Source organism: Amycolatopsis sp. NPDC114484, from assembly GCF_055633755.1.
The window spans coordinates 56832-113097 of record NZ_JBVKDQ010000005.1 but is presented as its reverse complement, the minus strand read 5'-3'; the positions used below and the strand labels follow the sequence as shown (position 1 = coordinate 113097).

Here is a 56266-nt window from a genome sequence, read left to right as displayed (position 1 = left end):
GGGTTCAGTTGCGCAGCCCCAGCCCGTCGATCGTCGCGCACACGCCGCGGCGGTACATCGTCTCGTGCGCGGATTCGTCGGAGCTGAGGAACCAGTCGTCGAGCGGGCTCTGCGAGCGGATCGTCAGCTCGACGCTCACCAGTCCGTGCATCGACGTCCAGAGCAGGTAACCGCATTCCTGCGCGACGACGTCCGGCGGGCAGACGCGGTCGATTTTCGCGACGAACTCGGCGAAACTCGTGCGCAGCACTCCCGACCGCAACGCCGGGTCCGGGTCGTAGTCGTGCACCGAACGCTCGAACATCAAGCCGTAGCGAGCCGGGCTTTCCAGGGCGAACCGGCGGTAGGCGAGCGCGACCTCGACAAGATCGGCGATCCCGTCGCCCTCGGACCGCGGAACGTCGCGCAGGTCTTCGCCCAGCAGGTCGAAAGCCCGTTCGTACAAGGCGTCCAGCAGACCGGTCCGGCCGCCGAAGCGGGTGTACACGGTGATCGTCGATGCTCCGGCCTGTTCCGCTACCGCGCGCACGGTCAATCCGGCGACGCCTCGCTCGGTCAGGACGGTCAGCGCCGCGTCGAGGAACCGGCCGCGGCTGTGTTGCTCCGCCGGTCGTGTCGAGAGATGCCGGGTGGCCATCTCCCACCCCCTTTTGCCCGTGCTCCGCGGGAAGCGCGTCCGCGTCTCGCAAGCAGAAGATACGATATTCACGGCTTCTTGGGAACGTCGTTCCGGGACCGTCCACAAGCGACCGCCCGCACCGGGCGGGTCGTGCCGAGCAGAAGGAATCCGCCCTCATGACCCAGCCGGAACCCGGCACTGTCGTCGTCACCGATGCCGGGAGCGGCCGCTACACCCAGCGCGTCACGACCGCGGGACACGAATTCATCGCCGACGAACCGGCGAGCGCGGGCGGCGCGGACGCCGGTCCCACGCCGTACGACCTCCTGCTGTCCGCGCTCGGCACCTGCACCTCGATGACGCTGCGGATGTACGCCGACCGGAAGGGAATTCCGCTGACCCGCACGACCGTCCGGCTCCGGCACGACCGCGTCCACGCCCGCGACTGCGAACGCTGCGAAACCGAGGTCGGGTTGATCAGCCGGATCACCCGGGAGATCTCGCTGGAAGGCGACCTCGACGACGCCCAGCGCGCGCGGCTGCTGGAGATCGCCGACAAATGCCCGGTGCACCGCACGCTGAGCCACGAGATCGCGATCGAAACCCACGCGATCTGATCCCTGCGGTCTGTCCGGGAATCAGCGTCCGTGAAGGAGTCCCCTCACGGACCTCGCCGCAGCGCCGAAGGCGGAAAGTCAGGCGCGTTCGAGAGAAACCGAAGGCACCCAGGCACGTTCGAGGGCCGCTTCGCGGGCGCGACGGCGGAGGCCGGCCAGGCTGTGCTTCGCGGGCACGAGCAGCGCGCTGAACCACGTGCGCCGGTACTCCGCGAGTGCGTCCGAGACCTGGCGATAGGCGACGCAGTGCACCAGGCCCGGGGTGCCGAGCCGATGCTTCCCGACGTGCTTATCCGCCATTGTTCCTCCGTGTGGGCGACCCTTCCGCCGCGCACGGTACGCACTCGACCCGCGAAAACAGTGCAAGCGCGCGGCGTGTCACCCACATCAGTTCGGCTACGCCCGAAAATGTGCTTGCGTTTACGCGGAGGGTGTGCGGGTACCTGTGCGCTTGCACGTGCAGGGTGTTCAGTGTCGCCTGAGCGGGTGACAGCGGCTCTCGTTAAGGTGTGGCCATGCTGCGAGTGGGCCTGACGGGCGGGATCGGTGCGGGGAAGTCGACAGTGGCGAACCGGCTGGCCGAACACGGGGCGGTCGTCATCGATTCGGACCGCATCGCGCGCGAGGTCGTGGAGCCGGGCACGCCCGGGCTGGCCGCGCTGACCGAGGCGTTCGGCGAGGAAATCCTCGCCGGGGACGGCTCGCTGGACCGTCCCGCGCTCGCCGCGCGCGCGTTCGCCGACGACGAATCGCGCAAGCGGCTGAACTCGATCGTGCATCCGCTGGTCGGGCAGCGCACCGGCGAGCTGATGGCCGCGGCCGCGGACGACGCGGTGGTGGTGCACGACGTGCCGCTGCTCGTGGAGAACGACCTCGCGCCCGCGTATCACCTGGTGCTGGTGGTCGACGCGCCGGTGGAGGTGCGGGTGCGCCGGCTGGTCGAGGTGCGCGGCATGCCCGAGGCCGACGCCCGGGCGCGGATCCGGGCGCAGGCCGCGGAGGAACAGCGCCGCGCGGTCGCGGACGTCTGGCTCGACAACGGCGGGACGCAGGACATCGTGCTCGCCGAAGTGGACGCGCTGTGGGCGGACCGGCTGGTGCCGTTCGAGGCGAATCTCCGCCTGCGCAAACCGCGTCCGCCTGCCTCGCCGGTGATCTCGCCGTACGATTCGAGCTGGCCGCTGCAGGCCGAACGCCGGCTGGCGCGGCTGCGGCAGCTCGCGGGTCCGCGGCTGGTGCGCGCGGACCACATCGGGTCCACCGCCGTGCCGGGCCTGCCCGCCAAGGACATCCTCGACCTCCAGCTCACAGTGTCCTCTTTGGACGACGCGGACGCGCTCGCCGAGGCGCTCGCCGACGCCGGTTTCCCGCGCCGCGAAGGCGAATGGTGGGACGATCCGCAGGACGGCGACGGGAAGTGGCTCAAGCGGTTCCACCAGAGCGCCGACCCGAAGCGGCCGGTGAACCTGCACGTCCGGTCCACCGAAACCCCGGCGTGGCGGCTCGCGCTGCTGTTCCGCGACTGGATCCGGGCGCATCCGGACGAGCGCGACAACTACGCCGAAGTGAAGGAACAGTTGGCGCGTAAGCATTCCGCGGACGGCACGGTCGAGCAGTACGCGGAGGAGAAGCAGGGCTGGGTCAACGCGGCGTTCGTGCGCGCGGAGCAGTGGGCCGCGCAGAGCGGCTGGAAGCCCTGACGCGGAAAACCAGGTGCGGTCCCGCCGGACGCGGGGCTACCGTTCGGGCCATGAAGCGCGCCCAGTCCACGACGACGCCGGATCCCGTCCCGGCGCGCTGAACACTGCCATCGAGCCCGGGGCGAGCGCCCCGGGCTTCTCGCTGCGCGCTCGCCTCGCTTTCCGTGAGGAGACCGCCATGCCTGACCACCGCAAACTCGGCCGGGAACTCGGCCTGTTCGGCAGCGACCCGCTGATCGGGGCCGGACTGCCGTATCTGCTGCCCGACGGCGCCGCCGTGCGGCACGTGCTGGAGGAGTACGTCCGCGAGGTCGAACGCCGCGCCGGCTACCGGCACGTGTCGTCGCCGGTGCTGGGGAAACGCGAGCTGTACGAGCTTTCCGGCCACTGGGCGCATTATCGCGACGACATGTTCCCGCCGATGGACCTCGGCGGCGAACAGGTGGTGCTGCGGCCGAGCCTGTGCCCGCACCACGCGCTGATCTACCGCTCCCGCGCCCGCAGCCACCGCGAACTGCCGGTGCGGCTGGCCGAACTCGGCGGGATGTACCGCGCCGAACTGTCCGGCGTCCTCGGCGGGCTCAGCCGGGTGCGGGCGATCCAGCTCAACGACGCGCACATTTTCTGCGCTCCTGCGCAGGTCGGTGCGGAGGTGCGGCGTGCGCTCGCGCTGATCCGCCGCGTGTACCGCGATCTTGGCCTGAAACCCGCGCGCTATCGCCTTTCCTTGCCGGACAACCGCGGCAAGTACGCCGGTGCGGCCGAGGCGTGGGAGCGTGCGGCGGAGGTGCTCGTCGACGCGCTCGACGGCGTCGAGTACGAACGCGGTCCGGGCGAAGCCGCGTTCTACGGCCCGAAGATCGACGTCCAGATCGCCGACAGTTCCGGCCGCGAGTCGACCCTGTCCACCGTCCAGATCGACCTCCACCAGCCGGAGCGGTTCGGGCTCGAATACGTCGGCCCGGACGGCCGCGCGCATCGGCCGGTGCTGGTGCACCGCGCGGTGCTCGGCAGCCTGGAACGCGTGCTGGCACAGCTGATCGAGGAACACGGCGGAGCTTTCCCGCCGTGGCTGGCTCCGGTGCAGGTGGCTGTGCTTCCGGTCGGTGACGCGGAACTCCCGGCGGCGGCAATGGCGGCGGAACAGGCGATGGACGCCGGGTTGCGTGCTGAGGTCGTTCCGGCGGACCGGGGGAGCCTGGGCTCGCGCATCCGCGACCATCGGCTGGTTCCGTACCAGGCGGTGATCGGTGCGCGTGAGGCTGCTGCGGACCTGGTCGCGCCTCGGCTTCGGGACGGGCGCAAGCTGGAACCGTTGGCGGGGAAGGAGTTCGTGGCCGCGGTGGGGGCGCGGGTGGCGTCGAGAGGCGGCGAGCTGTGGGCCTAGGACCCCAGTAGCCTGCGTTCGAAAGCCACCGCCACCGCGGCCGCGCGGTCCTTCACGCCGAGCTTCGCGTACGCGTGCAGCAGGTGCGTCTTCACCGTTGCCTCGCTGATGAACAGCTTCTTCGCCGCTTCCTTGTTCGTCGACCCCCGCGCGACGAGGTTCAGCACCTCTATTTCGCGCTGCGACAACGGTTCCTGGGCCGGTGCGCGCATCTGGCCCATGATCCGGCTCGCGACCGCGGGGGAGAGGACCGCCTCGCCGCGGGCGGCGGCGCGCACGGCGCGGAACAGCTCCTCGCGCGGCGAATCCTTCAGCAGGTAGCCGGTCGCGCCCGCCTCGATCGCGGGCAGCACGTCGGAATCCGTGTCGTAGGTGGTCAGCACGAGCACGCGCGCAGGGTTGCCGAGGCGGGCGAGTTCGGTGATCGCGGCGACGCCGTCGGTGCCGGGCATGCGCAGGTCCATCAGCACTACGTCCGGGCGAAGGGCCTCGGCGAGCGTGACCGCCTCGGCTCCGTGCGCGGCCTCGCCCAGCACCTCGAAACCGCGTTCGCCGGTGAAGATGCCGCGCAGCCCGTCGCGGACGATCGGGTGGTCGTCGGCGATGAGCAGGGTGATGGTCATGAGGCCCCCTCGGTCGGGTCCAGTGTCGCAGCCGGGACGGCGGGCAGGCGCACCGAGATCGCGGTGCCGCCGCCGGGCTCGGACTCGACGTGCAGGGTGCCGGCGAGCCGCTCCGCGCGCCGCCGCATGCCGGGCAGGCCGTGGCCGCCTTCGGCCGACGGCGGACGCGGCGGGTCGGCCGGATCGAAGCCGACGCCGTCGTCGCGCGCGTCGAGCGTCACCTCGTCGCCCATGTAAGACAGGGTGATCCCGGCCCGGCCCGCCTGCGCGTGTCTGGCCACATTGGACAGTGCTTCCTGGGTGATCCGCAGCAGGGTGGCCTCGAGTTCCGGATGCAGCGGGACGGCGGTCCCGGTGGCCGAGAACTCCGCGGGCACGCCGGTGCGTTCGCTCCACAGCCGGACGACCTCGGAGAGCGCCTCGGGCAGTGTCGCGGTTTCGAGCGCTTCCGGGTGCAGCGCGGCGACCGAACGCCGGGCCGCGGTGAGGTTCTCCCGTGCCAGCTGGGTCGCCGCGGCGAGGTGGCGTTCCCATTCCGCCGCGTCGCCCCGGGCCTGCGCGGCGGCTTCGAGCTGGGTGATGATCCCGGTGAACCCCTGCGCGAGCGTGTCGTGGATTTCCTGGCTCAGCCGCTGGCGCTCGTCGAGCACACCGGCCTCGCGCGCCTGCGTGAGCAACTGCCGCTGCAGCCCGCGGTTCTCCGCCTCGGCCGCCGCCAGCTGCTCGAGCGCGCGCTTGCGTTCCTGGTTCTGCCTGCCCACCGCGGCGAACAGCGCGCCGCCGCCGCCGATCGCCGCGGTCTGCACGATCACCACCGTGCCCCAGATTCCCGGCGAAACCGACAGCGCGTGGATCGGCCCGCCGAGCGTCATCGTGTTGATCAACAGCGAATTGACGCCCACGCCGAGCACCGCGACCGGCATCGGCTTCATCCGCATCGCCGCGAAGAACCCGTAGACCATGAAGACGATGAAGTACGCGTCGCGCGACTGGAGGATCGAGCCGAACGTGACGACCCCGGCGAACGCCGCCGCGGCGGCTGCCGGGTGCTCGCGCAGCTTCGGGCTGAGCGCGAAGGTGGTGAGCGCCAGCCACATCGCGGCCCCGGCGGCGATCAGCAGGGTGGTGATCCGGTGGTCGTTCGGCTGGCTGCTCAGCGCGCTCAGCAGGGTCGGAACGAACAGCAGGAGCCACGCGAGCGCCGTCTCGATCCCGGCGAACCACCGATGCCACCGCACCGGCGGATCGCCCGCCTGGGATTTGGCCGGGGGCAGCAGCGACCCCTGCCAATCGAGTTTGACGTCCCGGACGTCCTCGAGTCTCACGCCTTGAGGTCCTTCAGCTGCGGCCAGATCCCGGCCCAGCTGCCGACCCGGCCGTCGAGCAGCCAGATCGGCATGTGCCGGCTGGAATTCGGGACGCCCAGCCGGTTGTCGACCTCGCCGACGACGCGCGCGGACCGGAAATGCGCCGCCAGCTTCGCCGGTTCGCGGCCGACGAACAGCACGGTGTCCGCGTTGTCGTTCGGCCGCCCGAAGTACCAGAATCCGCGGCTGGCGCTGTACGCCTCGAGCAGGCCCTGGTCAGGCCCGTACCGGCCGAGCGCGCCGGCCTGCCAGTACCCGCCGGTGACGAGGGCGGTGCGCGTCCGTTCCTCCGGCGGCAGCGCGCGGTACTGCTTGGCGACGGACGCGGCCAGATCCGGCCAGCCGTACTCCTCCATCGCGTACGCCGGGCGCGGCGCGGTCGGATGCTCGACCAGCCACTGCTCCGGCCACACCGGGAGCGCGTAGGGGAGGCTGTAGAGCGCGGACAGCACGAACATCGGCCACGTCGGCACCCATCGCCACCACAACGCGGGCCGCCGGTCCTGCAGATGCACTGCGGCGGCTGCCCACAGGAAGCCGAAAGTGCCTGCGGCGTAATAGAACCGGCCGTTGCCGATCAGGAAAAGAGCGAAGACGCCGAGCGCGGTCCAGCCGAGGAACCGGTACGCGCGCAGCCGAGAGCTGCCGAGCAGCACCGTGAGTCCGTACAGCACGCCGAGCGCGCCGATGACCAGACCGGCTCCGGCGAGCAGCGCGGGCACGAACATCGCCCGCCCGCCCGCCTCCTCGACTTCGCGCGAGACCGCGTCGCCCATGCCCAGCTGCGGCCAGCCGTTCGAGGCTTGCCAGAGCAACGTGGGCACGCACGCGAGCGCGGCGATCGCCGCGCCCAGCCACAGTTTGGGGCGGCGCAACAGGTCTCGCGGCCCGAAGACGAGCGCGGTGACCGCGGTGACCGCCCAGAACCCGCCGATCAGGAACTTCACGTTCAGCCCGACCGCCGTCGCGACGCCGAGCCACAGCAACAGGTTGTCGTCGCGGGTGCGGATCCAGCGCACCAGCAGCCACAGCACGATCGTCCACAGCAGAGGGTCCACAGTGGACGTCGCGAGATAGTGGCCGCTGCCGACGAACTGCCCGCAGATCGCGTACGCGGCGGCGGCGCGCGTCTGCGCCTTGCGTCCGCCGCCCATTTCGCGGGCGATGAGCGCGGTGAACACCACGCCCGCGGCGGTCGCCAGTATCGCCGGGATCCGGAACACGACGAGCGAGCCCGGCGCGATCGAGTTCGCCAGCCAGGCGAGGAACGGCAGCACCGGCGGCTGGTCCGCGTAGCCCCACGCGAGGTGTTTGCCCGCGGCGAGGAAGTACAGCTCGTCGCCGAAGTAGCCGTAGCGGCCGGCGGTGGCGAGGAGTACGGCGGCGGTCCCCGCGGCGAGCAGGAAGACCGGCCGCCGAGCGAACTCGGCGAGCGCGCGGTCCGGCGTGCTCGGTGCGGTGGCCGTGGTCACGGCATCCATCCTGCTCCCTGTCGGCAGATCGGGGGCTGGCCTCGCCCGCACCCTACGGGCGAGGCCGGGCGCCGTCCTACTGCGGGTGCCGCCGGTCAGCCGCCGGTGTTCGCCAGCTCGGGCCAGATTTCCGGCCACGGCCGCAGCCTCGCGGTGGCCAGCCACATCGGGGTGCCGTCGAGCACACTCGGCTTCGCGTCCCCGGTGTTGACCGTGCCGGCCGGCTCGAGGTGGGCGAAGTGCCCGAGCAGCGGCCGGGGATCGGCTCCGACGAACAGGACGTCGCGCGCCGAATCGGGCGGAACGGCCAGCGTCGCGTATCCGCGGTTCGGGCTGGTCGGCTCGGGCAGGCCCAGGTCCGGGCCGTAGCGGTAGAGCGCGCTCGCCGTCCAGTACGTCTCGCCGACGATCGCGGTGTGTGCCGGGGCGGGCACACGATGGAATGCCCTCGCGACCGATTGCGCCCCTTCCGGCCAGCCGACTTCACCGAACGAAAAGGCCGGCGTCGGCAGCGACGGGTTCTTCTCGACCCAGGAGTGCGGCCACACCGGCAGCGCGCCGGGCAGCATCAGCAGTGCGGAAAGCACGTAGACCGGCCAGGTCGGGATCCAGCGCCACCACCGCGACGCCTGCCCGCTCTCCAGTTCCACCGCCGCGGCCGCCCAGCACGGCGCGAACATGCCCGCGATGTAGTAATTGCGGCCGTTGACCGCGATGAACACCACCGCGAGCGCGAGCGTGGTCCAGGCGAGGAAGCGGTAGGGACGCAGCCGCGGCGACTTCAGCAGCCGCCACAGGCCGTAGCCGAGCAGCACGGCCCCGACCGGGACACCGGCGATCAGCAGGACCTCGGGCAGCCACAGCAGCCGTCCGCCCCAGGTCTGGCCGACCTCGTTCGAGATCGCCGCTCCCATGCCGAGCTGCGGCCAGCCGTGCTGGGCCTGCCACACCAGCGTCGGGACCAGCGCCAGCACGGCGATCGCGGCGCCCGCCCACAGCATCGAGCGGCGCAGCAGTTCGCGCGGACCGCAGATCAGCAGCGCGATCCCGGCGACGATCCAAAACCCGCCGATCAGGAACTTCACGTACAGCGCGAGCGCGGTGACCACTCCGGCCCACAGCAGCAGGCCGTCGCGCCGGGTGCGGATCCAGCGGACGACCAGCCAGAGCAGGACGGTCCAGAGGAACGGGTCCAGCGTCGACGTCGCCAGGTAATGGCCGCTGGCGGCGAACTGCGTGCAGGCGGCGAACGTCGCGGCGGTGATCGCCTGCGCGCGGGTCCGGCCGCCGAGTTCGCGGGCGATGAGCGCGGCGAACACGACTCCGGCGAGCATCGCCAGCATCGCCGGGAGCCGCAGGACGAACAGCGAATCGGGCGCGATCGTGTCCATCGCCCGGGCGAGCAACGGCAGCAGCGGCGGCTGGTCCACATAACCCCAGGCCAGATGCCGCCCGGCGGCGAGGAAGTACAGCTCGTCGCCGAAGTAGCCGTAGTTGTTCGCGGTGAGCACCAACGGCACCGCGAGCAGCGCGGCGATGCCGAACACGGGCATCCGGGCGAACGGCGCGACCGAGCGGGTCGTGGTTTCTTCTTGCGTCGCAGTCATCGCGCTCACTCCCAGCGGAAGAATCGGGCGGCGAGCGTCGAACACACGACGGCGACCACCGCGAGCGCCACCATCGGCAGCCATTGCGGTGCGTGCCCGGCGGCGGTCTCGCGCAGGCTGCCGAGCGTCGCGCCGAGCGGCAGGACGTCAGCGATGTGCTGCAGTACCGGCGGCAGTTGCTCCTTGGGCACCCAGACGCCGCCGAGCGCGAGCATCGGGAAGAACACCGCCGCGCCGATCCCGTTCGCCGCGCGGGTGCTCGGGGCGAACGCGGCGAGCAGCGTGCCCACCGAGAACAGCGACACCGCGCCGAGCAGCGTGACCGCGAGGAAGCCGACCGGATTCTTCGGCAGGGCCATGCCGAGCGCGATCGTGCCCACCCCCACGACGAGCACGATCGCGACCGCGGCGATGGCGAGGTTCACCAGCAGTTGCGCGGCGAGCAGCCGCGACGGCGACATCGGGCTCGCCGCCAGCCGCTTCAGCACCCCCTTCTCCCGGTGCGCGGCCATCGCGCCCGGCAGCATGTACACCGCGAGGATTCCGAGCAGGATCGCCACCGCCATCGGCGCGATCACCGTGGCCAGCGACGACTGGCCGCCGTACTGGGCGCTCGGTTCGCGCGACCCCGGCATCAGCCCGAACACCAGCACCAGCGCCAGCGGGATCCCGAGCACCACAGCGGGCGCGCCGGGGTCGCGGAGGAAGATCTTCGCCTCGGCGACGGTCAGTTTCGACAGCACTTCCGGTTCCCCCTCAGTCCAGTTTCCGGCCGGTCAGCGCGACGAAGGCGTCGTCGAGGCTGGCCTGTTCCACCCGCAGATCGCCCGCCACCACGTCGGCGCGGGCGAGGAACGACGTCACCGCTTGCAGCGCGCCGGAGCCCCCGGTCACCACCAGGTGCGCGCCGCTGCGCTCGACCTTCAGCACGTCCGGCAACCCGGCCAGTTCCCGCGGGTCGACCGGCGCGGACGGGCGGAACCGGATGCGCTGCTCCCCGCCGACCCGTCCGACCAGCCCCGCCGGGGTGTCGGTCGCGACGACGCGCCCGGCGTCGATCACCGCGATCCGGTCGCACAGCCGTTCCGCCTCTTCCATGAAGTGCGTGACCAGCACGACCGTCACACCTTCGGCGCGGACCGCCTCCACGAGATCCCAGGTGTCGCGGCGGGCCTGCGGATCGAGACCGGTGGTCAGTTCGTCGAGCACCACCACCTCGGGACTGCCGACGAGCGCGAGCGCGATCGACACGCGCTGCTGCTGGCCGCCGGAAAGCTTGCGGTAGAAGGTGTTCCGCTGCTCGGTGAGCCCGAGCAGGTCCATCAGCCGCTCCGGATCGGCCGGGGTGCGGTACATCGCGGCGAACAGGTCGAGCACCTCGGCGACGCGCAACCGGTCGGGCAGCCGGCTTTCCTGCAGCTGGACGCCGAGGCGCTGGCGCAGTTCGCGGACGTCGCGCCGGGGGTCGAGCCCGAGCACCGAAACGGTGCCGCCGTCGGGGGAGCGCAGGCCCTCGACGCATTCCACCGTCGTCGTCTTGCCCGCGCCGTTCGGGCCCAGTATCCCGAAGATCTCGCCTCGCTCCACGGTGAACGAAACGTCTTCCACCGCCGTTTTCCCGCGGTAGCGTTTGCGGAGGTTCCGCACCTCGATGACCGGCATTGTCTGCCGTCCCCTCTCGAATCGCAGCGGTTGCTGCCTTCGAGAATCCCGGCTGGAGCGGCCGACCGGATCAGCGGAACGGCGCGACTTCCGGTCCACCGCCTGTCACCCGCGCATCCACCGATCGGTGGATGCGGAAGTAGATCATCGGGTTGTCGCGGCCGGTGTGGACGACGCTGTCGACGCCGAGTTCGCGCCTGAGTTCGTTGAGGCGAGCGTACGCGTGTTTCGCCCGGGCGCGTGCCGCGGTGAAGTACGGAGTCTGCGTTTTTCCCAGCCAGCGCACCACTTCGGCGCCTTCGGTGAACGGCAGCGGCGTGCCGCGGTGGAACACGTCGTGCACGCTCACCGCGGCGTCGATCTTCGGGAAGACGTCGGAGAGGTACCACCTCGCGAAGCGCGCGCCGTGGTCGGCGTCGATGAACAGATAGTCCACATCGGACAGCCAGTCGGCGGTGAGGGTGCGGGCGTCGCCCTGGCGGAACTCCCAGCGCCCCTTGGCCAGCGCGTGCGGGACGGTCTTGGTGGCGTTCCCGATGAGGTCGATCGTGGTCAGCCTGCCGGTGCCGTTGTCCGCGAGCGCGCGAAGGAGCCAGCTTGTCGACCAGCCGTGCAGCGAACCGATCTCACCACTTTCTCCGGGCGCAGGTGGCGCAGGAGCAGGTAGGTGATCTCCGCCTCGACGTCGTCCAATTGCGTCTTCATCGCCGGATGCGCGCGGCGGTGCGCTCGCTGGGCGTCCTTCGCGGCACGCAACGCTTCGGTGTGCTCGCGATACAGCGAGCCCACGAGGTCGAGCGTCACCTGGTTTGCGGTTCGTTCCATGCCGCTGATCGTGGCGGGAAGAGCCGTTCCGGGTAATCCGGCTGACCGCCGGGCGGGGTGGGGAATTCCCCCGTTCCCCGTTAGGGATGCCTGCGCCAGCCGAGCGTCATGTCCTTTGTGGACAGCCAGGCGGCGAGGTCGTAGCCGTGCGCGGCCAGCCCCTCGACGGCGGCGTAGGCGACTTCGAGCGCGTACTCGCCTTCCTCCGGGGAGAGCAGGTTTCCGGCGACGGCGGCGAGCAGTTCGTCGGTGTCGATCACCCGGACCGAGATCTTGTCCTTGAGCACGAGGTCGAGGTAGAGGTCGGTGGCGACCCAGTGCGGGCCGTCGCGGCGCACGCGCACCACGTCGAGGTAGAAGTCCTGGTCGCGCTCGTGGCCGGGACTGAACCAGAAGTCGGTGATCCGCAGCCCGAGGTCCGGCAGCAGCCAGGACTCGAGGTAGTGGAACTGCGCCCGCCCCGGCGCCGGCCGGGCCAGGTACAGGCCGAACGGCTCCTCGCGGAACTCCTCCACGTCGCGGCGGATGCCCTTGTTGTCGATGTTCACGCGGGCGGCCGGGTCGAACGTCTCGACCTTCGGCGGGTGCAGATCGGTCATCCTCCCATCCTGCCTTGCCCGCGCCCTTCGCGAGAATCGCCGGAACTCCGGTCAGGGGCCCGGGCGAGGGGCTAAAGTTCCCGGGTCATTCGGTTCTCTGGGGGGACAAGCACTTGTTCGGGATCATCAGGCCCTGCCGGCACCGGCTGGCCGGACGGCTGCACGCGGACTGGATGGCGCACCTGTGCGGTCTCTGCCTCGCGCTGCGCGACCAGCACGGCCAGTTCGCCCGGGTCGTGACGAACTACGACGCGCTGATCGTGTCGGCGCTGGTCGAAGCACAGACACCGAGCGGACCCCGGCGCGCCGCGGGACCGTGCCCATTGCGGTCGATGCGCTCCGCGTCCGTCGCGGTCGGCGACGGCGCCCGGCTCGCCGCGGCGGTGTCGCTGGTGCTGGCTTCGGCGAAGGTCGACGACCACGTCGCGGACCGGGACGGCGCGTTCGCCAAGCGTCCGGTCGCCGGGGCAGCCCGGCTGGTCGCACGCCGCTGGGCCGCACAGGGCGGTCGGACGGGCGCGGGCGTCGGTTTCGACACCGCGGTGCTGACCGAAGCGGTCGGCAGGCAGGGCGAGCTGGAGCGGGCCGTTCGTCTTGGGGACTCGCCGCTGCTGGCGACCGAACCGGCCGAGCTGGCGTCGTCCGCGGCGTTCGCGCAGACCGCGGTACTGGCCGGACGCCCCGGCAACCGCGCACCGCTCGCCGAGGCCGGACGGCTGTTCGGCCGGGTGGCGCACCTGCTCGACGCGGTCGAGGACCTGGCCCCGGACGCCGCTTCCGGCGCCTGGAACCCGTTGCTGGCCACGGGAACCGCGCTGGACGAGGCCCACCGGTTGTGCTCGGACGCGGTGCTCGGGGTCGAGCTGGCGCTGCGCGAGGCGGAGTTCGCCGATTCGGCGCTGGTGCACGCGCTGCTGGTGCACGAGCTGCGGCAGGCGGTGCGGCGGGCGTTCGGGCATCACCAGCTGCGTGGTCACGCGCCCGGGACGCACGGGCAGCAGCCGCCGCCGGGGTGGATCGGGCCGGGGCCGGCGCCGCAGCAGTCGCCGTACGGGCCGGGGATCGGTGCGCCTGGGGCTGGGCAGCCGGGGTACGGGCAACAGCCGGGGATGTACGGGCAGCCGCCGGGTTACGGCGCTCCGGTGCCCGGCTACGGACCTGCGGGAATGCCCGGCCCCGGCGGTCCGGGCGGTCCTGCGGGCCCGCCTGGCCCGGGCGGTCCGGACGGTCCCGAACCGCCGGAGGACGGGGACTCCCTGGACGGCAAGGGCGGCGGCTGCTGGGTCCCGAAATTCGCGGTCCCGCCGAAACGCCGGAACTTCTTCGCGGGCTGCGCGATCGCGACGTACATGTGCTGCTCGTGCCAGTTCTGCTGCCGCGACCCGTACCCGGGCCCGTGGAGCGGTGAACCGCACAGCGGCGCCTGCGACAGCTGTGACTGCTGCAACGGCTGTGACTGCGATTGCTGCAGCTGCTGCGACGGATGCGACTGCTGCAGCTGCTGACGAAGCCCGCCCGCCCGCGCACCAGCGCCAGAAGTCCGTGAGGGGAACCCCGAGGGAATCAGAGTCCCCCAGGGTTCCCCTCACGGCTGCTGGGGGAGCGCACGGCTCCTGCCGCCGAGCCCACGCTCCGGCGCTCCGGCGTCGAATACGCCCCGGAAGAGCGGCGGATCCCCAGCTCACACCGGCCGTCGCGGAAATTGTCGGTGCCCCGGCCTACCCTGGTTCTCGTGGCTTTCGCAACCGAACACCCCGTCCTCGCCCAGTCCGACTTCCGCCCGGTCTCCGAGGTGCCTCGCGCCGGCGGCCGGTTCGAGGTCGTCAGCGAGTACCAGCCCGCCGGCGACCAGCCCGCGGCCATCGACGATCTCGAACGCCGGATCCGCGCGGGCGAGAAGGACGTCGTGCTGCTCGGCGCCACCGGCACCGGCAAATCGGCCACCACCGCGTGGCTGATCGAGCGCGTCCAGCGGCCCACCCTGGTGATGGCCCCGAACAAGACGCTGGCCGCGCAACTGGCCAACGAGCTGCGCGAGCTGTTCCCGAACAACGCGGTCGAATACTTCGTCAGCTACTACGACTACTACCAGCCCGAGGCGTACATCGCGCAGACGGACACCTACATCGAGAAGGACTCGTCGATCAACGACGACGTCGAGCGGCTGCGCCACTCCGCCACGATGAACCTGCTCTCGCGGCGCGACGTCATCGTGGTCGCGTCGGTGTCCTGCATCTACGGCCTCGGCACGCCGCAGTCCTACCTCGACCGGTCCACGAAGCTGGAGGTCGGCGCCACGGTGGAGCGCGACGTGCTGCTGCGCGCGCTGGTGGACGTGCAGTACTCGCGCAACGACATCGCCTTCGCGCGCGGCACCTTCCGCGTCCGCGGCGACACGGTGGAGATCATCCCGGCCTACGAGGAGCTGGCGATCCGCGTCGAGTTCTTCGGCGACGAGATCGACAAGCTGTACTACCTGCACCCGCTCACCGGCGACATCGTGCGCGAGGTCGAGGAGGTCCGGATCTTCCCGGCCACGCACTACGTCGCCGGGCCGGAGCGGATGGAGAAGGCGATCCGCGGCATCGAGGCCGAGCTGGAGGAGCGGCTGGCCGAGCTGGAGAAGCAGGGCAAGCTCCTGGAGGCCCAGCGGCTGCGGATGCGCACCGCCTACGACATCGAGATGATGCGCCAGGTCGGCTTCTGCTCCGGCATCGAGAACTACTCGCGGCACATCGACGGCCGCGGCGCGGGCACCGCTCCGGCCACGCTCATCGACTACTTCCCGGAAGACTTCCTGCTGGTCATCGACGAATCGCACCAGACGGTGCCGCAGATCGGCGGCATGTACGAGGGCGACATGAGCCGCAAGCGCAACCTCGTCGACTACGGGTTCCGGCTGCCGAGCGCGGTCGACAACCGGCCGCTGACCTGGGAGGAGTTCTCCGACCGGATCGGGCAGACGGTCTACCTGTCGGCGACGCCCGGCCCGTACGAGATGGGGCAGACCGGCGGCGAGTTCGTCGAGCAGGTCATCCGGCCGACCGGCCTGGTCGACCCGAAGGTGGTCGTGAAGCCGACCGAGGGGCAGATCGACGACCTGGTGCACGAGATCCGGGAACGCGCGGACAAGGACGAGCGCGTCCTGGTCACCACGCTCACCAAGAAGATGGCCGAGGACCTCACGGACTACCTGCTGGAGCTGGGCATCCGGGTCCGGTACCTGCACTCGGAGGTCGACACCCTGCGCCGGGTCGAGCTGCTGCGCCAGCTCCGCGCGGGCGACTACGACGTCCTGGTCGGCATCAACCTGCTGCGCGAGGGCCTCGACCTGCCCGAGGTGTCGCTGGTCGCGATCCTCGACGCGGACAAGGAAGGCTTCCTGCGCAGCGGCACGTCGCTGATCCAGACCATCGGCCGCGCGGCGCGAAACGTGTCCGGCGAGGTCCACATGTACGCGGACAAGATCACCGACTCGATGCGGTACGCGATCGACGAGACCGACCGCCGCCGCGCCAAGCAGGTGGCCTACAACGAGGAGCGCGGCCTCGACCCGCAGCCGCTGCGCAAGAAGATCGCCGACATCCTCGACCGCGTCTACAACGAAGCGGAAGACTCGGACGAGGCGGTCGCGGTCGGCGGCTCGGGCCGCAACTCCTCGCGCGGCAAGAAACCGGAGCAGGGCGACCGCGTCCGCAGCTCGGGCATGCTGACCGACAAGAACGTGTCGTCGATGCCGCGCGCCGAACTGGCCGACCTGATCCAGCAGATGACCGACCAGATGATGCAGGCCGCCCGCGACCTGCAGTTCGAACTGGCCGCCCGGCTGCGCGACGAGGTCTCCGACCTGAAGAAGGAACTGCGGGGGATGGACGCGGCCGGAATCAAGTAGCCACACCATCGCAGGCACCGTTGCACCGTGGCGATGAACATCAAGGATCCGGAAACGGAGCGCATGGCCGCCGAACTGACCACCAAAACCGGCGCGGTCCGCGAGGCTCTTCAGCTGCGCCGGACCCAGCTGCGCAAGCACGAGGACGCCGAGCAGCGGCTGCGGCAGATGCTCCGGGTGCTGGAAGAGGAGATCTGGCCGCTCATCCCGCCCGAGGAGCTGGGAAAACCGCTCTCCAAGGAGGAAGAAGACATTCTCGGATTCGGGCCGGAGGGCGCGTGATCATCGACAGCTCCGCGATCGTCGCGGTTCTCCCGCGCAGCCGGGGCTGCCATCCGGCGAAGCTGAATCTCGGCGACTGCCACAGCTACGCCACCGCCAAGCTTGCCGGAGAGCCGCTGCTCTGACTCGGCGACGACTTCCCGAAAACCGACCTCGAGCTGGTCAAACTGGAAGAAAACTGACGCCTGCCTGGACCGGCGGAACGAAGCTGAGCAGACCCCCGGCCCGGGGGTGCGCTCCCAACTGAGGCACCCCCGGTTCCCGGACCCTCACCTCGACTTTCACAGAAACATGCGGCCGAGGCAATGGGTGCGAGGGCAGAGCTGAGGCAAGAAAGTCTCTCGTCTCGCGATCGCCCCGAGCCCGAGCTTGCCCGGGTAACGCCCCGGGCACCGAGCCCCGAGCTTGCCCAGATGACGCGCCGGGCCCGAGCTGAGCTTGCTCAAGTGACGCCCCAGGCCCGAGCTGAGCTTGCCCAGGTGACGCGCTGGGCCCTGAGCTGAGCGTGCCCAAGTGACGCGCCGCGCCCGAGCCGAGCTTGCCCAAGCAACACCCCCAAGCAACACCCCAGGCAGCACCCCGGGCGAGAGGGTCAGTGCTTCAGCACCTTCTCCACGTACGCCTTCACCGCCGCCAGCGCCGGTTCGGATCGCCACAGCCGTTCCACCTGGGCGTCGTCGGAGACGCGGTTCTCCGCGATCCGCTGGTGGTACGGCTGCCGCAGCTGCGCCTTCGTGTGCGCGAAAGCCTCCGCGGGCAGTTCGCCGAGCCGGCTGGCCAGTTCGCGCGCCCGGGTGAGCACGTCCTCCGCGGACACGACCTCGTCGACCAGACCGCGATGGACCGCGTCGGCCATGGTGAGCGTCGCGCCGCTGTAGATGAGCGACGGCAGCGGCGTCGTCCCGTAGGTGCAGCGCAGGATTTCCAGCGCCGACAACGGGAACGGCACGCCCACCAGCAGCTCCGTCACGCCGATGCGGCCGGGCCCGTCGGCGGCGATCCGGTGGTCGCACGCCGCCGCCAGTACCATGCCGCCCGCGATGGCGTGGCCGTTCACCGCCGCCACCACCGGGCGCGGGAAGCCGAAGACGGCCAGGAACGCGTCCGACAGCGCGGGCAGGAAATCGCCGACGTAGCGCGAGCCGCCCTCGTCGATGGCCAGCAGGTCAACGCCGGCGGAGAACATGTCGCCGGAGCCGGTGAGCACGACCGCGCGCGCCCCGGCCGCGTCGGCCTCTTCGAGTCTGATCACCAGCTCTTTGCAGGTGGCGGTGTCGAGGGTGTTGCCGCGCCCGTGTTCGAGGGTCACGAGTGCGACGCCGGCGTCGAGTTCCAGGTGGATCGTCACGCGCCGAACCGTACCGGACATCAGGCTCAGCTGGTGACGTCCTTGCGTGCGAACCGGCGGCCCGCCAGCAGCAGGAACACCGTCGTGTAGATGACCGACGACAGCACCCCGCTGGCCAGGTTCGTCCAGTCGATGTCGGTGGAGATCAAGTCGATCCAGGCGAACGAGTAGTGCGTCGGCAGATAGTTCCGCAGGCCCTCCAAAGCGGTGATCTGGTCGAGGATCTGCGACAGGATCGCCACGAGCACCGTCCCGCCGACCGCGCCCAGCGGCGCCTCCGTCGACACGCTCAGCAGCAGCGCGAGCCCGGCGACCCAGGCCAGCTGCACCACGATGTACACAGTGGACAGCAGCAGCGCCAGCAAACTGTCGCCGAAGCTGACCGCGTCGCCGGTGGGGCTGATCGCGTCGCCCGCGCCGTACCAGATGATGCCGACCAGCAGCGAAACCACCGGAAGCAGCACGAGCGCGGCGATCGACAGCAGCCCGGACACCACGGCCTTCTGCCGCAGGAGCCGGTGTCGCGGCACCGGGATCGCCAGCAGGTACTTCAGGCTCGACCACGACGATTCGCTCGCGATCGTGTCGCCGAAGAACAGCGCGACGATCATCGGCAGCAGGAACGTGCCGGACACGAAGAAGGCGAGCACCACGAAGTTCGGCGCGCTCGCCGTCGCGAGGTCCACGAAGCCGCCGGAGCGGCGGTTGGGACTGGACTGCCCGATCTGGAACGCCACCACGAGGATGAACGGCAGCACCGCGACGAACGCCAGCACCAGCTGGGTCCGCCTGCGGCGCAGCTGCCGTTTCAGCTCCACGCCCAGCCGCAGCGTCCGGTCGGCGCGGTAGCCCGCGACCGCGCCGTCCGGTCCGACCTCGGCCGGTTCCGCGGTGGCCAGGTCGCTCAGTTCCTGCAGTGCGGCCGGGTCGGTGTGCACCCCGCCGGAACCGTTGCCCTCGCTCATGAATCCTCTCCCACCAGCTGCAGGAACGCGTCTTCGAGCCGGCGGCGCGGCCCGGCCTGTTCCACCGCGACCCCGGCCCGCACGAGCGTCGCTACCGCGTCCGCGCGCGGCAGCCCGTCGAGATTCGCGTGCACCAGATCGCCTTCCGTCTCGATGCCCGACACCCCGTCGACGCTCTTGAGCGCCGCCGCGGCGGCCGCCGGGTCGCCGACCCGGAAGGTCGCCTCGCCGCTCGAGGCCGCCAGCTCGCCGACCTCGCCCGAGGCCACGAGCCTCCCGCGGTGCATGACCACCACGTGCGAACACGTCTGCTCGACCTCGGCCAGCAGGTGGCTCGAGACGACGACGGTGCGCCCGGTGGCGGCGTAGCGCTGCAGGACCTCCCGCATCTGGTGGATCTGCGGCGGGTCGAGCCCGTTGGTCGGTTCGTCGAGCACCATCAGCTCCGGCAGCCCGAGCATCGCCTGCGCGATCGCGAGCCGCTGCCGCATGCCCTGGCTGTAGGTCTTCACCCGCCGGTGCACCGCGTCGCCGAGCCCGGCGATCTCCAATGCCTCGGTGAAATGCGCCTTCTCGACCGGCCGCCCGGTCGCCGCCCAGTACAGCTCCAGGTTCGCCTTTCCGGACAGGTGCGGCAAAAACCCGGAGCCCTCGACGAACGACCCGATCCGCGACAGCACCGGCGCGCCCGGCGCGATCCGATGGCCGAACACGCGGATCTCGCCCGCGGTCGGCGTGATCAGGCCCATCAGCATCCGCAGAGTGGTCGTCTTCCCCGCGCCGTTCGGCCCGAGCAGGCCGAGCACCTGGCCCGGTTCGACGCGGAACGACAGGTCCCGCACGGCGGTGAACCCTCCCGCGTACTGCTTGCGCAGCCCCTTGATCACCAGCGGGGTGTCCGCGAGTTCCGGGTCGACGTCGTGTGCTCGCTGCCGCCGGATCACCGCCACCACGACCACCGCGAGCGCGATCAGCAGCGTCACGCCGATGCCGATCAGCTGCCCGACGGGCAGGGGAGCGCCGACCGAAGCGCCGGGCACCACCGGGACGGCGAGCGCCGCGCCCGCCGCGAGCCCGACCCGGAACACGCCCGGCTGCGTCGGCGCCGAGTACGCCTGGTCAGTCGTGCCGACGACGAGCCGCAGCGAATGCCCGGAGTCGATCGGCCGCACGACACCCGGCAGCGTCACCGTGACGTCGACCGGTGTGCCGTCGGCGGGCAGCCCGGTGACCCGGAACGGCGCGACCGCGTTCGCGGGCAGCACCCGGGTGCCGTCCTGGCCGACGTCGTACAGCTTCGCGAACAGCACCGCCTCCGGCTGCGGATGCGCCGGATCGGTCGCGACCCGCAGCCGGACGGTGCTCGAACCGGACAGCAGTACCTGGTTGTCGAACGGCGCGGTGCCGAACTGCGCGGCTTGTCCCGGCGGGTCGCTGCTGAACAGCGGGGCCAGCCGCGCGGTGCTGGACGCGAGCCCGTTGAGCCCGGGAATCCCGCTCACCGCGGCCGGATTCGCGCCCGCGGGCCGGACGACCGGCTGCGCCGGGCCGGTGAGCGCCACCTGCTTCCGCTCGGTCCCGTCGCCGTTCAGCCCGGGGTACGCGGCGGTGTTGACCGTCCGCACCGACGGGGTTCCGTTGGCGCGCAACGTGCCTTGGACGTCGTAGCTGAATCCGTGGCCCGGGTCGCCCGCTCCGGTGAGCGACGACCACAGGAAGTCGCCGATCTTCGCGCGCAGCTGCGGTCCGGGGACGCCGCCGTCGTGCCCGCCGGTGTACCAGATCGTGCGCACCGATCCACCCGCCGCGGTGATCTGCCGCGCGGTCGCGTCGGATTGGTCGAGCCCGAACAGCGTGTCGCTCTCGCCTTGGACGAGCAGCGTCGGCGCGGTGATCTTGCCGGTGACCGACGAGGGGGAGACGCGATGCAGCAGCGCGACTGTCTCCGGGCTGGCCTTGCCGGTCGTCGCCAGTTCCGTGTACGCCTTGCACACCGCCGCGGTGAACCGCCCGCACGGATCCGCGGACGGCCGCTCCGCGCGCGCACCGGCAGGCGGCGCGGCGGCTTGCGGAGCGGTGCCGCCGCTGTTGCCCGCGGTGCTGCCGTTGTCGTTGGTCTTCTGTCCCGCTTCAGGCGCCTCGGCAGACGGCGTGCTGGCCGCGGCCGCACCAGAACCGGCGGAGAAGAAGATGCCCGCCCAGGTCTTCTTGAAGACGCCGTCCGGGGAGAACGCGCCGGCGGCCGCCGGAGTCTTCGCCGACGGAGCAGCGGCCGCCGCGGCGTTCGGCACGAGAGCCTGGCCGAGGTCGTTGTAGGTGATCACCGGCGCGAGCGCGCGCACCCGGTGATCGGTCCCGGCGAGCAGGAGCGACAGCGAACCGCCGTACGACGCTCCGGTCACCCCGATCTCGCGCTGGCCGTCGGCTCCGGCCGACACTTCGGGGCTCGCTGCCAGCCGGTCGACCAGGCGGCGCGCGTCGGCGACCTCGCCGTCGGGATCGTTCAGCCCGATCTTGCCGGTGCTGTGCCCGAATCCGCGCGCGGACCAGGAAAGCACCACGAACCCGCGCTGCGCCAGTTCGCGCGCCTGCGGGTCCACGCTGGACTTGTCGCCGCCGAAGCCGTGCGCGAGCAGTACCGCGGGCGCGGGCGTGTGTTCGGGGTAGTAGGTCGTGGTGTCGATCCGGACCTGATCGGGGGAACCGGGTCCGGCGGGCATCGAGACGAAGGCGTCCTGGGTCCGGACCGGCGCGGGACCGCGGTCGCGGGTCGCCCAGACGGTCACCGCGGCGGCGGCGACCAGCACCACGGCGGCGACGGCGACAAGCCGGGAACCGCGGCTGCGGGGAAACGGGATTCGGGGCACGACGCGACGTTAGGACTATTTCGCTGAGAACGGGGGGTGGGCTTTACATGGATTAGACATGGTTCACCCGCTGGGGTGTGGGGGGCGGGGAGGTGGTCGGTGCTGGGTGGGGACGCGGGGACGGGGTTGGTGTTGGGCGAGAGCGCGGGGACGGGGGCGGGGTTGGTGTTGGGCATGCGCGGTGCGGGAGGAGGTGTGGGGTGGGTTGGTGGTGGTGGGCATGTGCGGTGCAGGGGAAGGCGTCGGCTGGGTTGGGGGTGAAGGTGCCGCGAGCTGTGTTTTTGGCGCCGGCTTCGCCGTCGCGTGCGGGATCGCTTTTAGCCGACGTTTGGGCTGAGCGGCGGGAGGGGCCTTCGGCCTGTCCCGCCGCTCAGCCCAAACGTCGGCGCGATCCCGCGGTTGTGGGCACGTATGAGGAAAAGGGTGAGGGGGTGAAGGCGGGGGGGAGCGGGTGCGGTGAGGGGGAGCGGGTGCGTCGGTGGGGGGAGCGGGGAGTGCCGGATCCGTCCGGGCGCTTGGCGGACGCCCAGAGTGATGAAGAAGACACGGCCGGTCCGGTGATGTGGGCAACCCCGGCTGGCGTTCGCAGCCTGTAACCGGCAGACTGAACGCGCTGTGAGGGGAGTATTCCTTCGCGGCGGTGTCGTCAGCACGGTGCACCCGGCGAGTCGTTCGCCGAGGTCCCCGGCACCGTCGGCCGGTCTCGTACCGGCGGGAGAGACCTCCGGTTAGTTGCTGCTGCGCACTATCCGGAGGTTTCTGAGATGACTGTCCCCCTGTGGCTGTGGTTCGCGACAGTCGGCGGGCTGCTCGCGCTGATCGCGATCGACCTGGTGATCGTCGACCACAAGCCGCACGCGGTGACCACCGGCGAGGCCGCCCGCTGGGTGGTCTTCTACATCGCCTGCGCCGTCCTGTTCGGAGCGGGCGTCTGGTTCTTCGCCGGGCACGACCCCGGGGTCCAGTTCTTCACCGGGTACATCACCGAGTACTCGCTGAGCGTGGACAACCTCTTCATCTTCATGATCATCATGACCTCGTTCAAGGTGCCCGCGATCCACCAGCACCGCGTGCTGCTCGTCGGCATCCTGCTCGCGCTGGGCATGCGGAGCGTGTTCATCGCGGTCGGCGCGGCGCTGATCAACCAGTTCGTGTGGGTGTTCTTCGTCTTCGGCGCGGTGCTCGTGTGGACCGCGATCAGCATGCTGCGCGGCAAGGGCGACGAAGAGGAATACCACGAGAACGCGCTCACCCGCTGGGTGCGCAAGCTCTGGCCGGTCACCGACGACTACCACGGCCACAAGTACCTGGTGAAGGAAGGCGGCAAGCGGAAGATCACCCCGATGCTGCTGGTGATCATCGCGATCGGCTCGGCCGACCTGCTGTTCGCGGTGGACTCCATCCCGGCGATCTTCGGCATCACCCAGGAGGCGTTCCTCGTCTTCACCGCCAACGCGTTCGCGCTGATGGGCCTGCGGCAGCTGTACTTCCTGCTCGGCGGGCTGGTCACGAAGCTCGTGTACCTCAGCTACGGCCTCGCGGTGATCCTCGCCTTCATCGGCGCGAAGCTGGTGGTGCACGCGCTGCACGAGTACCACCTCGCGCCGGACTGGCTCGACATCAGCAACTGGATGTCCCTCGGCGTCATCGTCGTGGTCCTGACCGTCACCACGGTGCTGAGCCTGGCGAAGGCCAAACGCGACGAACAGCGGACGGTACAGGCGAAATAGGTCGTTTGCCTTGCTAAGGATCGGGTACGGTCGTCGGCATGCGTCCTGCCGACATCGAAGTCCTCGCCGTCCCCGGCCGTCCCGCGCTGCGCGGTGACCTCCTGCTCGCCGCGGTGAGCAGTCCCGACCTGGAAGCCGACCAGTACCGCAGCGCGATCCGGCGGATCTCGCTGTCCGGCGGCGAAACCCCGTGGACGCACGGTCCGCGCGACTCCGCTCCGGCGATTTCGCCGGACGGGCGCTGGGTCGCGTTCCTGCGCGCCGGCGACGGGAAGGGCGCCGAGGGCAGCCCGCAGGTGCACGTGATGCCCGTCGACGGCGGCGAAGCCCGCAAGCTCACGTCGCTGCACCTCGGTGCGGACGCGCCGGTGTGGGCCCCGGATTCGCGCTGGCTCGCGTTCACCGCGCGGGAAGCCGAACCGGGCCGCTACGGCACCGAGGACGCCGACGGCCGCACGCCGGAGCTCGAAGCGCCCCGGCTGATCACTCGGCTCGACTACCGCCTCGACAACATCGGCTTCCTGCGCGACCGGCCGAAGCGGCTGTTCGTGCTCGACACGTTCGAAGGGGGCGAGCCGGAAGCGGTGACGCCGCGCGACTACAGCGTCAGCCAGCCGGTGTGGACGCCGGATGGCGAGCGGGTCGTCGTGATCGTGCCGCACGACTTCGACCGGACGGAAACGCGCGAGCACGACCTCGTCGCGTTCCCGGTCGACGGCGGCGAACCCGAGGTGCTCGCCGTCTGCGCCGGGTACGCCGATCAGCCGGTGTACGCGCCGGACGGAACGCTCTACTTCGTCGGCACGTCCCATGAGGACGGTGTCGTCGTCGCCTCCAACGCCGGGCTGTACGCGGTCGTGCCGGACGGGAAACCGCGGCGGCTGACCGATGTGGAGACTGTCGATATCGAAATCGGCTCCGGCCCGGCAGTTCCGCTCGGCGACGAGGTGCTGGTCGCCGTGCGCAACCGCGGTGCGGTGGAGTTGCGTGCGATCGCGACGGACGCCGACGGTGCGAAGTTCGACGAATTGCGCGTGCTGCATGCCGGGCATTCGGCGGTCCACGGATTCGCGGCGGACGGCGAAACTGTCGTCGCGGTGGTCGCCGGTCCGGATACCGCGGGCGAGCTGGTGGTGCTGGGCCCGGACGGCCCGCGGGTGCTCACCGACTACTCGAAGCCGTTGCGGGACAAGGGTCTTTGCGAGGTCGTGGAACTCGAGACGACCGCGCCGGACGGCTGCCCGGTGCACGGCTGGCTCGTGCTGCCCGAGGGCGACGGACCGCATCCGGTGCTGCGCGTGGTGCACGGCGGGCCGTTCGCCCAGCAGGAATGGACAGTGTTCGACGAGGCCCAGGTGTACGCGTCAGCCGGGTTCGCGGTCGTGCTCGGCAACCCGCGCGGCTCGGCCGGGTACGGGCAGTCGCACGGTACTTCGGCGGTGCACAACATGGGCACCGTCGACGTCGACGACGTGCTCGCGCTCCTCGACAAGGCGCTGGAACGGCCCGACCTCGACGCGTCGCGGACCGGGATCATGGGCGGTTCCTACGGCGGGTTCATGACGAGCTGGGTCGCCGCGAAGCACCCGGACCGGTTCCGCGCGGCGTGGAGCGAGCGCGCGGTGAACGCGTGGGATTCCTTCGCCGGAAGCTCCGACATCGGCTACTACTTCACCGAGGGCTACGTCGGCGCGGACCCGGAGGAACAGCGCCGCCGCAGCCCGCTCAGCTACGCCTCCGACGTGCGGATCCCGTTCGCCGTCGCGCATTCCGAGCAGGACTGGCGCTGCCCGCTGGAGCAGGCGCAGCGGCAGTTCGTGGCGCTGCGCCAGGCCGGCGTCGAGACGGAGTTCCTGCTGTTCCCGGGCGAGGGACACGAGCTGACGCGCTCGGGCAAGCCGCGGCACCGGGTCCAGCGGTTCGAGGCGGTGCTGGCCTGGTGGGCGCGGCACCTCAGCTGAGCAGCGTGTAGTTCAGCTCCTCGCACACCCGCCCGAGCGGCACGTCGAGCCCCGGATGGTCCAGCGGAAGCAGGACGTCCGGGGCGATCGGCAGCGCCGCGCCCGCGGGCGGGTCCCACAGGCACACCGAGGGCTTGCCCGCGTCCATCGACGAGCGGTACCAGAGCCCGTCGAGGTCCGGCATCGCGCCGCGGATCGCCCGCGCCCACGCCTGGGTGATCTTTTTCGGGCCGCTGGAGATCTCCTGCGACGCGCCGACCCGGGTCGGCCACAGCCCGGTGAGGTCGAGCAGCCGCAGCACCCGCGTCGGGCGCACCACGACCAGCCGGGGGCCGCGCGTCGTGCGGTCCACCGTCGAGGTCGTCTGGAACACCTCGGCGACGCTCGTGCGCACGGTCAGGCCGAAGTACAGCACGCCGTTGCCCGGGTCGGTGACCGGACGGCCGCCGCGGCCGGGCGGCTGCTGGTCGAACCGGCCGTGCGGGAGCGGGCCGGTGTAGCGGAAGGTGTTCCACTGCTGCGGGTGATTGCCGTGCGCGGTGAAGATGCGGACCAGCCGGGTCTCGGGCTGCACCGAAACCACGTCGTGGCTGCGGTCCAGCCCCTTGACCAGAGCCGACCGCGCCGGAGGCGAGGGGAGCCGGGCCATGCGGGGGAGGTCGTCCGTCCTGTGTCGGGGCAGGGGGCGGGCCTGCGCACGGAGGGCGGATCGGTGCGCGGGCGGAGAGGGTCAGCGGGTCAGAACGGCGAGCCGAGCGTGGCGACGAGCCGGGCCACTTGCCCGGGGTCGCCGCCGGCGAGCAGCCACTGCCGCGGCGTGGCGGGCCGGTCGCTGATCACCAGGTCGGCCTGCGGGGTGTTCATGAACGCGGCGACGACCAGCGCGGGCTGGTCCTCGGGGACGGCGCGCAGCACGGTTTCGAGGCCGGGCAGCACGCCCGCGCCGTTGAACTGCCACGCGGGCAGCCGCCATCCCTGGTCCTTCCAGCCGGTGAGCCTGCCTTCCTTGAGGCGGTGCCGGATCCGGCTGTCGTCGACGTTCAGCATCTCGGCGGCCTGGCCGACCGACAGCGCGGAGTCGGCGAGCACGGCGTGCGCGGCGACGGTGCGCGCGCGGAAGTCCGGTTCGCCCTCGTCGCGCGGGCTCAGGTCGAGGCCCGCGTCGGTCAGCGCGGCCCGCTGGTCGGGGGAGAAGTAGTGCGAGGGGTCGGGGTTGGGCGGCGACAGCCTGCGGGCCGCGTCCTCCACGAGCGTGAGGAACTCGTTCGCGTCGGCCTTGAGGCCGGCTCTTGCGAGAACGTTCTCCAGCGCTATCGACATACGCTCAGCCTAGCGCGTGTGTGCGGGTTCGTGCGGTTTCTGGCCCTTTTTGTGGGTGAATTCACCAAAGATCGCCACGCATCGCACAGAAGTAAACACGATGCGTAGGCGATGTCGGGACAGTCTGCCCCGCACCGGGTGCCTTGTCCAGGCTTTCGAGCGCTTGACACTCCCGGACCGCGGATTTACGTTGCGAACGAGTAATCGGTTTCCCGCCCTCGGGTGCGGCCCGTGCTCCGCCGTCCGCGGCGGAAGCTGGGGGGACAGGGGGTGGGGCGTGCCTGGCGGCTCGGCGGATCCCCGCCGGGCCGCCAGGCACGTCGTTTCCCCGGATTACGCTTTCTCTTCCCGGACGTGCTCGCCGGATTTCGCCGCGCCGCCGTTTCCGTGGCGCGGCCGGTCAGCGGTGCGAGCTCTGCCGTTCGATCAGCTGCGCGTCCAGGGTCGTGGTGACCGGTTCGCGGGTGCTGTCGGCGATGCGGGCCAGCAGCAACTGCGCGGCGACCCGGCCGATCTCGTACGCCGGCTGCGCCACGACCGTCAGCGGCGGGTCGATCAAGGTCGTCCACGGGGCGTCGTCGAACGAGACGATGCCGATGTCGCGCCCGGAGCGGAGGTTCCGTTCCGCGAGCGCCTCCAGGACCCCGATCGCCATCGTGCTGTTCGCGACCAGCAGCGCGTCCGGCGGCTCCGGCTGGTCCAGCAGGTCCCCGGCGGCGCGGCGGGCGCCTTCCGCGCGGTATTCGGCGCGGCGGTAGACCGCGTTCTCCTCGCCGACCGCGTCGAAGTAGCCGGACAGCCGGTCGTCGGCGGTGCGCACGCCCGACGGCCCGGTCAGGCAGGCAACCCGCCGGTAGCCGTTCGCGACGAGGTGCCGGGCCGCCTGCCGGGCGGCGCGGCGGGTGTCGACGAGCACCTGGTCGCCGTCGGTGTCCGGCAGCGGCCGGTCGACCGCGACCACCGGCGTGCCGAGCCGGCGCAGGCGCGTGACGTTCGTGGCCGGGCCGGTGGGGGAGAGCAGCACGCCCGCGACGCGTTCCTGCAGCGCGACGTCGAGGTACCGGCGTTCCTTGTCCTCGTTCTCGTCGGAATTGCAGAGCACTACCGAGTATCCGGACACCTGCGCGAGATCCTCGACCCCGCGCGCGATCGAGGTGAAGAACGGGTTCTCGACGTCGGAGATGATCAGCGCGAGCACCGCGGTCTCCTGGCGGCGCAGGTTTCTCGCCAGTCCGTTCGGGTGGTAGCCGAGTTCCTCGGCGGCCTCGAGCACCCGAGCGGCCAGCTCGGGGTCCACTGTGGACTTGCCGTTCAGGGTCCGCGACACCGTGGCGGTCGAGACGCCTGCCCTGGCGGCGACGTCGCTGATCGTGGCCACCGAGCCTCCTCGTCCTGGCTTCCTTGACACCCCGGTGAGCGCAGAATACCTTGCCGGTAATCGTTTACCGTCCGCTTGCCGGGGGTGCTGTGATGCGACCGGGCCCGTTGCTCGGCATCGACATCGGCACGTCCGGTTCGAAAGGCGTCCTCGTGGGTGCGGACGGCACTGTACTGGCGCGCGCCGTCCGCCCGCACAGCACCTCCCGCCCGCGGCCCGGCTGGTTCGAGCACGACGCCGAAACGGTGTGGTGGGCCGGGTTCGCCGGACTGGTGCGCGAATTGCTGGCCGGCGGCCGGAAACCCGCCGGGCTCGCGGTGAGCGGCATCGGCCCGGTGCTGCTGCCCGCGGACTCCGACGGCCGCCCGCTGCGCCCGGCGATCCTCTACGGCGTCGACACGCGGGCCGGCGCGGAAATCGCCGAGCTGACCGCCGAACTCGGCGAAGAGTCCATTGTGGAACGCTGCGGCAGCGCGCTGTCGAGCCAGGCGGTCGGGCCGAAATGGCGGTGGCTGCACCGGCACGAGCCGGACGTCGCCGCGCGGGCCCGGCGGTTCCTGATGGCGAGCTCGTACCTCGTGCGGCGGCTGACCGGCGAATACGTGCTCGACCACCATTCGGCCAGCCAGTGCGACCCGATGTACGACCTGCGCGCGGGCGGCTGGGCGGAGGACTGGGCCGCGCTCGTCGCGCCCGGGATCGAACTGCCGCGGCTGGCCTGGCCGACCGAGGTCGTCGGCACGGTCACGGCTCAAGCCGCCGCCGAGACCGGGTTGCCGGCCGGAATGCCGGTCACCTGCGGCACGATCGACGCGTGGGCCGAAGCGACCAGCGCGGGCGTGCGCGACCCTGGCGACACGATGGTCATGTACGGCACCACGATGTTCCTTGTCCAGGCTGTCGCCGAGGCTCGCCCGGTGCCCGGGTTGTGGGCGACGCGCGGGGTTTTGCCGGGCAGCTACTCGCTGGCCGCGGGAATGGCGACGTCCGGCGCGATCACCGACTGGCTGCGGGAACTCTTCGACGGCGATTTCGCCGAACTGGTCGCTTCGGCCGGTCGCGTCCCGGCCGGCAGCCGCGGATTGCTGATGCTGCCGTACTTCGCGGGCGAACGTACCCCGGTGCCGGATCCGTTGGCGCGCGGGCTGATCGCCGGGCTGACCACCTCGCACGGCCGGGCCGAGCTGTACCGCGCGGCTTTGGAGGGAACGGCATACGGGGTGCGGCACAACCTCTCCGCGATGGGGGCGCCCGCGCGCCGGTTGATGGCAGTCGGCGGCGGGACGCGGGGACGCGTGTGGACCGGCATCGTGAGCGACGTGACCCGGACGCCGCAGCATCTTCCGACGGAAACTGTCGGGGCGTGTTTCGGGGACGCGTACCTGGCGGCGGTGGCGATCGGGCTGGAGCCGGACATTGACGCGTGGAACCCGGTCGCTGAGGTGATCGAGCCGGATCCGGAGCGGGCGGATCGGTACGACGAGTTTTACGCGCATTACCGGGCGTTGTATCCGGCGACGGTGGAGACCGCGCATTTTCTCGCGCGGCAACAGGATTCGGCGGCGGAGTGAGCTACCGGCCGAAGTAGGCGCCCGGGGTGAGGCCGGTCAGTGCCCGGCATTCGCGGGTGAGGTGCGGCTGGTCCGAGTAGCCCGCGGCGACGGCCAGATCGGCGAGGGTGGCGGCGGCGGGCGCCAGCGCGATGGCTCGTTGGAAGCGCAGGATTCGCCGGTAGGTGGCTGGTCCGTAGCCGACTGCGAGGGTGAACAGGCGGCGCGCCTGACGCTCGCTTCGGCCTGCCTCCGCCGGGCGCCACTCGGATCGCGCGCCCGGATGCGTCAGGTGCCGCGCGGGCCGATCGTTCGCGAGCTGCCGTGCGGAGCGTGTTTCGGCGTCCCAGGCAGCTTCCGCGGCGAGCTGCGCCACCATCTGTTCCACCACCGGATCCGCGACGGCCGCCCGGTCCGCCGCGACGTCGGCCATCGCGTCGGCGAGGTCGCGGCCGCTGAGGATCTCGTCGGCGAGCGTCGCGCCTCGGTGGTTCCACAGGTCTGTCAGCGAGATCCGGCTGTCGCGCAGTTCGTCCGCGCCGACGCCGAGCATCGCCGCCGCCGCGCCCGGCTGCAAGCGCAGGCCGCGCAGCCGCGCGCCGGGCGGGAACGCCGACGTCCATGCCGCCGTGTCCGGCCCCGCGACGAACACCTGGCCGGCACCGGCGACGAGGTCCACGCAGCCGTCCGGGACGATCCGCTTCGGGCCGGGCTCCGCCGACTCCCAGCGGCACCGCACGAGGCGGCGCAGCGGTTCCGGCGGCGGGCTTTCGCGGTACACCCCGCGATCATGCCCCGCGGGTACGACAGAATGCGCCCATGACCCCGATCGACGCCCTGGCCTGGGTCCACGTGAAGGACCGGCGGCTGCTGTCCGTCCGCACCTCCGGGAAGCAGAAGTTCTATCTCCCCGGCGGCAAGCGCGAACCCGGCGAGGGCGACGTCGAGGGCCTGTGCCGGGAGATCCGCGAGGAACTGGGCGTCGCGCTCGACCCGCTCAGCTTCCGGTTCTTCGCGCTGCTCGACGAGCAGGCCGACGGATTCGCCGACGGCCGCCGCGTCCGGATGACCTGCTACACCGCCGAGCACACCGGCGAACCGGAGCCGTCGGCGGAGATCGCCGAAGCCGCGTGGCTGCGCGCAGCGGACGCCGCCGCCTGCCCGCCCGCCGGACAGCGCGTGCTGCGGATGCTGTCCGAGGCCGGGCTGGTGGATTGATCACCCTGGGTCAACCGGGGCGCCCGCGAGCGTTGTCGGCATCGTGCGTGGTGACCGTATTCGCGAGCGAACCCCAGCTACCCCCATCAGGGTGAAACGGAACCAATTTTCTCGGGTTGGCTAACGCCGTGTAACGGTCTGGCGAAGAACCAGACGTCGCACTCGCGGGAAGTGCGCTCGAGAAGAGAAGACCTCTCCATGGGTGTTCCTGGCGCGACCCGGCCCACGGCGGCCCGGGGGGAATCGAGCAGGCTGCGGCCGCTCGGGAGCGCGGTGGTCGTGGTCGGCGTCATTGCCGTCGCGGTCACTGTCGCGTGGTACGTCATGCCGAAAGCGACCTCGGACCGGCCAGCCCCGGCCGCGTCGGTGCCGTCCGCGCCGTCGGTGACGGTTGAACCGGCGGCGGTGCGCGAGGTGACCCGCACGGTCGTCTACGAACTGACCGGCGAGGACGTCGCGCACAACCTGACCTACGTCGCGACCGGCGGCGACCTCGAACAACAGGCCGAGGTCCACCTGCCCTGGTCGGCGACGGTCGAGCGGAAGACTCCCGCCGAACAGCCGGTGTTCAGCAGCCTGGTGGCGCAGAGCGCGGGGGCGCTGCTGTGCCGGATCCGGGTGGACGGGCACGTGGTCGCCGAGAAATCGGTGACGGGACAGGGGCGGCAGCTCAGCTGCAGCGCCTGATCCGGGCGGGTCGAGCCCGGGGCCGGGTCGCGAGCCGGATTCCGGGCTGCGGGGGAGCCAGGTGGGGTGGTGGCATTCGACGCGCCGCACCTCTGGTTCGCCCTGCCGGACTCTCGCTTGCGGCGGGAAAACATCGTGCCCGGTCAGGGTCCCGCGCCGCTCGCTGCGGCTCCGGTCCCCGCGCCGGACTCTCGGCTGCGGCGGGCTCCGGGGTTCGTGAACTGCCGCCGCTCCGCCCGCCCACCGCCCCGGACTCCCGTCTGGGGCAGGATCACCACCGTGAACGGTGCGATCGGGTTCGGGCCCGCGTTGATCGCCGTGCTCGTCGTGCTGGCGCTCGCGGGCGCGGCCGTCGTCCGGTTCGGGCAGCTCGGGCAGGGGCGGGCGGTGCTCGTCGCGGCCGTCCGGGCCGTCGCTCAGCTCGCGCTCGTCTCGCTGGTCATCACCTTCATCCTGCGTTCGGATTGGCTGACCGGCCTGTTCGTGCTCGCGATGTTCTCCATCGCCGCCGCGACGTCCGCCGGTCGGATCGGGGTGCCGCGGCGGATCGGGTGGGTCGCGCTGTCGCTGGCGTCCGGTGTCGTCCCGGTGCTGGGGCTCGTGCTGGGTTCCGGGGTCGTCCCGGCGAAGCCGATCTCCGTGGTGCCGATAGCGGGGATCGTGATCGGCGGTTCGATGACCGCGACCTCGCAGGCCGCGCGCCGGGCGCTCGACGAGCTCAAACAACGCCGCGGCGAGTACGAAGCCGCACTCGCGCTGGGGTTTCTGCCGCGCCACGCCGCACTCGAGATCTGCCGTCCGTCGGCAGGGCACGCGCTGATCCCGGCGCTCGACCAGACCCGGACGGTCGGCCTGGTGACGTTGCCGGGCGCGTACGTCGGCGTTCTGCTGGGCGGGGCGAGCCCGCTTCAGGCCGGTACGACGCAAGTGCTGGTGCTGATCGGGCTGCTGGCCGCGGAATCGGTGTCAGTGCTGGTGACGGTGCAGCTCGTCGCGGCGGGGTTCATCCGCCGCGACGAGTCGCTTCAGCCGAGCGGGGCCGCCAGGTGAGACCGGTCGTTGAAGCAGCGGATCAGCCAGTTCTCGCCGTGCACCACGAGGTGCGAGATCGATCCGTTGTCCGCGCCCAGGAAGGCGAATCGCTCCAGCGAGCGGCTCGCCTGCGCGAACACCTCGCCGATCACGCCGCCGTGGGTGAACACCGCGACCCGCTGATCCGGGTGCGCCGCCGCGATGCGCGTGAGCGCGGCCCGGATCCGCAGGCCGAACGCTTCGTCGGATTCCGCGCCCGGCAGGACGTCCCAGCGCTGCTCCTCCCACAGCTTCTGAGCCAGCGGATGCCCCTCGGCGGTGTGCTTGCGGAACAGCCCGTTTTCCCATTCGCCCAGGTGGATCTCGCGCAGCTCCGGCTCGACGGCGGGGGTGAGGCCGAGCTTTTCCGCCAGTGGCGCCGCGGTTTGCGCTGTGCGCCGCAACGTGGTGACGTACACCGCTTCGATGCGTTCGGACGCCAGCCGTTCGCCCACGCGCGCGGCGTGGTCGCGGCCTTCCGGCGCGAGGTCCGGGTCGGCCTGGCCGTCGACGAGATCGAACGGCTCGCTGAGCCGTTGCGGCATCGATTCCCCGTGGCGCACCAGGAAAATCTCGGTGGCGCCCGAGGGCGGGCTGAAGCGGTGCTGGCGGTACTCGACTTCCTGTTCGGGCGTGCTCATGCCCCGACCCTAACCGGTCGGTTCAGCCGAGTTGTTTGTCCACGAAGCACCATCGCCACGTCTCGCCCGGTTCGAAGCTGCGCATCACCGGGTGCAGGGTTTCGTGGAAGTGCTGCGAGGCGTGCTTGCCCGGCGACGAATCGCAGCAGGCGACGTGCCCGCACTTGAGGCACATCCTCAGGTGCACCCACGTCATCCCGGCCTCGACGCATTCGGCGCAGGAGTCCTGGGAACTGGGTTCCTTGCCCGGCCATTCATGGCTGAGGTGCTTGCACGACCCGGCCGTGGCGGCGGGGGTGCTGAGTTCGCGTTCGGCCACCGGGGGTTCCTCCTCTTCGCGGTCGAGCATGGATTCTTCGATGTCCAGGCGGGCCAGCACGCGGCGCAGCACGGCGTCGTCGGCGGTGCCGCGGTCGCGTGCCTTCAGGAATTGTTCGCGTTCGGCTTCGAGCAGTTGGACGCGAAGCCTGCGGTAGGCGTCGCTCGGGGTTTCGGCGAGCGTGCTCTGCCGTCCGAGCTGTTCCCACGCGGCGTCGGACCGGCCCTGCAACCGGTCGCGCAGCCGCTCGATCACCTCGGGCGGGTCTTCCGGACGGCGCAGTTCCTCGAGTTTCGCGAGCGCGACGCTGGTCATGTCGTGCAGCACGGCGGCTTCCTGCAGCGCGTCCTCCGCCGGGTCCGGACGAGGCAGCCGCAGGCGGCGGATCAGCGGCGGCAGCGTCATGCCCTGCACCACGAGCGTCCCGGCCACCACCACGACCGCGGCCAGCACGAGCACCGCGCGCCGCGGGGTGTCCGCGGGCAGCACGAACGCGGCGGCGAGCGTGACCACGCCGCGCATCCCGGCCCACGCGATCACCGCCGAATAGCGCCACGGCCACACCTTGCCGCGTTCCAGGCCCACAGTCTTCAGGAGGCGTTTCACCACGCCGATCCCGACCATCCAGAGCATCCGGGTGAGGATCGTCGCGGCGAGCACCGCGGCGCAGATCCCGACGAGCTGCCACGGCGAAAGCCCGCTCTTGCCGACCTCGTGCAGGATTCCCCGCACCTGCAGGCCGATCAGCAGGAAGACCATGTTCTCCAGGAGGAACTGGACGGTTTCCCAGTTCAGCCTGCTGGCCAGCCGCGACGGGCCGGACTGGATCCGCGGCGTCTGGTGCCCCTGGATGAGCCCGGTGACGACCACCGCCAGCACGCCGGATCCGTGCACCGCTTCAGCCAGCAAGTACGCCGCGAAGGGCACCGCGAACGACAGCGCGGTGTCGGTGAGGGTGTCTTCCAGCTTCGCGCGCACGTACGTCACGATCAGCCCGACCAGGAAACCGACGACGATCCCGCCGGCGGCCGCGAGCAGGAAGTCGAGACCGACCTGCCAGAGGCTGACCGCGCCGGCGATCGCCGCAATCGCGGTCCGCAGCGCGACGAGCGCGGCGGCGTCGTTGAAGAGGCTTTCGCCCTCCAGCAGCCGGACGAGCTTGCGCGGCATCCCGACGCGCCGCGCGACCACGCTCGCCGCCACCGCGTCCGGCGGCGCGACGACCGCGCCGAGCGCGATCCCGGCGGCCAGCGGCAATCCCGGCACCACCAGCCAGGCGACGAGCCCGACGCCGAACGCGGTGAACACCACCAGCCCGACCGACAGCAGCGCGATCGGCCCGCGCAGCTTGCGGAACGCGACCAGCGACGTCTGCAGCGACGCCGAGTACAGCAGCGGCGGCAGCAGTCCGATGAGGACGATCTCCGGGTCCAGTTCGTACTGCGGCACCCCGGGGATGAACGACACCCCGACGCCGACCGCGACCAGGCACAGCGGCGCCGACCAGTCCATCCGGCGCGCGACGACGGTCACCAGGAGGACCGTCAGGACCAGCGTCACCAATTCCGCTGCGATTTCCACCGGACAATCATCACCCGCGGCCCCGGAGGACGCGCGGGGGCCGGCGTTAGGCTGCGATCGTGACGACGGTGGAGACGCGGGCGGGTGCCGTCCGCGGGGTGGCGGCCGACGGGGTCGGGCTTTTCCGGGGAGTGCCGTTCGCGGAGCCGCCGGTGGGGGAGTTGCGGTTCCGGCCGCCGGTGCCGGTGGCGTCCTGGACCGGAGTGCGCGACGCGACGGAGTTCGCCGCCAAAGCCCCGCAGCCCGACGTGACCGGGAAGCGCTTCGTCGGCGACGAGGACTGCCTGTATGTCAACGTCTACGCGCCCGAAGCACCCGGCTCGTACCCGGTGCTGGTGTGGATCCACGGCGGCGGCGGGGTGATGGGTGCGCCGCATCAGTTCGACGCGTCCGCGTACGCCCGGCGCGGCGTGGTCGTCGTGACCGTCGCGTACCGGCTCGGGGTGCTGGGCATGCTCCGCCTGCCCGGGGTTTCCGACGGGAATCTCTCGCTGCGCGACCAGGTTCTGGCGCTGGAATGGGTCCGCGACAACGTGGCCGCGTTCGGCGGCGACCCGCGGCGCGTCACCCTCGCCGGGCAGTCCAACGGCGGCCGTACCGTCGGGACGTTGCTGGCGGTTCCCGCGGCGAAAGGGCTGTTCAGCCAGGCGATCGTGCAGAGCGGCACCGGCGTCGGTTCCGTCGTGCACACTCCGGCCGAGGCGGAAGATGTCGGCGAAGCGGTGCTGGAGGAGCTAGCCGGTGCGGACCTGTCCACCCTGCCGGTCACGGAGATTTTGACTGCGCAGCAACGGGTGACGGCTCAGCTCGGCACGCTCGTGCCGTACCGCGTGGTGGTCGGCGGGGATCTCCTGCCGCGGCGGCCCGGCGAAGCGGTCGCGGACGGCGCGGCGCGGGAAGTCCGGATCCTCGCCGGAACGACGGCCGACGAGCAGGACCTGTTCTCCTGGCTGCAAACCGGCGGCGCGAAACTGCTCGGCACCGGCTCCACGATGCTCGAACCGGACGTCATCGCCCGGATGACCGAGGCGTACCGGGAGCTGCTGCCGGACTGGCCGGAAAACCAGCTGGTGAACCGCGTCCGCACGGCGGGGGACTGGTGGCTGCCCGCGATCCGGCTCGCGGAGACCCAGCACGCGGCGGGCGGCACGGCGTGGATGTACCGGCTGGACTGGCGGATCGCGCCGCGCGGGCGGGGCCTCGGCGCGGCGCACGGGGTGGACCTGCCGTTCGTGTTCGCCGACGTCCGCAACCCGAACTGGCGCTTCCTGTTCGCCATCGCCCGCCCCGATCCGGAGCGGCTGCGGGCGATGGCGAAGGAGATGTTCGAAACGTGGGTCCGGTTCGTGGCGACCGGCGATCCGGGCTGGGCGCCCTACACGCCGGAGGACCGCGTGACCCGGTTGTTCGACGACGTCAGCACGACCGTGTCCGATCCGGATGCCGGACAGCGGCGGCTGTGGGACTAGCGAGCCGGGCCCGCTAGTCCCACCGCGCTCACGCGTGGACGGTCTGCGTGCCGGTGTTCCAGCCCGCGACCCGCACCGACGGAGCCGAGCCGTGCAGGTCGGCCGTGCGGTAGGAGGCGGTGATCGTCACCGATTCGCCCGGCCACAGGCTGACCTGGTTGTCCGACCAGGACACCGGAAGCACCGGCGTGCCCGCGCTGTCCACCAGGTGCGTGTCCACCATGAACGCCGGGGTCTTGCCCGACGAGGTGTTGGTGAGCTTCACCGTGGTCACAGTGGTGCCGTCCGGACCCGGGGCGGAGGTCGCCGCGGTGGCCACCTTCGCCGCGCCCAGCTTCGACAGCCCGGACAGGTCCGCGTACGACGAGGTCGGCGTGTAGTACCAGTCCGACTTGCTCCAGTTGAGCTTGTCGTCCTTGGTGGACAGCCAGTACACGTTCCGGCTGACCTCCTTGCCCGCCGAATCGGTGAGCACCAGCTTCGCCAGGTAGGTGGACGAAAGCCCGCTGACCGAACCGATGTCGAGCGCCTTCGCGTGCGCGCCGCCGCCGTTGACCGAGAAGTCCTTCTTGGTCTTCGAGAACTTCTTCGTGCCGTCGGTGTTGAACAGCTCGACGCTGGCGGTCAGGCCGGACGCCTTCTTCGTGGCGGAGTTGACCACCTCGGCCGACTTGGTGTCGTAGGAGTACTGGATGTGCAGCGGCTCGTTCGCCTTCTTGGCCCCGAAGTAGGAGCCGTTCTGGTCGAGGTAGGCGTCGAACAGCTGCCAGTGCAGCGACGTCCAGCCGCTGTTGAGCATCCAGTAGATGAGCCCGGTCGACGGGTCCTTCGCGTCGGTGAAGTTGCGGGAGTGCGATTCGAACTCCGCGCGGACGTTCTCGTACTGCGCCAGCTGCGCCTTGCGGACGAAGTCGTCCAGGCTCGCCGGCTTGCCGTAGCGGCCGGCCAGCGCGTCGCCGAAGATCTTCAGGTTGGCGAAGGTCTCCGACTCGGAGCGGTGGTACTGCGGCGCGGCCGGGTTCTTCCAGAGCGTTTCCAGCTCGGCGGGCGTCATCATCCGCTTGAGCGTGTCCATCGTCGGGATGTCCGGCCCGGCGCTGGTCTCGGAGTTGAAGTTCCACGCGCCGCCCGCGTCCTTGTGCGCCTTGTCGTACCAGTAGTTCGGCGGGACGTAGTCGTACGGGCCGTTCATCTTCATCCCGGACGGGCCGAGCTTCGGCGACGCCTTGGCCGACGCCGCGGAGATCACCGCCGCGGGCCAGTCCGCTGCGGACAGCGCGTCGAGGTAGCCCTTTTCGATCCGCGCGTCGGGCGCGAAGTCGCTGCCGATGTGGAACGACAGCACGCTCGGGTGGTCGCGCAGCCGCTCGGCCTCGGCGGTCATCGACGCCTTGGCGATCGGGTAGTCCGCTTCGGTCCACGGCTCGCCCTTCTCGTCGCCGTTGACCTGGCCTTCCCACTTGTCGCAGCATTCCCAGCCGGGCATGGTCAGCACGCCCATCCGGTCCGCGAGGTCGAAGAACGCGTCGGGTTCGATGTGGCCTTCGAGCCGCACCGTGTTGAGGCCGAGGTTCTTGACGTAGGCGAGCTTGTCCGCCGCCCGGCCCGCGTCCCAGCGCAGCAGCAGGTCGGGGGACCAGCCGCCGCCCTTGATCATCAGCGGCTTGCCGTTGATCGAGTACTGCCGCCCGCCGCTGGAGTTCAGCGGAGCCTTGACGTCGCGGATGCCGAAGCTGGAGTGGCTCGCGTCGGACGTGGTCCCGCCGACGGTCGCGGTCAGGTCCAGCTGCTGCATCGGCTGCCCGCCCATCCCGGCGGGCCACCACACCTGCGGCTGGTCCACGCCGATCACCGGGAAGGAAACCGTCTTCTTCTCGTGCGCGGCAAGGGAAACGTCCTGGCTCACCGGTTTGCCCGCGACGGTGCCGGACACCGTGGCGCGGACCGCCGAGTCGGAGTCGTTGCGGACGTCGGCCTTCGCCGTGAGGTCGGCGTGGTCGAGCGCGGGCACGTTCAGCTTCGTGACGACGTGCGCGCCGCGGAGCGCGACCGGCCCGCTGTGCCGGACGACGATCTCGCGGGCGAGGCCCATGTTCTGGTCCGGCGGGGTCTGCGCCCAGTCGATCCAGCCCATCGAGAGGTCGTTGTTCGGGTCGTTCGGGTAGACCTTGAACGCGACGCTGTTGACGCCCTCGCGCACCTGCTTGGTCACGTCGAGGTCGTGCCGGGTGTACGGGCCGTTGACGTCGTCCTTGGTGGCGACGCGGGTGCCGTTCACCCAGACGTCGGCCTTGGAGAGCACGCCGCTGACGTCGAGGTAGGTGCGCTGCGAGGAGTCGGCGACCTTGAGGTCGGCCCGGTACCACCACGGGACCTTGAAGTCCGCGGCGGGCACGTTCTTCATGTTCGTGGAGTAGAACGGGTCGGAGTAGCGGCCGTTGGCGAGCAGCCCGGCGTAGACCGTCGACTGCGAGCCGACCGGGTACCAGCCCTTCGCGTCGAAGCCGGGCTTCGACACCGAGGCGTCGTCGGACACCTTGGCCGAGGACTGGATCAGATAACCGGGAATCGCGGCCTGGCCGGGTTCCGGCCCGGCCGAAGCGGCCCCGGCGACACCGGGGATCAACGCGGCGGTCAGGGCGGCGACTGCTAACAGCCGTCCGGGCATTCTTGGCCGGCGTGGGGTCACGAGCGGTCCTCCTCGGGCTCCTGGCGGCGGCGATGGGGGAGTGGCAATTGTTAGTAAAGTTCCTTAACGATTGCCGGTGATGGTAGCCGCCCGGAGCGCCCGGGAACAGACCTCGACGGGGTCTTTTCGTCCGATTTTCCCCTGCGGTTCCGCTTAGCGCGCGTCGACGTAGTACCAGCGCCCGCCCTCGCGGACGAAGCGGCTGTTCTCGTGCTGCGACTCGTCGTGGCCCTGGTAGCGGTAGTGCGCGCGGAACTCGACGGTGCCCTCGTTCTGCAGCAGCGAGCCGCCGGTCTGGCTGAGGATCTCCAGCCGGGTCCACTCCTGCGCGGGGTCGAGCCGCAGCCGCTTCGGGCGGGTGTCCGGGTGCCAGGTGTCGAGCAGGTAATCCGGCTCGCCGACGGCGAACGCGCAGTAACGCGACCGCATCAGCCGCTCGGCGGTCGGGGCGTGCTGGTCGCCGCGGTGGAACCGGCCGCAGCAGTCGGCGTAGGGCTCGGGCAGGCCGCAGGGGCAGGGATTGGTCACGCCGCTGATTCTGTCTCCAGCGCGAGAGCCTGCTGCACCCAGGCGGTGATCTGCTTGGCGTCGACGTACTCGGGGCCGCGCAGCTTCACATGCGCCATCTCGCGGGCGCTCGGTTCGAGACCGCTGTCGTTGATCAGTTGGCCGCGCCAGAACGCGAGCGTCACGTACGAGCTGTACGCCTTCGCGAGGCAGACCGGGTTCTTGCCGGCCTTCCAGGTGGGCGCGCCGTGGTAGAGCGCGGCCGGGTGCGGCATCGCGTCGTCGAGCACCGGCAGGAGAGCGGTGTAGACCTCGCGGAGCGCTTCGGGCTGCGCGGCGACGTACTCGGCGACGGTCGTGAACTTCGGCATGGCTTGTCCTCTCGGCTTTCTGCTGCTGCCGAGCTTGCCTTCCGATGGTTCTTCTTGTCAAGACTAATTTTTTTGTCGGTGATGTCCGCTGGTTCGCCCGCCCGCGGCAAACCCGACTCAGCCGCGAGCCCGGCGCACCCCGGCCGCGGCGGCTTCCTGCGATCCCTTGACTGCGAGCTTGTCCGCGCGCTCGTTCTCCGGAAGCCCGGCGTGCCCCTTGACCCACAGCCACTCGACCTCGTGCCGCTCGCAGGCGGTGTCGAGGCGCTGCCACAGGTCGGCGTTCTTGACCGGCTGCTTCGCCTGCGTCTGCCAGCCGTTCTTCTTCCAGCGCGGCATCCACTGGAGGATGCCGTTGCGGACGTACGTGCTGTCGGTGTAGATCCGGACCACGGACTCGCGGGTGAGGCTTTCCAGCGCGCGGATCGGAGCCATCAGCTCCATGCGGTTGTTGGTGGTGACGGTGTCCTCGGCGCCGTACAGCTCGCGCTCGTGCTTGCCGTAGCGCAGCAGCGCGCCCCAGCCGCCCGGTCCGGGATTGCCGCTGCACGCGCCGTCGGTGTAGATCTCCACGGTTTGTTCTGTCTGCTCCGCCACCCGGCGACCCTACCGTTCTCACGTGGTGGGAGCCGGAATGCCATGCCGGGGACGGTGTTGTGCCGTGGACACTCACGGAAGGGATCCGGACATGGCGGTGGAGTTCGCGCAGGCGTGGCAGGACTGGAAAGCGGAGCGGGAAAAGACGCTGGCCGATCCGTACGGCTGGCTGGCGCTGGTGTCGCTCGACTGGCTCGAGAACTCGCCCCGGACCTACCCCGGCCTGCCCGGCCGATGGTGGCAGGACGCCGAGGCCGCCTACGTCGACCCGGACGGCGGGGAGTTGCGGCATGAAGGCATTTTGCTGACTGAGGTCCACCGTTTCGAGCTGGTGAACAGCGGCGCGGGCACCCGGGTGACGGCTGGCTCGGCAGAAATCGAAGTCGCGCGCCGGTCGGGTTACCTGATCCGCGTGCACGACCCGAAAGCCCCTGTGCTGCACGGCTTCCACGGCGTGCCCTCGTACGAACCCGACCCGGCTTGGGTTCTGACTGGCCGCTTCGAGCTGTTCGACGAACCCCGGCCGACGACTGTGGGTGCGGTCGTAGAAGGACTGTCGCATGTCTATACCGCGCTCGGCCGGGTCGTCTTCGAGCGCGACGGTGTCGAGCACACGCTCACCGCGTTCAACGGCAAGACCGGCGGGTACAGCATTCTTTTCACCGACGCGACGAGCGGCGTGACGACTTATGCCGCCAACCGTTCCCTGCCGGTCGCCGAGGCCGCTGCGGACGGAACGGTGACGCTGGACTTCAACCGGGCGGTGAATCTGCCTTGTGCGTTCACGGACTTCGCCACGTGCCCGTTGCCGCCTGAGGGGAATCACCTGCCGTTCGCCGTGGAGGCGGGGGAGAAGCTGCCTTACGAGCGGCAGTGAGTTTTGGCTGAGTCTGTGTGTCCGGCCGCCGCTGCCGGGCACACAGACCCGCGGTCACTTGATCGGCTCGGCGCTGTCCCCGGCCAGGAGCAGTTCCGGCACCTGAGTGAGCGTCCAGCCGGACCCGGCCGGGGTCAGCACCCAGACGACGTCGAACCGATCGTCCGGCCACTTCTGCGGCGCGACCGCCCCGAACGCGGCCGCGAGCACGGGAATCTCCTCGTGCTGCCAACTGATCAACGTCGGCTCCGTCCGCCGGGCGACCTCCGCCGCGAGCTCGCTCTCGCTGCCCTTGGCGTAGGTAGTCAGAACGGTCTTGCCCAGCCGCTCCGCGACAGGCCCGGCAGTCTCCCGCGGCCGGGTGCCCTCGCCGCCGTCGCCACCCGCCGCGTAGACCGCGGTCGGCCGGGCGAGCCCCTCCCGCAGCGAACCCGTCGCCGGCGCGAACAACTCCACGAGCGCACCGGCCCGGGTCCAGCCGCGGACAGTCAGCGAGTGCGAATCGGCCTTGCCGTTCACGTCGATCCCTTGCGGCCCACCGGACCCGGACGGCTTCTCGGCGTGCCGGATGATCATCACCCGCGCCCCGCCAGGCTGAGCGGGCGGCAGAGCCGCGGCGGTCGCCTTGGCTTGTTTCGGCGCGCAACTGGTGACGAGCAGCGCCGCGCTGCCCGCCACGCCGCCGAGCAACGTCCGCCGTGACCACAGTCGCGCTGTCATGCCGCTCCCCGAATCCGTGCCGCTGAAGTTGACCTTCGCCTGAGTACCCGCCGGAGCCCGGCTGGGCAACGCGGCGCGCACGGGCGCGGTTGAATCCCTTGGCGGGCTTGGGATTTTCCGGACCATCCCGGGCGGCGCGGGACAATTCGGCGGGACCCCGGGCACAGGCGACTTTCGCCGACGCGAACGGCGAGGCCCGGTTGACCACGTCAGTGGGCGGACCCCGAGGGCTTCGCCGCTTCCGGCCGAGAAGAGGAAAACCGATGCTCCACCACGGCAGCCGGTTCACCATCAGGCCCGGCACCGACCCGGGCCTGGGCGCCGTCTTCGTGCGCGAAGATCGCCGAACTGCGCCGGCGCCGGTTCGACAGCATGGCCGACATCGCCGTGCTGGTCTCGGATCTGGGCGAGCACATCGGCACCCGGTGCCGCGATCAACGGAGGGTGAAGACGCGCTCCGCGTTGGTGTGGCCGATCTTGGCTCGCTGCGCGTCGGACAACGGAGCGGACCGGAGGAAGGCCATGGCGTCGGCGGTGTCTTCGTAAGAGGTGTCGACGGCGAACAGGATGTTGTCCTCGCCGACCGCGTCCAGGGCGAGCGCGAGGACGGCCGGGTCGTCGATGCCGCTGGTGGTGATGACGAAGTTGCGGCGGAAGTACTCGCTCGGGGTGAGCCGGAGCTTCGGCATGGTTCCCGCGGCTCCCGGGACGCGAGCGGCGAACGCGTGGCGGTTGTCGATGCGTTTGAGCCAGTACGGAATGCCTTCGCCGAGGTGCCCGAGCACGATCGTGAGGCCAGGGTAACGGTCGAACACGCCGCTCAGGATGAGCCGCATGGCGTGCAGTCCGGCTTCGGCCTGGTAGCCCCAGACCGCGGCCTGCATTCCGTATGCGTCGTATGGCGCCAGCATGCTCGGGAACTGCGGGTGCAAATAGATGGGCGCCTTCGCCGCTTCGCCCCGCTTCGAGCAGCGGGGCGAAGCGCGGCTCGTCGAGGTACCGGCCTTCGGTGTGGGAGTTGATCATGATCCCGTGCAGCCCGAGCGGCCCCATGACCCGCCCGATCTCGTCCGCGGCGGCTGCTGGGTCCTGCGGAGCCACTGTTCCGAGCGCGCCGAAACGGTCCGGGTGCTGCCGCACCAGGGCGGAGAGAGAATCGTTCACAACGCGGGCGAGCGGGACAGCGTCGGCTGCGGGGTAGGGCTGGACGCCGGGCGGATTGATGCTCAGGACGGCCATCGCCTGTCCGGCGGCGTCCATAGCGGCGATCCGCTCGTCCAGGTCGGTGAGCGCGGACCGCAGCGGTTCTCGAGCTTCGACGGTGCGCATGAGGCCGACCTCGGTCCGGTCGCTTTCGAAGACGTCGAGCCGGTGTGCGGTGCCGAGGAAATGCTCGGTGGCGACATGTTCCTCGACGGCGACGACGCGCGGGGTGCTCATTCCTCTATTGCACGGCTGGTTGACGCTCGTGTCCAAGTCGCGTTCGGCATTGCACGATGAGAGCGGGGAATGGATCTGTTCGGTCAGGACGGGAGCCGCGAACGGCGCCGTGCCCGGTCGTGCCCGAATTCCCTTGGCAGGTTTGGGATTTCCCGCGTTCTCCCAACCGGGCGCAGGCAAGTCGGCGAGCGCGCCCGCCTCACCCCCGAGGGCCCGTGAGGTGTCCACGGGCCTGTCGCCAGGTCCGTTCCTGATCGAACGACGGCGTCCACCAGCCGTTGCTGGTCAGCAAACCCTCGTCGCGGAATCGCTTGATCACCTCGACGTGCGGCGGCCAGCGAACGAAGCCGCGCAAGGCTTCTTCGTCGCGCCAGATCGAGACCGAGCCGGTGCGGCCGAGGGCCGGCTGGCACCACAGCCACATGCCGATCGCGCCGGGAAGTTCCGGCCAGCCGCGCCCGAGCCGGAACCCGGCCCGGGCGACCGCGAGCATGTCCCGGCGTCGCTGTGGCCGGAACTCGGTGATCGCGACGAACACCGGTTCGCCGCCGTCTCCCGCCGGGCCCGCTCTCCACCCGGTCCTCAGCACGAGACGGCCCTTGTGCGCGCGGCGGCGGAGCCGGAATTCCCGGCGCGCACGTCCCGGCCGGTGCTCGTCGTTGGCTCAGCCAAGCAGCAGGCAACGACCTTTTCGTTGGCGCGCCTCGATCTTTGCTCTCGGAGGCCATGCGGTGCCGGGTCGTCCGCGATGACGTCACGGATGCGGTCGATCAACTCGGCCGATAAGGAAATTTTAGAACGAACGATCGTGCTTTTATTGAGGCGGAAACCAGTCATGCCGTGTCCTTTGTCCGATGCGGGTTACCTGGCGGCTCGCGCGGCGGCGAGCAGGTTTTCGAAGGCGTGCCGGGTCCTCGCCTCGGCGGAGGGCGCGGCCAGCAGCCGGTGCGCGTGGAAGAACCCGAGCAGCACGCCGTGCAGGTCGTGGGCGAACTGGTCCGGGTCGGCGTCCGGGCGGAACTGGCCCTCGCTGATCCCGGTGCGGAACATCTGCGCGACCGAGTCCGCGAAGTCGAGGTGGTCGCGCACCAGCTGGTCCCGGATCGGGCCGGGCTGGTCGTCGTATTCGGCGGACGCGGACACGAAAAGGCAGCTGGGACCGCCTTCCCGGCCTGCCGCGAGCCAGTGCTCGAACAGCGCGCGCACCCTGGCCTCGCCCCTCGGGGCGGCCAGCGCCGGGCGCACGACCAGATCGGCGAACAGCTCCCTCGCGTGCGCGAGGACCTGCGCCTGAAGGGATTCCTTGGACTGGAAGTGGGCGAACAGGCCGCTTTTCGACATCCCGGTGTCCGCGGCCAGCGATCCGATGGTCAGCCCGGCGAGGCCGATCCGGCTGGCGGTCGCGGCGGCCCGGTCCAGCACGGCCTGCCGGGTTGCCTCGCCCTTGCTCATGAACCCTTTCTAGCACGATCGTTCGTTTTTGGCACGAACCGCGGACGGCCGGTGCTCGGCTGTTTCGCCGCGCTGACCGCAAACCGGGCCGCCCGGCAAGCAGCCAGCTCCGTGCGGGAACGTCGTCGGCTCACCAGCCGCGTTCGCGCTACTCCGCGAGACGCGGACGCTGCTTTCCCCGTTTTCGCAGCGAGTTGCACCCCCGAGCATGCGGCGATGATCCGCGAGCACCCTGAGGCAACTGCTGCTCAACCCTTGAAGTCCGCCGATCGGTGCCCGCGAGGATCAATTGCCGCGCGGCCCGCTCGGCGGGCGGGTTTGGGGCGTTCGTCAGGCGCGAGGCGATTGCCGTCGGTCGTTTGACGGCCAACTCTCCAGGATGGCGCAGGATGCTGGTGGCGCGGAGAAAAGTGCCATGGCACCGAACTGGAGACCTGCCGATAGACCAGGACGTGGCGGCATCGCGGAGACTTTCAGGTGCCGCACGGGATTCCACACGCTGAGGCTGCGGCGCACAGCCGGGTGGCTCCGAATGCGGTGAACTCGTTGGCACCGCAAGGATCTGGTGCCATGGCGGAGCCCGGGGCTGCCTGATAAGTCACAGGCAGCCCCGATCGGGTGGAACTCACCAGCCGCGTTCGCGCCACTCGGCAAGATGCGGACGCTGCTCTCCCAGCGTCGAATCGTCCCCGTGCCCCGGGTAGAACCACGTGTCGTCCGGCAGTTCATCGAAGATCCGCGCCGACACGTCGTCCAGCAGGGACTTGAAGTCCTCCGGCGAACCCGTTTTTCCGATACCTCCGGGGAACAGCGAGTCCCCGGTGAACAGATGCCCGTGCCCCTTCGGGTCCCGGTACAGCAGCGCGATCGAACCCGGCGTGTGCCCGCGCAGGTGGATCACCTCCAGCGTCGCCGCGCCGACCTTCAGGGTGTCGCCGTGTTCGACCAGGAAGTCCGGGGGCACCGGCAGCGGTTCCGCGTCCAGCGGGTGCGCCGCGGTGTTCGCGCCGTTCGCTCCGGCGACCGCGCCCAGCGCCTGCCAGTGGTCGGCGTGCTGGTGCGTCGTCACGACGGTGCGCAGCGCGGGCCGGTCGGGGCCGTGGCCGATCAGGTCGGAGATGCGTTCCGGGTCGTTGGCCGCGTCGATCAGCAGCGCTTCGTTCTCCGCGCGGCACACGAGCAGGTACGCGTTGTTGTCCATCGGGCCAACGGAGAGCTTGGTGATGGTCAGCCCGTCCAGCGTCCGGCGCGCGGCGTCGCCGCCCGGTTCGACGTGTCCGGTGTAAGTGTCGGCGATGTTCACGAGTCCCCACGGTAGCCGGATCACCCGCGCGACGGCCACGTGGCCGTTTTTGTCGGTGCCTGCTGTCAAGATCTCCCCATGACCTCTTGGATCGACCCGCTCGCCAAGCTGGCGCGCGAGCACCTGCCGCCGGACGTGGCCGAGGCGTGGGAAACGGTGTTCCGGCCCGCGATCCGGCTGACCGCGGGCGGAAGCGGCTCGCGCGCCGGCTTTCTCGGCGGGAACCCCGCGCTGCCCCCGGACGTGGAATGGCCGGTCTGGCGGGGCGAGCTGCCGATGAACTTCGTCGCCTCCGTGGACTGCGCGGCGCTGCCCCGGGTGCCCGGCGGGATCGAGCTGCCCGCGTCGGGCTCGTTGCTGTTCTTCTACTGCGACGACTGGTTCCAGGCCGACGCCCCGGTCGATCTGACGGCTCTCGGCGGGGTCGTGGTCGTTCCGGCCGACACCGAGACTGCCGAGCGGGCCGCGCCGGAGGGAGTCGAGGTCTATCCGCGGCTGGAGTTGTCCGCGGAAATCACGGGGACGTTCCCGGGTTCCGAGCAGGAGGTGCTGCGCCGCACACTCGCCCGCGACGGGCTTCCGCTCTCCGATCCGGGCAACTGGTCCGAGGAGTTCTATGAGCTCCTGCGGGAGTCGTCGACCGCGCCCTGCCATCAGATCGGGGGCTGTTCCTGGCCGATCCAGGGCCCGCCGGAAGACGAGGTCGCCGCGGCGGTCCTGCCCGACGACGCGTCCGAATCCGACTCCGCCGACGAAGCGCTGCGCTGGGCCTTGCTCGCCCAGATCGACAGCGACGGCGACGCGGGCCTGACGTGGGGCGACGTCGGCGTCCTGTACTGGCTGATCCGCGAGGACGACCTGGCCGCGGGCCGGTTCGACCGGGTCCGGTGCGTCATGCAGAGCGGGTGAGGGGTCAGCCGCGCCGATGCCGCTTCAGCCATTCCGTCGTGCAGCAGTGCTCGCACGGTTCGAGCTCGCCCGGGATCACCGACGCCCAGGCGATCCGGACGATCTCGTGGGTGTCGCGGCCCATCCGCTCCTGCCGCTGCTGGCCCCGGCGCAGCCAGTAGCAGTCGGCGTCGTTGTGGTAGGCGCTGCCGCCAGCCGTGCGGTACCCGGTCGGCAGGACTCCCGCGTCGAGCTGACGGCAGTCGGCGCAGTAGGCCTTGGTCATCCCGTGCCGGCACTCGTCGTCTTCCGGCGGAGCGATCGGCCGTCCGGTGGGGCGGGCTTCCGTCGCGCGGTCGGCCAGTTCGGCGAGAAGAGCGCGGGCGGCCGGCTCCTCGGCCGTCCGCCAGGTGATCTCGTGGCGGACGGCACAGGTGCGGAGCCGGGTGAGGAGGTCGTCGGATACCGGGCCGTCCAGCGCGGTGCGCAGGTACTCGCTGTCGCTGTAGAGGTGCACGCGGACCGGCCGTTTCAGGCTTTCGAGCGCTTCCAGGGCCGCCGTCAGTGCCATGCGATCGGCGGTCGTGTCGGCCGCCCCGCCGGTGAGGGATTTCTGGTGCTCGCCGTACTTCAGCAGCGCGGACCAGCCGCCCGGTCCCGGGTCGTCGCCGCCTTTCCCCGCCGTGTAGATCCGCACCGCTCCGGCTTCGTCGCTAACCACCCCCCGAACGTATCGGCAGCGCGCCCCGCTTTCCGGAAAACCCGCCGGAAGCCCGTGGCCCGGCCCGGTTCCCGGGGGCCGCGCACCCGGGCCGGGCGGCCTTCGCCGACCTGTATCGTGGAACCGGGCCAGCCCGCGCATCCGCTCTGCCGCGCGGGGCCTCCGACAGCGTCCGGCGACCCCGCCGCGGGCCGCTTCCCCAGGCCCCCGGAGAGCGGAAAACCCCAGGCAGAACACGTGCGGTCCGGTTTTTGTCGGTGGTCGTCCCTACCCTGGGCACGTCCGCCGGCACCGGATCTCCCGGCGGGCCACCGAGCAGAACGACGGAAGGGACGAAGGCGTGGCTGATCGCCTCGTTGTTCGCGGAGCGCGCGAGCACAACCTCCGCGGCGTGGATCTCGATCTGCCCCGCGACAGCATGATCGTGTTCACCGGCCTGTCCGGGTCGGGCAAGTCGAGTCTTGCCTTCGACACGATCTTCGCCGAGGGGCAGCGGCGGTACGTGGAGTCGCTGTCGGCGTATGCCCGGCAGTTCCTCGGGCAGATGGACAAGCCGGACGTCGACTTCATCGAGGGCCTCTCGCCCGCGGTGTCGATCGACCAGAAGTCGACCTCGCGCAACCCGCGGTCGACCGTCGGCACCATCACCGAGGTCTACGACTACCTGCGGCTGCTCTACGCCCGCGCGGGCAAGGCGCACTGCCCGAAATGCGGCGAGGCGATCAGCAAGCAGACGCCGCAGCAGATCGTCGACCAGGTGCTGGAGATGCCCGAGGGCACCAAGTTCCAGGTGCTCGCGCCGGTCGTGCGCGGGCGCAAGGGCGAGTACCTCGACCTGTTCCAGAACCTGCAGCAGCAGGGCTACGCGCGCGTGGTCGTCGACGGCACGGTGCACCCGCTCACCGACCCGCCGAAGCTGAAGAAGCAGGAGAAGCACCAGATCGGCGTCGTGATCGACCGGCTCGCGGTCAAGACCAGCGCCCGGCAGCGGCTCACCGACTCGGTGGAAACGGCGCTGCGGCTGGCCGACGGCCTGATCGAACTCGACTTCGTCGACCTGGACGAGAACGACCCGCACCGCGTGCGCGGCTTCTCCGAGAACCTGGCCTGCCCCAACGGCCACCCGCTGGCGATCGAGGACCTCGAACCCCGGTCGTTCTCGTTCAACTCGCCCTACGGCGCGTGCCCCGAGTGCACCGGCATCGGCATCCGCAAGGAGGTCGACCCGGAACTGGTGGTGCCCGACGACGAGCTGACGCTGGCCGAGGGAGCCATCGCGCCGTGGGCGGGCGGGCAGAGCGCCGACTACTTCCTGCGGCTGCTGGAATCGCTGTCGGAGGCGGTCGGGTTCCGCATGGACACGCCGTGGCGGCGGCTGCCCGCCCGCGTGCAGAAGGCGGTGCTGCACGGCGTCGACGAGCAGGTGCACGTCCGCTACCGCAACCGGTACGGCAGGCAGCGCTCGTACTACGCGGCCTTCGAGGGCGTCATCCCGTTCCTGGAGCGGCGCCTCGAGCAGACCGACTCGGAGTACATGCGCGAGCGGTACGAGGGCTACATGCGTGAGGTGCCGTGCCCGGCCTGCCAGGGCACCCGGCTCAAGCCGGAGATCCTCGCGGTCACGCTGGAGCACGCGACGCAGGGCGACCGGTCGATCGCCGAGGTCTGCGCGCTGTCCATCGCGGAGGCGTCGGAGTTCCTCGACCAGCTGGTCCTCGGCCCGCGCGAGGCGATGATCGCGGGCGCGGTGCTGAAGGAGATCCAGGCGCGGCTGCGCTTCCTGCTCGACGTCGGGCTCACCTACCTCTCGCTCGACCGCGCGTCCGGCACGCTGTCCGGCGGCGAGGCGCAGCGCATCCGGCTGGCGACGCAGATCGGCTCCGGGCTGGTGGGCGTGCTGTACGTGCTGGACGAGCCGTCGATCGGGCTGCACCAGCGCGACAACCACCGGCTGATCGAGACGCTGACCCGGCTGCGCAATCTCGGCAACACGCTGATCGTGGTCGAGCACGACGAGGACACCATCCGGGCCAGCGACTGGGTGGTCGACATCGGCCCGGGCGCGGGCGAGCACGGCGGGCACATCGTGCACAGCGGCCCGTACAAGAAGATCCTGAAGAACAAGGAATCGATCACCGGCGCGTACCTGTCCGGGCGGCGGCAGATCGAGATCCCGGCGATCCGGCGGCCGGTCGACAAGAAGCGGCAGCTCACCGTGGTGGGCGCGCGCGAGCACAACCTGCGCGGCATCGACGTGTCGTTCCCGCTCGGCTGCCTCGTGTCGATCACCGGCGTGTCCGGATCGGGCAAGTCGACGCTGGTCAACGACATCCTCGCGCAGGTGCTGGCGAACAAGCTCAACGGCGCTCGCCAGGTCCCGGGCAGGCACACCCGGGTCAACGGCCTCGCCAACGTCGACAAGCTGGTGCGTGTCGACCAGTCGCCGATCGGCCGCACGCCGCGCTCCAACGCGGCCACCTACACCGGCGTGTGGGACCACGTGCGCAAGCTGTTCGCCGCGACCACCGAGGCGAAGGTCCGCGGCTACCAGCAGGGCCGCTTCTCGTTCAACGTCAAGGGCGGCCGCTGCGAGGCGTGCGCGGGCGACGGCACGATCAAGATCGAGATGAACTTCCTGCCGGACGTCTACGTCCCGTGCGAGGTGTGCAAGGGCGCCCGGTACAACCGGGAAACGCTCGAGGTGCACTACAAGGGCAAGACGGTGTCCGACGTGCTGGACATGCCGATCGAGGAGGCGGCCGAGTTCTTCGAGCCGATCAAGGCGATCCACCGGCACCTGCAGACCCTCGTCGACGTCGGCCTGGGCTACGTCCGCCTCGGCCAGCCCGCCCCGACCCTGTCCGGCGGCGAGGCCCAGCGCGTGAAGCTGGCGAGCGAACTGCAGAAGCGCTCCACCGGCAAGACCGTCTACATCCTCGACGAGCCGACCACCGGCCTGCACTTCGAGGACATCAGCAAGCTGATCGGCGTGATCAACGGCCTGGTGGACAAGGGAAACACGGTGATCGTGATCGAGCACAACCTCGACGTGATCAAGACGTCCGACTGGATCGTGGACATGGGCCCGGAGGGCGGCTCCGGCGGCGGAATGGTCATCGCCGAGGGAACGCCCGAGCAGGTCGCGGCCACGGAGGGGAGCTACACCGGCGAGTTCCTCGCGGAGGTGCTGAACCCGGCCTGACGCGCGGTTCGCCCGCACCCGGCCGCGCGTTGCCAGCGGTGCTTCGAGCCAAGGAGAGCCGCCCAGTCCCTGGACCGGGCGGCTTTTCGCTGCGCGGCGGAAGGTCAGTCCTTCCCGGTGGTGCGCTCGACGACGGGGGAGAGCGGGCCGTAGGTCAGGGCGCGGATCCGGAAAGCCGAGCCTTGCTCACCGGGCAGGAGCGAGAGCGCGCACTGCGTCGCGTTGGGGTCGGTCACCTCGACGGGGGCGAAATCCGGGGTGCCCGGGCGACGGATTTCCAGCAGGAAACCGGCTTCGTCGGTCGAGCGGTCGGTCCAGGCGAAGTGCAGGCTCTGGTCGGCGGCAGGGGTCGCGACGAGGTTGGCCGGGGCTCCGGTCGACGGAGGGGCAGCGGTACCGGATTGAGAAGGATTGCCTGCCGTGACGGTGGCCGATACCGGGCCGGCGAACGAGCGGATTCGGTAGTAGAACGGCGTTTCCGGGATCAGGTTCGGATGAGTGTAAGAAGTCTGGCCAGGCGGGAGGTACTGGAGGGCGGTCCACGGGCCTTCGGCGGCGTTGGCGTATTCGAGGAGGTATCCCGCCGCGGCCGGGTCGGCGGGCCAGTGCAGGACGACGTTCGTCGGCGAGGTGAGGGTCGCGGTGAAGGCCGGGGCGGCTGGCGGCGGCGGGGTGCCGCAGCCGACTAGCGTCGCAGCCAAGAGCGCGGCCAGGGCGGTTCGGGGGATTATCGGCACGGCAGGCCTCCTCGACGGTTCAGGCGGCGGCGTACCCAAGGTGTGGCCAGCCTAGGAAACGGTGGCCAAGATCGACAAGCACGCGTTCCGCTGATCGGGAGAGAGGGACGGCCTGTGGTCCTCGAGAAGAAGAGCGACGCCGAGTACTCGTTCCGGAGCGAGTGGTGGCTGCCGACTCCGCCGGAGCGGGTCTTCGCCGCGATCGTCGACCTCGAGTCCTATCCGCGGTGGTGGCCGGACGTCCAGTCGGTGCGCCAGGTCGACGACGACACCGCGCAGGTCGTCTGCCGGTCCCGGTTGCCGTATCGGCTTGTCGTCGCGATGCACCGGGAGCAGGAGGACGCGGCGGGGCTGCGGGTGCGCGTCCGGTTGAGCGGCGACCTCGACGGGGTGCTCGCCGGGGAGATCCATGCCGAGCGCGGGGGCTCCCGGCTGGAGATCACGCAGCACGTTCAGGTGCGGAAACCGTTGCTGCGCAAGCTGGACGTCGTCGCTCGGCCGTTCTTTCGCGCCAACCACGCGTGGATGATGCGGCGGGGCCAGCACGGGCTGGCTGGTTACCTCGCGGCCTCAAGGTAACCAGCCAGCGGCTAGCGGGCGACCGGCTCGGGAGCGGCGGCAGGAGCCGCGGCGGTCCGGCGGCCCAGGAGCACCGCGGCGAGGATCGCGGCGAGAGCGGTCAACCCGGCGCTGAGCCCGTAAGCCACCCGGAACCCCGACGCCAGCGCCTCCCTCTCCGAAGCACCCGCGCCCAGCAACCCGGCCGTCCGGGTCGCGGCGGCGGTGGCCAGCACGGCGGTTCCCAGCGCGCCGCCGACCTGCTGGGTCGTGGTGATCAGACCGGACGTCACGCCGGAGTCTTCGGGGGTCGCGGCGGACATCGCCAAGCCCATCAGCGCCGGGATCGCCATCCCCGCCCCGGCGCCCATCAGGATCAGCGACGGCAGGACGTGCGTCGCGTAACCGCCTTCGGTCTGGACTTGGGTCAGGTACAGGAAAGCGACCGACGTCGTCAGCAGCCCGGCGACCAGGACCGCGCGCGGGGAGAACCGGGAGTTCAGCCAGTCGGCCAGACCGAGCGAGAAAGCGCCGATCATGACCGGCGTCGGGACGAAGGCGAAACCCGTTGCGAGGGCGTCGAAACCGAGGACCTGCTGCAGGTACAGCGCGGTGACGAACTGGAATCCGAGGAACCCGGCGACCATCACGACCATGGTCAGGTTGGCGCCGCTGATCGCGCGCACCCGGAGCAATCGCAGGGGCAGCAAGGGGGTTCGTGCCCGGGCTTGGCGCAACAGGAACAGCAGGAGCAGCGCGACCGCCGCACCAAGAGTCGCGATGGTCAGGAACGTCCAGCCGGAGTCGCCTGCTTGCACGATCCCCAGCACCAGCAGCATCACCCCGGCGGTGACGAGGAGCGCGCCCAGGAGGTCGATGCCGGTGCGCAGGCCGAGACCGCGGTCGGACGCGACGACCAATGGAGTCAGCACGAGAGCCGCGATGCCGATGGGAAGGTTGATGTAGAACGTCCAGTGCCAGTCGAGACCCTGCGTGAGCGCACCGCCAGCGACCATGCCGATAGACGCGCCTGCGGCTTGGGTGAAGCTGTACACGCCGATGGCCCGGACGCGGGCGCGTGGTTCGGGATAGAGCGTCACGATCATGCCCAAGACAACCGCTGACGTCAGGGCTCCGCCGACGCCTTGGACAAACCGCGCGACTACCAGCGTCGTGGCGTCCGGCGAAAGGCCCGCGGCCAGCGAAGCGGCGGTGAAAACGACGAGGCCGACGAGGAACACCCGCCGCCGGCCGACCAGGTCGCCCAGGCGTCCGGACAGCAGGAGCAGGCCGCCGAACGCGACGAGATAGGCGTTGACCACCCAGGCGAGCCCGGGCGCGCTGAACCCGAGGTCGGTCTGGATCACCGGCAGGGCGACCGCGACGATCGAGCTGTCGAGCACCACCATCAGCGAGGCGGCGGACAGCACGGCGAGCGCCGCCCCGCGACGCCGAGCGGTTTCGGGCATGACAAAGTCCTCCATAACCGGCACAGGGGAGAGTTTTCGCTGGTCGTAGCCAGGGCATCTCTTGTTACAGTGCCCATCATGTGTGACCATGGGGCGGTGCGGAAGGAGGCACTTTCATGTCCCAGGGGAACATCGCTGTGACCGACGAGGCCACGGACTTCGACCCGGCGAAATTCGCGGTGTGCACGGTGATGGAGGTCGTGAACCGGATCAGCGGGAAGTGGGTGATCGGCATCTTGCTGGAGGCGACGCGCGGCCCGGTGCGGTTCACCGAACTCGAACGCTCGGTGCAGGGGATCAGCCGCCGCATGCTGACGCTCACCCTGCGGAACCTGGAACGCGACGGCCTGCTGAAGCGCACGGTCTACCCGACGGTGCCGCCGCGAGTCGAGTACGAGGCGACCGAGATGGCGCGCGAACTGTACGACTCGCTGTCCGGCCTCGTCGACTGGGCGGAACGGCACCGCGAGGCGATCGCGGTCTCGCGACAGGGATACGACGGCCGCACCGCTTGCTGAGACTGGCCCAGACACCGGCGCTCGCCGGAGCGCGGTGCGCTCAGTGCGACGGCCAGGCGTGATAGCGCCGGCGGCCGTAGAGCAGCGGCCGGTGCCCGTCCTGTTCCTCGACGGTCTCGACCTCGCCGAACACCACGACGTGGTCGCCCACCGGCTCCGTCTTGCTCACCCGGCAGCACGCGATCACGTGCGCGTCGCGGACGAGCCGGGGGCCGCCGTTCGCGCCGGCCGCCCAGGTGACCTGGTCGAACCGGTCGGCGGCGCCGGAGGCGAAGAGCTCGGCCACCGCGCGGGCCTTGCTGTGCAGGAAGTTGACGGCGAAGGCCTTGCCGCCGGTCACCGCCTTCAGCGTGGGCCCGACGCGCAGGCAGACCAGCAGGGTCGGCGGGGCGAGCGTCACGCTGCACACCGCGGAGCACGTCATGCCGACCGGGTCGCCTGCCTGGTCGAGCGCGGTCACCACCGCGACCCCGGTGGGGAAACTGCGCATCATCGACCGGAAGCCGTCCAGCAGGCTCTCGTCGGCGAGCTTCTTGAGGGAGTTGGTCATCGCACACCACTTCCGGACGACGAGTGCGCCGGTACCGCGGCACTCCGGGTTTCGATTTTGTCGGCGAGCGCCAGCAGCGGGCCCGTCATGGCGGTGGCCGCCAGTGCCAGCACCAGCAGGGAGAAGAACAGCGCGGCGGAGATGATCCCGGCGCTGTAGCCCACCTGCAGCACCACGAGTTCGGTCAGTCCCCGGGTGTTCAGCAGGGCCCCGAGCCGGAAGGCGGTCAGCCGGGACTGCCCGCCCAGCCGCGCGCCCGCGTAGCCGCCCAGCAGTTTCGCCAGGACGCCTGCGACGAGCACCACGACGACGAACAGCGGGGGAGTGGCTCCGAACGCGGTGAGGAACACGTTCACCCCGGTGATCACGAAGAACAGCGGCACGAGCCGGCGCCCGGTCGCCACCACGGGCCGGATCGCTTCCCGCCACGGGGACGAGGCCCCGGCCGGGAGCACCGCGCCGACGAGCACCGCGCCCAGGACGGCGGTCATCCCCAGATGTTCCGCGGAGAACGCCGCGGCCAGTGCCAGTACGGCGAGGACCACCGCGGCGCCGCGCGGGGACCGGGCGCACCAGGCGCCGGCCGAGCCGGTGCGCAGCAGGCGGTGCAGGATCGCCGCCACGACCGCCGCGCCGGCCACAACGCACAGCGCCCGGACGAAACCGGCCGAGCTTCCGCTGGCGATCCCGACCGCGACCGTCAGCAGGAGCCAGGCGGCGCTGTCGACGAGAAGCGCGGTCTTCAGCGCGATCCGGCCCACCGGCAGCTCGGCGAGCCCCCGGTCGGCGAGGATCCGCGCCAGCACCGGCGCGGCGGTGACCGAGAACGCGACCGCCAGGAAGAGAACGAACGCCCCGGTCGGGGTCGTGCCCCGCAGCGGCGCGTCCCCGGACGCGCAGATCCACCACG

53 protein-coding genes and 1 pseudogene (1 of these 54 running past the window's edge) are annotated in these 56266 nt (G+C 70.8%); 19 read left to right on the top strand and 35 right to left on the bottom strand.

What is annotated here, in order from left to right:
- Window positions 1-4: 4 nt before the first annotated feature.
- On the bottom strand, window positions 5-637 hold the full coding sequence (locus ACZ7SW_RS15505) for a TetR/AcrR family transcriptional regulator (protein ID WP_470231054.1): 633 nt from the start codon (window positions 635-637) through the stop codon (window positions 5-7).
- A 158-nt stretch (window positions 638-795) separates the two neighbouring features.
- Between ACZ7SW_RS15505 and ACZ7SW_RS15500 the strand changes: the two genes are divergently transcribed.
- A complete protein-coding gene (locus tag ACZ7SW_RS15500; RefSeq protein ID WP_470231053.1) occupies window positions 796-1236 on the top strand; it encodes an OsmC family protein in 441 nt (146 codons plus the stop codon).
- A 78-nt stretch (window positions 1237-1314) separates the two neighbouring features.
- On the opposite strand, the gene ACZ7SW_RS15495 is transcribed toward ACZ7SW_RS15500, so the two are convergent.
- Window positions 1315-1536, bottom strand: a complete 222-nt coding sequence (locus ACZ7SW_RS15495; protein ID WP_470231052.1) for a hypothetical protein — start codon at window positions 1534-1536, stop codon at window positions 1315-1317.
- A 215-nt stretch (window positions 1537-1751) separates the two neighbouring features.
- Between ACZ7SW_RS15495 and coaE the strand changes: the two genes are divergently transcribed.
- Both coaE and thrS read left to right on the top strand, forming a co-directional pair.
- A complete protein-coding gene (gene coaE / locus ACZ7SW_RS15490; RefSeq protein ID WP_470231051.1) occupies window positions 1752-2936 on the top strand; it encodes a dephospho-CoA kinase in 1185 nt (394 codons plus the stop codon).
- Between the two features lie 142 nt (window positions 2937-3078).
- Window positions 3079-4323 carry a threonine--tRNA ligase gene (gene thrS / locus ACZ7SW_RS15485; RefSeq protein WP_470231304.1) on the top strand — a complete coding sequence of 415 codons (1245 nt, stop codon included), beginning with the start codon at window positions 3079-3081 and terminating at the stop codon, window positions 4321-4323.
- Here the strand turns inward: thrS and ACZ7SW_RS15480 are convergent.
- The 9 genes from ACZ7SW_RS15480 to ACZ7SW_RS15440 form a co-directional block, all read right to left on the bottom strand.
- A complete protein-coding gene (locus ACZ7SW_RS15480; RefSeq protein ID WP_470231050.1) occupies window positions 4320-4946 on the bottom strand; it encodes a response regulator in 627 nt (208 codons plus the stop codon). The genes thrS and ACZ7SW_RS15480 overlap by 4 nt on opposite strands.
- Window positions 4943-6271, bottom strand: a complete 1329-nt coding sequence (locus tag ACZ7SW_RS15475) for a sensor histidine kinase (protein ID WP_470231049.1) — start codon at window positions 6269-6271, stop codon at window positions 4943-4945. Before ACZ7SW_RS15475 ends, ACZ7SW_RS15480 begins: the two co-directional genes overlap by 4 nt.
- Complete coding sequence (locus ACZ7SW_RS15470) at window positions 6268-7785, bottom strand: glycosyltransferase family 39 protein (RefSeq protein ID WP_470231048.1); 1518 nt, start codon at window positions 7783-7785, stop codon at window positions 6268-6270. The genes ACZ7SW_RS15475 and ACZ7SW_RS15470 overlap by 4 nt, the downstream gene beginning before the upstream one ends.
- Before the next feature lie 95 nt (window positions 7786-7880).
- The gene (locus tag ACZ7SW_RS15465) at window positions 7881-9392 is read right to left on the bottom strand and encodes a glycosyltransferase family 39 protein (protein ID WP_470231047.1); all 1512 of its coding nucleotides are present in this window, start codon (window positions 9390-9392) and stop codon (window positions 7881-7883) included.
- A gap of 5 nt (window positions 9393-9397) precedes the next feature.
- The gene (locus ACZ7SW_RS15460) at window positions 9398-10135 is read right to left on the bottom strand and encodes an ABC transporter permease (protein ID WP_470231046.1); all 738 of its coding nucleotides are present in this window, start codon (window positions 10133-10135) and stop codon (window positions 9398-9400) included.
- A gap of 13 nt (window positions 10136-10148) precedes the next feature.
- Window positions 10149-11054 carry an ABC transporter ATP-binding protein gene (locus tag ACZ7SW_RS15455; protein ID WP_470231045.1) on the bottom strand — a complete coding sequence of 302 codons (906 nt, stop codon included), beginning with the start codon at window positions 11052-11054 and terminating at the stop codon, window positions 10149-10151.
- A 70-nt stretch (window positions 11055-11124) separates the two neighbouring features.
- A complete protein-coding gene (locus tag ACZ7SW_RS15450) occupies window positions 11125-11670 on the bottom strand; it encodes a class I SAM-dependent methyltransferase (RefSeq protein ID WP_470231303.1) in 546 nt (181 codons plus the stop codon).
- The gene (locus tag ACZ7SW_RS15445; RefSeq protein WP_470231044.1) at window positions 11607-11879 is read right to left on the bottom strand and encodes a hypothetical protein; all 273 of its coding nucleotides are present in this window, start codon (window positions 11877-11879) and stop codon (window positions 11607-11609) included. Before ACZ7SW_RS15445 ends, ACZ7SW_RS15450 begins: the two co-directional genes overlap by 64 nt.
- 80 nt (window positions 11880-11959) lie before the next feature.
- Window positions 11960-12478, bottom strand: a complete 519-nt coding sequence (locus ACZ7SW_RS15440; protein ID WP_470231043.1) for a ribonuclease FAU-1 family protein — start codon at window positions 12476-12478, stop codon at window positions 11960-11962.
- A 113-nt stretch (window positions 12479-12591) separates the two neighbouring features.
- Between ACZ7SW_RS15440 and ACZ7SW_RS15435 the strand changes: the two genes are divergently transcribed.
- The 4 genes from ACZ7SW_RS15435 to ACZ7SW_RS15420 all read left to right on the top strand — a co-directional run bounded on the left by ACZ7SW_RS15435 (window position 12592) and on the right by ACZ7SW_RS15420 (window position 16777).
- On the top strand, window positions 12592-13983 hold the full coding sequence (locus ACZ7SW_RS15435) for a DUF5685 family protein (RefSeq protein WP_470231042.1): 1392 nt from the start codon (window positions 12592-12594) through the stop codon (window positions 13981-13983).
- A 227-nt stretch (window positions 13984-14210) separates the two neighbouring features.
- Window positions 14211-16370 carry an excinuclease ABC subunit UvrB gene (gene uvrB / locus ACZ7SW_RS15430; protein WP_470231041.1) on the top strand — a complete coding sequence of 720 codons (2160 nt, stop codon included), beginning with the start codon at window positions 14211-14213 and terminating at the stop codon, window positions 16368-16370.
- A gap of 33 nt (window positions 16371-16403) precedes the next feature.
- Window positions 16404-16652, top strand: a complete 249-nt coding sequence (locus tag ACZ7SW_RS15425) for a type II toxin-antitoxin system VapB family antitoxin (protein ID WP_470231302.1) — start codon at window positions 16404-16406, stop codon at window positions 16650-16652.
- The gene (locus tag ACZ7SW_RS15420) at window positions 16649-16777 is read left to right on the top strand and encodes a type II toxin-antitoxin system VapC family toxin (RefSeq protein WP_470231040.1); all 129 of its coding nucleotides are present in this window, start codon (window positions 16649-16651) and stop codon (window positions 16775-16777) included. The genes ACZ7SW_RS15425 and ACZ7SW_RS15420 overlap by 4 nt, the downstream gene beginning before the upstream one ends.
- A gap of 467 nt (window positions 16778-17244) precedes the next feature.
- Here ACZ7SW_RS15420 and ACZ7SW_RS15415 read toward each other — a convergent pair whose 3' ends face one another.
- The 3 genes from ACZ7SW_RS15415 to ACZ7SW_RS15405 are packed head-to-tail and all read right to left on the bottom strand — an operon-like array spanning window position 17245 to window position 21832.
- Window positions 17245-18000, bottom strand: a complete 756-nt coding sequence (locus tag ACZ7SW_RS15415; RefSeq protein WP_470231039.1) for an enoyl-CoA hydratase/isomerase family protein — start codon at window positions 17998-18000, stop codon at window positions 17245-17247.
- 26 nt (window positions 18001-18026) lie between these two features.
- Window positions 18027-18965, bottom strand: coding sequence for an ABC transporter permease (locus ACZ7SW_RS15410; RefSeq protein WP_470231038.1), 939 nt, complete (start codon window positions 18963-18965; stop codon window positions 18027-18029).
- On the bottom strand, window positions 18962-21832 hold the full coding sequence (locus tag ACZ7SW_RS15405) for an alpha/beta fold hydrolase (protein ID WP_470231037.1): 2871 nt from the start codon (window positions 21830-21832) through the stop codon (window positions 18962-18964). Before ACZ7SW_RS15405 ends, ACZ7SW_RS15410 begins: the two co-directional genes overlap by 4 nt.
- 764 nt (window positions 21833-22596) lie before the next feature.
- On the opposite strand from ACZ7SW_RS15405, the gene ACZ7SW_RS15400 reads away from it, so the two are divergent.
- Window positions 22597-23562, top strand: coding sequence for a TerC family protein (locus ACZ7SW_RS15400; protein ID WP_470231036.1), 966 nt, complete (start codon window positions 22597-22599; stop codon window positions 23560-23562).
- Between the two features lie 38 nt (window positions 23563-23600).
- On the top strand, window positions 23601-25523 hold the full coding sequence (locus tag ACZ7SW_RS15395; RefSeq protein WP_470231035.1) for a S9 family peptidase: 1923 nt from the start codon (window positions 23601-23603) through the stop codon (window positions 25521-25523).
- On the opposite strand, the gene ACZ7SW_RS15390 is transcribed toward ACZ7SW_RS15395, so the two are convergent.
- The 3 genes from ACZ7SW_RS15390 to ACZ7SW_RS15380 all read right to left on the bottom strand — a co-directional run bounded on the left by ACZ7SW_RS15390 (window position 25516) and on the right by ACZ7SW_RS15380 (window position 28221).
- Window positions 25516-26172 carry an RES family NAD+ phosphorylase gene (locus ACZ7SW_RS15390; protein ID WP_116206792.1) on the bottom strand — a complete coding sequence of 219 codons (657 nt, stop codon included), beginning with the start codon at window positions 26170-26172 and terminating at the stop codon, window positions 25516-25518. The genes ACZ7SW_RS15395 and ACZ7SW_RS15390 overlap by 8 nt on opposite strands.
- 89 nt (window positions 26173-26261) lie before the next feature.
- On the bottom strand, window positions 26262-26843 hold the full coding sequence (locus ACZ7SW_RS15385) for a DNA-binding protein (protein WP_470231034.1): 582 nt from the start codon (window positions 26841-26843) through the stop codon (window positions 26262-26264).
- A gap of 400 nt (window positions 26844-27243) precedes the next feature.
- On the bottom strand, window positions 27244-28221 hold the full coding sequence (locus ACZ7SW_RS15380; RefSeq protein WP_470231033.1) for a LacI family DNA-binding transcriptional regulator: 978 nt from the start codon (window positions 28219-28221) through the stop codon (window positions 27244-27246).
- Between the two features lie 92 nt (window positions 28222-28313).
- Between ACZ7SW_RS15380 and ACZ7SW_RS15375 the strand changes: the two genes are divergently transcribed.
- Window positions 28314-29792 carry an FGGY-family carbohydrate kinase gene (locus tag ACZ7SW_RS15375; RefSeq protein WP_470231032.1) on the top strand — a complete coding sequence of 493 codons (1479 nt, stop codon included), beginning with the start codon at window positions 28314-28316 and terminating at the stop codon, window positions 29790-29792.
- A gap of 1 nt (window position 29793) precedes the next feature.
- Here the strand turns inward: ACZ7SW_RS15375 and ACZ7SW_RS15370 are convergent, their stop codons facing one another.
- On the bottom strand, window positions 29794-30552 hold the full coding sequence (locus ACZ7SW_RS15370) for an AraC family transcriptional regulator (RefSeq protein WP_470231031.1): 759 nt from the start codon (window positions 30550-30552) through the stop codon (window positions 29794-29796).
- Window positions 30553-30590: 38 nt separating this feature from the next.
- On the opposite strand from ACZ7SW_RS15370, the gene ACZ7SW_RS15365 reads away from it, so the two are divergent.
- From ACZ7SW_RS15365 to ACZ7SW_RS15355, 3 genes are all read left to right on the top strand, one after another.
- On the top strand, window positions 30591-30989 hold the full coding sequence (locus ACZ7SW_RS15365) for an NUDIX hydrolase (protein ID WP_470231030.1): 399 nt from the start codon (window positions 30591-30593) through the stop codon (window positions 30987-30989).
- 198 nt (window positions 30990-31187) lie between these two features.
- Window positions 31188-31676, top strand: a complete 489-nt coding sequence (locus tag ACZ7SW_RS15360; RefSeq protein WP_470231029.1) for an MmpS family transport accessory protein — start codon at window positions 31188-31190, stop codon at window positions 31674-31676.
- Between the two features lie 279 nt (window positions 31677-31955).
- Entirely contained in the window at window positions 31956-32726 is a 771-nt protein-coding gene (locus tag ACZ7SW_RS15355; RefSeq protein WP_470231028.1) for an ABC transporter permease, read from the top strand.
- Here ACZ7SW_RS15355 and ACZ7SW_RS15350 read toward each other — a convergent pair.
- Together ACZ7SW_RS15350 and ACZ7SW_RS15345 are read right to left on the bottom strand one after the other, a co-directional pair.
- Entirely contained in the window at window positions 32702-33388 is a 687-nt protein-coding gene (locus ACZ7SW_RS15350; RefSeq protein WP_470231027.1) for a histidine phosphatase family protein, read from the bottom strand. The two genes, ACZ7SW_RS15355 and ACZ7SW_RS15350, sit on opposite strands and share 25 nt — an antisense overlap.
- A 22-nt stretch (window positions 33389-33410) precedes the next feature.
- Window positions 33411-35288, bottom strand: coding sequence for a Na+/H+ antiporter (locus ACZ7SW_RS15345; protein ID WP_470231026.1), 1878 nt, complete (start codon window positions 35286-35288; stop codon window positions 33411-33413).
- 59 nt (window positions 35289-35347) lie between these two features.
- Between ACZ7SW_RS15345 and ACZ7SW_RS15340 the strand changes: the two genes are divergently transcribed.
- The gene (locus tag ACZ7SW_RS15340; protein WP_470231025.1) at window positions 35348-36757 is read left to right on the top strand and encodes a carboxylesterase/lipase family protein; all 1410 of its coding nucleotides are present in this window, start codon (window positions 35348-35350) and stop codon (window positions 36755-36757) included.
- Between the two features lie 28 nt (window positions 36758-36785).
- Here ACZ7SW_RS15340 and ACZ7SW_RS15335 read toward each other — a convergent pair whose 3' ends face one another.
- The 4 genes from ACZ7SW_RS15335 to rnhA all read right to left on the bottom strand — a co-directional run bounded on the left by ACZ7SW_RS15335 (window position 36786) and on the right by rnhA (window position 40921).
- The gene (locus ACZ7SW_RS15335; protein ID WP_470231301.1) at window positions 36786-39425 is read right to left on the bottom strand and encodes a glycoside hydrolase family 2 protein; all 2640 of its coding nucleotides are present in this window, start codon (window positions 39423-39425) and stop codon (window positions 36786-36788) included.
- Window positions 39426-39599: 174 nt separating this feature from the next.
- Window positions 39600-39974, bottom strand: a complete 375-nt coding sequence (locus ACZ7SW_RS15330; RefSeq protein WP_470231024.1) for a YchJ family protein — start codon at window positions 39972-39974, stop codon at window positions 39600-39602.
- Complete coding sequence (locus tag ACZ7SW_RS15325) at window positions 39971-40324, bottom strand: DUF1801 domain-containing protein (RefSeq protein WP_470231023.1); 354 nt, start codon at window positions 40322-40324, stop codon at window positions 39971-39973. Before ACZ7SW_RS15325 ends, ACZ7SW_RS15330 begins: the two co-directional genes overlap by 4 nt.
- Window positions 40325-40441: 117 nt before the next feature.
- Window positions 40442-40921, bottom strand: coding sequence for a ribonuclease HI (gene rnhA, locus ACZ7SW_RS15320; RefSeq protein WP_470231022.1), 480 nt, complete (start codon window positions 40919-40921; stop codon window positions 40442-40444).
- 91 nt (window positions 40922-41012) lie between these two features.
- Here rnhA and ACZ7SW_RS15315 point away from each other — a divergent pair, with 91 nt between their 5' ends.
- The gene (locus ACZ7SW_RS15315) at window positions 41013-41798 is read left to right on the top strand and encodes a DUF1684 domain-containing protein (RefSeq protein ID WP_470231021.1); all 786 of its coding nucleotides are present in this window, start codon (window positions 41013-41015) and stop codon (window positions 41796-41798) included.
- A 54-nt stretch (window positions 41799-41852) separates the two neighbouring features.
- On the opposite strand, the gene ACZ7SW_RS15310 is transcribed toward ACZ7SW_RS15315, so the two are convergent.
- The 6 genes and pseudogenes from ACZ7SW_RS15310 to ACZ7SW_RS15285 form a co-directional block, all read right to left on the bottom strand.
- A complete protein-coding gene (locus ACZ7SW_RS15310; RefSeq protein ID WP_470231020.1) occupies window positions 41853-42518 on the bottom strand; it encodes a hypothetical protein in 666 nt (221 codons plus the stop codon).
- A gap of 434 nt (window positions 42519-42952) precedes the next feature.
- The gene (locus ACZ7SW_RS15305) at window positions 42953-43429 is read right to left on the bottom strand and encodes an amidohydrolase family protein (RefSeq protein WP_470231019.1); all 477 of its coding nucleotides are present in this window, start codon (window positions 43427-43429) and stop codon (window positions 42953-42955) included.
- Window positions 43430-43538: 109 nt separating this feature from the next.
- Window positions 43539-43757, bottom strand: a pseudogene (locus ACZ7SW_RS15300) (amidohydrolase family protein); the annotation flags it as partial.
- A 400-nt stretch (window positions 43758-44157) separates the two neighbouring features.
- Window positions 44158-44547 (bottom strand): hypothetical protein, encoded by a 390-nt coding sequence (locus ACZ7SW_RS15295; protein ID WP_470231018.1) that lies wholly within the window; start codon window positions 44545-44547, stop codon window positions 44158-44160.
- Between the two features lie 272 nt (window positions 44548-44819).
- Window positions 44820-45410: a TetR/AcrR family transcriptional regulator gene (locus ACZ7SW_RS15290; RefSeq protein ID WP_470231017.1), complete on the bottom strand. Its 591-nt coding sequence runs from the start codon at window positions 45408-45410 to the stop codon at window positions 44820-44822.
- A 625-nt stretch (window positions 45411-46035) separates the two neighbouring features.
- Window positions 46036-46713, bottom strand: a complete 678-nt coding sequence (locus ACZ7SW_RS15285; RefSeq protein WP_470231300.1) for an MBL fold metallo-hydrolase — start codon at window positions 46711-46713, stop codon at window positions 46036-46038.
- Window positions 46714-46791: 78 nt separating this feature from the next.
- Between ACZ7SW_RS15285 and ACZ7SW_RS15280 the strand changes: the two genes are divergently transcribed.
- The gene (locus ACZ7SW_RS15280; RefSeq protein ID WP_470231016.1) at window positions 46792-47622 is read left to right on the top strand and encodes a YwqG family protein; all 831 of its coding nucleotides are present in this window, start codon (window positions 46792-46794) and stop codon (window positions 47620-47622) included.
- Between the two features lie 4 nt (window positions 47623-47626).
- Here ACZ7SW_RS15280 and ACZ7SW_RS15275 read toward each other — a convergent pair whose 3' ends face one another.
- Window positions 47627-48322, bottom strand: a complete 696-nt coding sequence (locus ACZ7SW_RS15275) for an RNase H family protein (RefSeq protein ID WP_470231015.1) — start codon at window positions 48320-48322, stop codon at window positions 47627-47629.
- Between the two features lie 340 nt (window positions 48323-48662).
- Here ACZ7SW_RS15275 and uvrA point away from each other — a divergent pair, with 340 nt between their 5' ends.
- Window positions 48663-51524 carry an excinuclease ABC subunit UvrA gene (uvrA, locus tag ACZ7SW_RS15270; RefSeq protein WP_470231014.1) on the top strand — a complete coding sequence of 954 codons (2862 nt, stop codon included), beginning with the start codon at window positions 48663-48665 and terminating at the stop codon, window positions 51522-51524.
- A 104-nt stretch (window positions 51525-51628) separates the two neighbouring features.
- Here uvrA and ACZ7SW_RS15265 read toward each other — a convergent pair whose 3' ends face one another.
- Complete coding sequence (locus tag ACZ7SW_RS15265; protein WP_470231013.1) at window positions 51629-52261, bottom strand: fibronectin type III domain-containing protein; 633 nt, start codon at window positions 52259-52261, stop codon at window positions 51629-51631.
- A gap of 114 nt (window positions 52262-52375) precedes the next feature.
- On the opposite strand from ACZ7SW_RS15265, the gene ACZ7SW_RS15260 reads away from it, so the two are divergent.
- Entirely contained in the window at window positions 52376-52840 is a 465-nt protein-coding gene (locus ACZ7SW_RS15260) for an SRPBCC family protein (RefSeq protein WP_470231012.1), read from the top strand.
- An 11-nt stretch (window positions 52841-52851) separates the two neighbouring features.
- Here the strand turns inward: ACZ7SW_RS15260 and ACZ7SW_RS15255 are convergent, their stop codons facing one another.
- Window positions 52852-54288 carry an MFS transporter gene (locus ACZ7SW_RS15255; RefSeq protein ID WP_470231011.1) on the bottom strand — a complete coding sequence of 479 codons (1437 nt, stop codon included), beginning with the start codon at window positions 54286-54288 and terminating at the stop codon, window positions 52852-52854.
- Between the two features lie 116 nt (window positions 54289-54404).
- Here ACZ7SW_RS15255 and ACZ7SW_RS15250 point away from each other — a divergent pair, with 116 nt between their 5' ends.
- Window positions 54405-54806 carry a winged helix-turn-helix transcriptional regulator gene (locus ACZ7SW_RS15250; RefSeq protein WP_470231010.1) on the top strand — a complete coding sequence of 134 codons (402 nt, stop codon included), beginning with the start codon at window positions 54405-54407 and terminating at the stop codon, window positions 54804-54806.
- Window positions 54807-54846: 40 nt separating this feature from the next.
- On the opposite strand, the gene ACZ7SW_RS15245 is transcribed toward ACZ7SW_RS15250, so the two are convergent.
- Both ACZ7SW_RS15245 and ACZ7SW_RS15240 read right to left on the bottom strand, forming a co-directional pair.
- Window positions 54847-55356, bottom strand: a complete 510-nt coding sequence (locus tag ACZ7SW_RS15245; protein WP_470231009.1) for a flavin reductase family protein — start codon at window positions 55354-55356, stop codon at window positions 54847-54849.
- Window positions 55353-56266, bottom strand: partial view of a cation:proton antiporter gene (locus ACZ7SW_RS15240; protein WP_470231008.1) — the 3' portion only. It continues 370 nt past the right edge of the window; the window shows 914 of its 1284 coding nt (coding positions 371-1284); its start codon lies beyond the right edge, outside the window; it ends in the stop codon at window positions 55353-55355. Before ACZ7SW_RS15240 ends, ACZ7SW_RS15245 begins: the two co-directional genes overlap by 4 nt.

Excerpts from the sequence above, each read along its gene's own strand:
- ACZ7SW_RS15390 (WP_116206792.1), bottom strand. The coding sequence starts at position 26,172 with ATGGCCCGGCTCCCCTCGCCTCCGGCGCGGTCGGCTCTGGTCAAGGGG.
- coaE (WP_470231051.1), top strand. The coding sequence starts at position 1,752 with ATGCTGCGAGTGGGCCTGACGGGCGGGATCGGTGCGGGGAAGTCGACA.
- ACZ7SW_RS15400 (WP_470231036.1), top strand. The coding sequence starts at position 22,597 with ATGACTGTCCCCCTGTGGCTGTGGTTCGCGACAGTCGGCGGGCTGCTC.
- ACZ7SW_RS15290 (WP_470231017.1), bottom strand. The coding sequence starts at position 45,410 with ATGAGCAAGGGCGAGGCAACCCGGCAGGCCGTGCTGGACCGGGCCGCC.
- ACZ7SW_RS15395 (WP_470231035.1), top strand. The coding sequence starts at position 23,601 with ATGCGTCCTGCCGACATCGAAGTCCTCGCCGTCCCCGGCCGTCCCGCG.
- ACZ7SW_RS15280 (WP_470231016.1), top strand. The coding sequence starts at position 46,792 with ATGACCTCTTGGATCGACCCGCTCGCCAAGCTGGCGCGCGAGCACCTG.
- ACZ7SW_RS15245 (WP_470231009.1), bottom strand. The coding sequence starts at position 55,356 with ATGACCAACTCCCTCAAGAAGCTCGCCGACGAGAGCCTGCTGGACGGC.
- ACZ7SW_RS15250 (WP_470231010.1), top strand. The coding sequence starts at position 54,405 with ATGTCCCAGGGGAACATCGCTGTGACCGACGAGGCCACGGACTTCGAC.
- ACZ7SW_RS15310 (WP_470231020.1), bottom strand. The coding sequence starts at position 42,518 with ATGACAGCGCGACTGTGGTCACGGCGGACGTTGCTCGGCGGCGTGGCG.
- ACZ7SW_RS15425 (WP_470231302.1), top strand. The coding sequence starts at position 16,404 with ATGAACATCAAGGATCCGGAAACGGAGCGCATGGCCGCCGAACTGACC.
- ACZ7SW_RS15500 (WP_470231053.1), top strand. The coding sequence starts at position 796 with ATGACCCAGCCGGAACCCGGCACTGTCGTCGTCACCGATGCCGGGAGC.
- ACZ7SW_RS15505 (WP_470231054.1), bottom strand. The coding sequence starts at position 637 with ATGGCCACCCGGCATCTCTCGACACGACCGGCGGAGCAACACAGCCGC.
- ACZ7SW_RS15375 (WP_470231032.1), top strand. The coding sequence starts at position 28,314 with ATGCGACCGGGCCCGTTGCTCGGCATCGACATCGGCACGTCCGGTTCG.
- ACZ7SW_RS15445 (WP_470231044.1), bottom strand. The coding sequence starts at position 11,879 with ATGGAACGAACCGCAAACCAGGTGACGCTCGACCTCGTGGGCTCGCTG.
- ACZ7SW_RS15255 (WP_470231011.1), bottom strand. The coding sequence starts at position 54,288 with ATGCCCGAAACCGCTCGGCGTCGCGGGGCGGCGCTCGCCGTGCTGTCC.
- ACZ7SW_RS15385 (WP_470231034.1), bottom strand. The coding sequence starts at position 26,843 with ATGTCGATAGCGCTGGAGAACGTTCTCGCAAGAGCCGGCCTCAAGGCC.
- ACZ7SW_RS15495 (WP_470231052.1), bottom strand. The coding sequence starts at position 1,536 with ATGGCGGATAAGCACGTCGGGAAGCATCGGCTCGGCACCCCGGGCCTG.
- ACZ7SW_RS15335 (WP_470231301.1), bottom strand. The coding sequence starts at position 39,425 with ATGCCCGGACGGCTGTTAGCAGTCGCCGCCCTGACCGCCGCGTTGATC.
- ACZ7SW_RS15315 (WP_470231021.1), top strand. The coding sequence starts at position 41,013 with ATGGCGGTGGAGTTCGCGCAGGCGTGGCAGGACTGGAAAGCGGAGCGG.
- ACZ7SW_RS15350 (WP_470231027.1), bottom strand. The coding sequence starts at position 33,388 with ATGAGCACGCCCGAACAGGAAGTCGAGTACCGCCAGCACCGCTTCAGC.
- ACZ7SW_RS15410 (WP_470231038.1), bottom strand. The coding sequence starts at position 18,965 with ATGAGCGAGGGCAACGGTTCCGGCGGGGTGCACACCGACCCGGCCGCA.
- ACZ7SW_RS15325 (WP_470231023.1), bottom strand. The coding sequence starts at position 40,324 with ATGCCGAAGTTCACGACCGTCGCCGAGTACGTCGCCGCGCAGCCCGAA.
- ACZ7SW_RS15440 (WP_470231043.1), bottom strand. The coding sequence starts at position 12,478 with ATGACCGATCTGCACCCGCCGAAGGTCGAGACGTTCGACCCGGCCGCC.
- ACZ7SW_RS15480 (WP_470231050.1), bottom strand. The coding sequence starts at position 4,946 with ATGACCATCACCCTGCTCATCGCCGACGACCACCCGATCGTCCGCGAC.
- ACZ7SW_RS15360 (WP_470231029.1), top strand. The coding sequence starts at position 31,188 with ATGGGTGTTCCTGGCGCGACCCGGCCCACGGCGGCCCGGGGGGAATCG.
- ACZ7SW_RS15465 (WP_470231047.1), bottom strand. The coding sequence starts at position 9,392 with ATGACTGCGACGCAAGAAGAAACCACGACCCGCTCGGTCGCGCCGTTC.
- ACZ7SW_RS15365 (WP_470231030.1), top strand. The coding sequence starts at position 30,591 with ATGACCCCGATCGACGCCCTGGCCTGGGTCCACGTGAAGGACCGGCGG.
- ACZ7SW_RS15305 (WP_470231019.1), bottom strand. The coding sequence starts at position 43,429 with ATGCTGGCGCCATACGACGCATACGGAATGCAGGCCGCGGTCTGGGGC.
- ACZ7SW_RS15455 (WP_470231045.1), bottom strand. The coding sequence starts at position 11,054 with ATGCCGGTCATCGAGGTGCGGAACCTCCGCAAACGCTACCGCGGGAAA.